The organism is Streptomyces sp. a15 (assembly GCF_059026085.1).
The window spans coordinates 1-51,249 of sequence record NZ_JBWLKM010000063.1; the positions used below are offsets into that span (position 1 = coordinate 1).

General features: G+C 69.3%; 36 protein-coding genes and 2 pseudogenes. 14 read left to right on the forward strand and 24 right to left on the reverse strand.

The window, feature by feature from the left end; translation table 11 throughout:
- From AC5P09_RS38565 to AC5P09_RS38575, 3 genes and pseudogenes are all read left to right on the forward strand, one after another.
- A pseudogene (locus AC5P09_RS38565) lies at positions 1-233 on the forward strand (hypothetical protein); the annotation flags it as partial.
- Positions 234-235: 2 nt separating this feature from the next.
- The gene (locus tag AC5P09_RS38570; RefSeq protein WP_493878356.1) at positions 236-1,327 is read left to right on the forward strand and encodes an MFS transporter; all 1,092 of its coding nucleotides are present in this window, start codon (positions 236-238) and stop codon (positions 1,325-1,327) included.
- Positions 1,326-1,409 (forward strand): annotated as a pseudogene (locus tag AC5P09_RS38575) (recombinase family protein); the annotation flags it as partial. The gene AC5P09_RS38570 and the pseudogene AC5P09_RS38575, both read left to right, overlap by 2 nt.
- A 132-nt stretch (positions 1,410-1,541) precedes the next feature.
- Here the strand turns inward: AC5P09_RS38575 and AC5P09_RS38580 are convergent.
- The 23 genes from AC5P09_RS38580 to AC5P09_RS38690 form a co-directional block, all read right to left on the reverse strand.
- On the reverse strand, positions 1,542-1,769 hold the full coding sequence (locus AC5P09_RS38580) for a winged helix-turn-helix transcriptional regulator (RefSeq protein ID WP_493878357.1): 228 nt from the start codon (positions 1,767-1,769) through the stop codon (positions 1,542-1,544).
- A 95-nt stretch (positions 1,770-1,864) separates the two neighbouring features.
- Positions 1,865-2,035, reverse strand: coding sequence for a hypothetical protein (locus AC5P09_RS38585; protein ID WP_493878358.1), 171 nt, complete (start codon positions 2,033-2,035; stop codon positions 1,865-1,867).
- 102 nt (positions 2,036-2,137) lie between these two features.
- Positions 2,138-4,498 (reverse strand): penicillin acylase family protein, encoded by a 2,361-nt coding sequence (locus AC5P09_RS38590; protein ID WP_493878359.1) that lies wholly within the window; start codon positions 4,496-4,498, stop codon positions 2,138-2,140.
- Positions 4,485-5,774, reverse strand: coding sequence for an MDR family MFS transporter (locus tag AC5P09_RS38595; RefSeq protein WP_493878360.1), 1,290 nt, complete (start codon positions 5,772-5,774; stop codon positions 4,485-4,487). The genes AC5P09_RS38590 and AC5P09_RS38595 overlap by 14 nt, the downstream gene beginning before the upstream one ends.
- On the reverse strand, positions 5,771-9,958 hold the full coding sequence (locus tag AC5P09_RS38600) for an amino acid adenylation domain-containing protein (RefSeq protein ID WP_493878361.1): 4,188 nt from the start codon (positions 9,956-9,958) through the stop codon (positions 5,771-5,773). The genes AC5P09_RS38595 and AC5P09_RS38600 overlap by 4 nt, the downstream gene beginning before the upstream one ends.
- Positions 9,959-9,994: 36 nt before the next feature.
- A complete protein-coding gene (locus tag AC5P09_RS38605) occupies positions 9,995-16,765 on the reverse strand; it encodes an amino acid adenylation domain-containing protein (RefSeq protein WP_493878362.1) in 6,771 nt (2,256 codons plus the stop codon).
- Positions 16,766-16,787: 22 nt separating this feature from the next.
- Positions 16,788-20,192: a fatty acyl-AMP ligase gene (locus AC5P09_RS38610; RefSeq protein WP_493878363.1), complete on the reverse strand. Its 3,405-nt coding sequence runs from the start codon at positions 20,190-20,192 to the stop codon at positions 16,788-16,790.
- Positions 20,189-22,498 carry a pyridoxal-phosphate dependent enzyme gene (locus tag AC5P09_RS38615; protein WP_493878364.1) on the reverse strand — a complete coding sequence of 770 codons (2,310 nt, stop codon included), beginning with the start codon at positions 22,496-22,498 and terminating at the stop codon, positions 20,189-20,191. Before AC5P09_RS38615 ends, AC5P09_RS38610 begins: the two co-directional genes overlap by 4 nt.
- A gap of 2 nt (positions 22,499-22,500) precedes the next feature.
- Positions 22,501-23,403 (reverse strand): GHMP family kinase ATP-binding protein, encoded by a 903-nt coding sequence (locus AC5P09_RS38620; protein ID WP_493878365.1) that lies wholly within the window; start codon positions 23,401-23,403, stop codon positions 22,501-22,503.
- A 150-nt stretch (positions 23,404-23,553) separates the two neighbouring features.
- On the reverse strand, positions 23,554-25,083 hold the full coding sequence (locus tag AC5P09_RS38625; RefSeq protein ID WP_493878366.1) for an argininosuccinate lyase: 1,530 nt from the start codon (positions 25,081-25,083) through the stop codon (positions 23,554-23,556).
- Between the two features lie 129 nt (positions 25,084-25,212).
- Positions 25,213-26,181 (reverse strand): isopenicillin N synthase family dioxygenase, encoded by a 969-nt coding sequence (locus AC5P09_RS38630; protein ID WP_493878367.1) that lies wholly within the window; start codon positions 26,179-26,181, stop codon positions 25,213-25,215.
- A 162-nt stretch (positions 26,182-26,343) separates the two neighbouring features.
- Entirely contained in the window at positions 26,344-27,567 is a 1,224-nt protein-coding gene (locus tag AC5P09_RS38635) for an ABC transporter permease (RefSeq protein WP_493878368.1), read from the reverse strand.
- Positions 27,568-27,575: 8 nt separating this feature from the next.
- Positions 27,576-27,977: a hypothetical protein gene (locus AC5P09_RS38640; RefSeq protein WP_493878369.1), complete on the reverse strand. Its 402-nt coding sequence runs from the start codon at positions 27,975-27,977 to the stop codon at positions 27,576-27,578.
- Positions 27,974-28,636 (reverse strand): ABC transporter ATP-binding protein, encoded by a 663-nt coding sequence (locus tag AC5P09_RS38645; protein WP_493878370.1) that lies wholly within the window; start codon positions 28,634-28,636, stop codon positions 27,974-27,976. Before AC5P09_RS38645 ends, AC5P09_RS38640 begins: the two co-directional genes overlap by 4 nt.
- Complete coding sequence (locus AC5P09_RS38650; RefSeq protein WP_493878371.1) at positions 28,626-29,864, reverse strand: ABC transporter permease; 1,239 nt, start codon at positions 29,862-29,864, stop codon at positions 28,626-28,628. The genes AC5P09_RS38645 and AC5P09_RS38650 overlap by 11 nt, the downstream gene beginning before the upstream one ends.
- Positions 29,865-29,875: 11 nt before the next feature.
- Positions 29,876-31,024 (reverse strand): chromate efflux transporter, encoded by a 1,149-nt coding sequence (chrA, locus tag AC5P09_RS38655; RefSeq protein ID WP_493878372.1) that lies wholly within the window; start codon positions 31,022-31,024, stop codon positions 29,876-29,878.
- Positions 31,021-32,073: an ABC transporter ATP-binding protein gene (locus tag AC5P09_RS38660; RefSeq protein WP_493878373.1), complete on the reverse strand. Its 1,053-nt coding sequence runs from the start codon at positions 32,071-32,073 to the stop codon at positions 31,021-31,023. Before AC5P09_RS38660 ends, chrA begins: the two co-directional genes overlap by 4 nt.
- On the reverse strand, positions 32,070-32,825 hold the full coding sequence (locus AC5P09_RS38665) for an ABC transporter permease (protein WP_493878391.1): 756 nt from the start codon (positions 32,823-32,825) through the stop codon (positions 32,070-32,072). The genes AC5P09_RS38660 and AC5P09_RS38665 overlap by 4 nt, the downstream gene beginning before the upstream one ends.
- Before the next feature lie 77 nt (positions 32,826-32,902).
- Complete coding sequence (gene modA / locus AC5P09_RS38670) at positions 32,903-33,682, reverse strand: molybdate ABC transporter substrate-binding protein (protein WP_493878374.1); 780 nt, start codon at positions 33,680-33,682, stop codon at positions 32,903-32,905.
- A 5-nt stretch (positions 33,683-33,687) separates the two neighbouring features.
- A complete protein-coding gene (locus tag AC5P09_RS38675) occupies positions 33,688-33,960 on the reverse strand; it encodes a ubiquitin-like small modifier protein 1 (RefSeq protein WP_493878375.1) in 273 nt (90 codons plus the stop codon).
- An 11-nt stretch (positions 33,961-33,971) separates the two neighbouring features.
- Positions 33,972-34,754 (reverse strand): HesA/MoeB/ThiF family protein, encoded by a 783-nt coding sequence (locus AC5P09_RS38680; protein WP_493878376.1) that lies wholly within the window; start codon positions 34,752-34,754, stop codon positions 33,972-33,974.
- Positions 34,755-35,055: 301 nt separating this feature from the next.
- A complete protein-coding gene (locus AC5P09_RS38685) occupies positions 35,056-36,408 on the reverse strand; it encodes a sensor histidine kinase (protein WP_493878377.1) in 1,353 nt (450 codons plus the stop codon).
- Positions 36,409-36,565: 157 nt separating this feature from the next.
- Positions 36,566-37,252 carry a response regulator transcription factor gene (locus tag AC5P09_RS38690; protein WP_493878378.1) on the reverse strand — a complete coding sequence of 229 codons (687 nt, stop codon included), beginning with the start codon at positions 37,250-37,252 and terminating at the stop codon, positions 36,566-36,568.
- Between the two features lie 683 nt (positions 37,253-37,935).
- On the opposite strand from AC5P09_RS38690, the gene AC5P09_RS38695 reads away from it, so the two are divergent.
- The 9 genes from AC5P09_RS38695 to AC5P09_RS38735 all read left to right on the forward strand — a co-directional run bounded on the left by AC5P09_RS38695 (position 37,936) and on the right by AC5P09_RS38735 (position 48,737).
- On the forward strand, positions 37,936-39,174 hold the full coding sequence (locus AC5P09_RS38695) for a cytochrome P450 family protein (RefSeq protein WP_493878379.1): 1,239 nt from the start codon (positions 37,936-37,938) through the stop codon (positions 39,172-39,174).
- A gap of 13 nt (positions 39,175-39,187) precedes the next feature.
- Entirely contained in the window at positions 39,188-42,220 is a 3,033-nt protein-coding gene (locus AC5P09_RS38700; RefSeq protein ID WP_493878380.1) for a non-ribosomal peptide synthetase, read from the forward strand.
- Between the two features lie 13 nt (positions 42,221-42,233).
- On the forward strand, positions 42,234-43,010 hold the full coding sequence (locus AC5P09_RS38705; protein ID WP_493878381.1) for a leucyl/phenylalanyl-tRNA--protein transferase: 777 nt from the start codon (positions 42,234-42,236) through the stop codon (positions 43,008-43,010).
- A gap of 38 nt (positions 43,011-43,048) precedes the next feature.
- Entirely contained in the window at positions 43,049-43,801 is a 753-nt protein-coding gene (locus AC5P09_RS38710) for an N-acetyltransferase (RefSeq protein WP_493878382.1), read from the forward strand.
- A gap of 132 nt (positions 43,802-43,933) precedes the next feature.
- Entirely contained in the window at positions 43,934-44,992 is a 1,059-nt protein-coding gene (locus AC5P09_RS38715; RefSeq protein WP_493878383.1) for a methyltransferase, read from the forward strand.
- Entirely contained in the window at positions 44,989-46,803 is a 1,815-nt protein-coding gene (locus AC5P09_RS38720) for an acyl-CoA dehydrogenase family protein (RefSeq protein ID WP_493878384.1), read from the forward strand. Before AC5P09_RS38715 ends, AC5P09_RS38720 begins: the two co-directional genes overlap by 4 nt.
- Positions 46,793-47,497 (forward strand): thiaminase II/PqqC family protein, encoded by a 705-nt coding sequence (locus AC5P09_RS38725; protein WP_493878385.1) that lies wholly within the window; start codon positions 46,793-46,795, stop codon positions 47,495-47,497. The genes AC5P09_RS38720 and AC5P09_RS38725 overlap by 11 nt, the downstream gene beginning before the upstream one ends.
- Positions 47,497-48,120: a pyridoxamine 5'-phosphate oxidase family protein gene (locus AC5P09_RS38730; protein WP_493878386.1), complete on the forward strand. Its 624-nt coding sequence runs from the start codon at positions 47,497-47,499 to the stop codon at positions 48,118-48,120. Before AC5P09_RS38725 ends, AC5P09_RS38730 begins: the two co-directional genes overlap by 1 nt.
- On the forward strand, positions 48,117-48,737 hold the full coding sequence (locus AC5P09_RS38735; protein WP_493878387.1) for a pyridoxamine 5'-phosphate oxidase family protein: 621 nt from the start codon (positions 48,117-48,119) through the stop codon (positions 48,735-48,737). The genes AC5P09_RS38730 and AC5P09_RS38735 overlap by 4 nt, the downstream gene beginning before the upstream one ends.
- 32 nt (positions 48,738-48,769) lie before the next feature.
- Here the strand turns inward: AC5P09_RS38735 and AC5P09_RS38740 are convergent, their stop codons facing one another.
- A complete protein-coding gene (locus tag AC5P09_RS38740; protein WP_493878388.1) occupies positions 48,770-49,741 on the reverse strand; it encodes a DUF8832 domain-containing protein in 972 nt (323 codons plus the stop codon).
- A 330-nt stretch (positions 49,742-50,071) separates the two neighbouring features.
- Between AC5P09_RS38740 and AC5P09_RS38745 the strand changes: the two genes are divergently transcribed.
- Positions 50,072-50,332 carry a heavy-metal-associated domain-containing protein gene (locus AC5P09_RS38745; RefSeq protein WP_493878389.1) on the forward strand — a complete coding sequence of 87 codons (261 nt, stop codon included), beginning with the start codon at positions 50,072-50,074 and terminating at the stop codon, positions 50,330-50,332.
- Positions 50,333-50,439: 107 nt separating this feature from the next.
- Positions 50,440-51,249, forward strand: an 810-nt coding sequence (locus AC5P09_RS38750; protein WP_493878390.1) for a cation transporter, incomplete at its 3' end; no start/stop codon positions are given.

Genomic DNA, 51,249 nt, shown 5'->3' on the forward strand with positions numbered 1-51,249 from the left:
CAACTGCCCTGCTGCGACAGGACGTTGGTGGTGGTCTTTCACCTCCACTCGAACAACAAGCGCCTCACGGCGCACACAGCGGCAAACACAAGGCCCACGGCCTGCTCTTCCTCGCGCTCACCGACGACCGGGGCCGACTGCTGTGGATCTCCGCGGCCCGCCCGGGACGCTCCTCGGAGATCACCACACCCGCTTCGCTGCACTGCTCGCGCCCGCGGCGCTCTCCCTGCTGAGTGTGACCTTCACCGAACCGTCTGAAAGGGCGAAGGCCTTCGGTATCTTCAGTGCGTTGGGCGGTGCGGGCGGCGCGATCGGGCTGCTGCTCGGCGGCATGCTCACCGAATGGGTGTCGTGGCGGTGGGTGATGTACGTGAACGTCGCCTTCGCGGCCCCCGCCCTGATCGGTGCATTGCTGCTGCTGGCCAAGCCCGTGATCACTAAGAAGCCCAAACTCGACATTCCGGGCATCGTCGTGGTGAGCGCCGCGCTGTTCGCCGTCGTCTACGGGTTCGCGCACGTAGAGTCCACCAGTTGGACCGACCCGGTCGCCCTCGGCTCCATGATCGTCGGCGTGGTGCTGCTCGTGGTGTTCGTCTGGCTGGAGTCCAGGGTCGCGCATCCGCTGCTGCCGCTGCGCCTCGTGCTGGACCGGACCCGCGGTGGTTCGTTCATGGCGGTGTTCGTCCTGGGCATGGGGATGTTCTCGATCTTCCTGTTCCTGACCTACTACTTTGCGGCCAGCCTCGGCTACTCGCCGATCAAGACCGGTCTGGCGTTCCTGCCGATGGTCGCGGGCGTCGTCGCTTCGTCGACCACGATGCCTTTGCTGGTGCTGCCCAAGGTCGGCCCGAAGATCGTCGTCAGCGCCGGCTTCCTGGTCGCCGCAGCCGGTATGGCCCTGCTGACCCGGCTCGAGTTGGACAGCACCTACGCCACCCACATCATGCCCGGCATGATCCTGCTGGGTCTCGGCATCGGCGGGGTGATGACCACCGCGTTCCAGGGGGCGACCTCAGGCCTGCACCGCGATGACACGGGCGTCGCCTCGGCGCTGATCAACACCCGGTCAGCAGGTGGGCGGCTCGATCAGTACGGCGCTACTGACCACCGTTGCCTCGTCGGCCGCGACCGACTACCTGTCTTCGCACAAGCCCAGCGCGCTGGCCGCGGCGCAGGCCGGGGTCGAGGGCTACACGGCCACCCTCGCGTGGGGCTCCGGGTTCTTCGTAGTCGGTGCGGTGATCGCGGCGTTCCTGATTCCGAATCGGGCTCTGGAGCCGTCCGAGGGCGAGCCCGTGATGGCCCACTGAGCCTGGATCCACCCTAGAGATGCCCTGCGCATCCACGACGGGGCGTTCTCCGCGATGGATCTCACCGCCCGCCACCCGCGCACCGGAGAACTGCTGTCCGGCCTCGGGCCGCCAGCGCCGGAGTCAGCGAGGGTCGTTCTTCGCCTGCCTCCAGGCGAACCGCCGTTCCAGGAGCACACAGACTCGCGAGGCTGAGTACGCGCACAACGAGGGTGAGCAGGCGTTTTCGGGTCACCGGTCTGTGCCGCGGAGCGAGCCGGTGCGGGGAAGGTCTTGTTCGGCCCAGGCAGCCATGGCATCGAAGACGACCTGAAGTCGGGTGCCTGCCGGGGTGAGCTGGTACTCCACCCGGGGTGGGATCTCCGGGTAGGCGGTGCGGGTCACCAGCCCGATGAGGACGAATCGCCGTAGCCGTGAGGACAGGGTCTTGGGGCTGATCCCCGGTAGTGCGTCGCGCATTCCACGAGCCGGGCAAGACGAGTCTCCACGTCCCTGATCTGCTCGGAGAGCTGGCCGATCCGGTGAGCCAGCCAACCCAGCGTGATCCGAGTGGCCTACAGCACCGACTCTTCGCCGACCTCCTCGCAACTGCTCGCGTCCGCGAACCGCGCACAGGTACGGAGGAGTTCGGCATTGCCCAGTCCGGCCAGTCCTTCCCGTAAAGCGGGATCAGCAGTAATGGGGACGGCCTTGAGCAGGGCAAGACGCTGATCACGCTGCTCCACGGCTCGGACACCATTCCCGCGCCAGTGCAGAAGCCCGGCCTGCAGGGTGCTCCTAGGCAGCGAGCACTGGGGGAGGCCCAGCGCTCGCTGCCGTCGATCAGGTCATCTGGCTCGGAGGCGGAGCAGGTTCGGCGAGGCGTACGGGGAGGCCAGGACATCGACGCTGTAGTGCCGCCCCTCCGTGTGCGTCGCAGTCTGGTCGTCGTAGTGCGGTGAGGCCGGGTTGCCCGAGGCACCGTGGCGGAGGACGTCCCGGAGCCCCGGACCGGATGGGGACAGCTCGGCCACGAACCTCCAGGGTGCTCCGTCGACCACCCTGCCCTTGGGGTCGGACGAGGTCAGGCCGACCGAGTGGGAGCTGCCACCGGCCGGAGTCGACGCTGCGCCGAAGAGCGGGGCGAGTGCGGGGACCGCCCTGCCCAGCGGGTGCTGGTCGGTGGTCCGGTGCACCCGGTCGTATCGCCATCGGGACGGGTCCTCGCCCAGTTCTCCGGTGATCCGCCGTGCCGTCTCGGTCAACGCGCGGCGCACCACTGCCGACAGTTCCTCCCTCTCGCCCAGTGCCGCCCTGGCGTCCGGTGTGAGCACCAGGTGGTCGACCTGGAGCGCCGCGTCCGGCATGGTGGCGGCCAGTTCTTCCCCGAGCCGACTGCCGATCCAGTGGTCCGTGAGCACCTGCATGAGCCGGAAGAAGACCAGGGGAGCCGCCAGGTGCCCGTGGTCGTGTCCGTCCCATTCCCCGAGCAGTCGATGGCACGTCACGGCGAGCGGTGCTTCCGGGGGGTCCTGGTCCAGCGCGGCGAGCAGAGTGGGCAGCACGCGGCGGGCCCTGCCGTCCAGGACGTCGGACTGCCACCGGGCGCAGGCCGCCGCGGTGACGGCCTCCCCTGTCGTGATCAGCTCCTCGATCCGCTCCGCCCGGTACGGCGGCAGCCAGTCCACCCCCACGTCGAGCGGCGCATCGGTGGGCAGCAGCCGGTGGTTGGCGGAGACGATGTACCCCTCAGGCGGGTCGACCACCTCCGGCAGATCGTCGAAGGCAAGGAACTCCTCCCAGGAGCGGGCGACTTCAGCGTGTCCGGCCGGCACGCGCCCACTGCTGCCGGGCTCCCGGGCAGGGACGTTCCCCGCCGTCTTCAGGGCGATCGTGCCGTCCTGGCACGCGACCACCACATTGAGCACCGGCACTCCGAATGCCCGCAGGGCGTCCCGGATCTGCGGGAAGTCACGCGCGCGCCACATCCGCTGGCACGCCTCGATCTCCGCGGAGGGCACCAGACCGCTCCAGAACAGGCCGTAGCGGCCGTCGCCGTCCGAGCCGGGAGAATCCAGTTCGACGTGGCGCGCGCCGCCCGCCGCCCGTACCCGAACGGGTTCCGCGCCACGCACGGTGATCACGCTCTCCTCGGTCCACGCCTCGTCCGGCGCCTCCTCGGAGCCGGCGGCCGGCGGCAGCGTGCACAGGTCCTGGGTGTCCACCGTGGAGTTGGTGATGCCCCACGCCAGGTGGCGGTTGGCTCCGGCGATCAGGCCCGGCAGGCCGGGGACGGTGACTCCATAGCCGGTCGCACCGTCCGCCACCCCCTCCGCCTCGTCCAGCCGCAGGCCCATCTGGTACCAGAGGCTGGGCTGGGTGAGGACAAGGTGTGGATCGTTGGCCAGCAGGGGGTGCCCGGAAGCCGTGCGGGAGCCCGAGACGGCCCACGCGTTGGAGCCCAGGGGCTGCTCACCGCCCAGCAGCGCGTCGAGCCAGGCCCGCGAGGCTCGTGGCAGACTGGCCGGAGAAGGAATGCCGGCCTCGGCGGACGTCGCCCCCGCCGATGGGGCGGCGGAGACTCTGCGGATGGTCACCGCCCCGTCGGCGGGGTACTTCGGTGTGGTGAAGGCCGCCGCGTACTCGGGGCGTTCCCGGGCGAGCCTGGCGCGGAAGACCTCGTTGGCGAGGTTCCGGCCGAGGTCGAAGCCGAGGTGTTTGATGATGGCGATCGAGTCCCGCGGGGTCCAGGGCTCGGGGCCGTAGCGCAGCAGCACGAACTCCACCGGGAGCCCGCCACGCCGCCGCATCCGTCGTACGGCCGCGTTGACCCCGTCGCTGAACGCCACCAGGTTGGCCCGGTGTTCCGCGGAGAGCAGCGCCTCGGAGCGGCGGGCGATCCGGTCGAGCGCCAGCTTCCGGGCCCGTACGTCCTCGTCGACCACGACGGCGCCGAAGATCTCGGCCAGCCGTCCCCGGGACCTGCGCCGCAGCACATCCATCTGCCAGAGCCGGTCGGTCGCCTGGGCGTAGCCGACGGCGAAGTAGAGGTCGTGCTCTTCGGCTGCCGTGACGAAGGGGACGCCTCGTTCGTCACGCCGGATGTCGGCGCCCTCGATCAACCCGCTGATCCGTAGCCGGCCGCGGCTTCGCTGGGCGCGCAGGCTGGGCAGCGCCAGCAGCCGCAGCCCTCTCTCACGCCACCTCATCGGCGTGCTCCTCCTTCGGCCGCTCCACGGAGCGATCCGTCCCGGATGTGCCCAGGCCGGGGATCCTTCGGCCGACGAGCAGGTAGATGACCACGCTGGCCGCGGCGAAACAGGCGACGCCGAGGAACATGGTGGTGCCGCCGTAGGCCGCGAGCAGCAGACCGCCGGTGAACGGGCCGATGAAGACACCGAGTTGGGCGAAGGTCTGCGCGCCGAAGTAGGCGCCACGGCGCTCCTCCGGCGCGATCCGGTCGATGATGGCGAACTCTGCCGGGTAGATGAGGATCTCGCCGAGCGAGAACACCACCATCGCGGCGGCGAAGTGCCAGATCTTCTCCGAGAACGCGAAGCCGACCATGCCGAGGATGGTCAGCAGACCGCCGACGACGATGGACGTCACCGGATTGCGCTTCTCCATGAACCGGGAGACGAACAGTTGCAGGGCCACCACGGTCACCGCGTTGGTGGTCAGCACGAATCCCAGGATCACGGTGCCGTCGGCGAAACCGTCGGAGAGATGTTGCGCGAGCAGCGAGGAGACGCGGCCGTGCACCGCCTCCAGCAGCAGTCCGGCGAGGATGAGGAAGAGCAGGCGCGGGTCGGTCGCCACGACCCGCGCGCTCTCCGCGAGCCCCTTGAGCACGCTGCCGAAGAGTTGCCCCTCCCCCTCTGCGGTGGCCGTCCGGCGGGGCACGGCGGTCGCCGCGGACTTCAGCCGCAGGATTCCGGCCAGGCCGAGCAGGTAGACGCCATAGCCCAACGCACCGACGAGGAACGCCGACCGGCCACCGGCCAGACCGACCGCCGCGCCGACGAGCGGTCCGACGGCGAAGCCCATGTTGGTGGCCATGTACTGGTACGAGAACGCCTTCACCCGCCGTTCCGGCGGGAGCAGGTCGCTCAGCAGCGCCTTGCCAACGGGTCCGAAGGAACTGCTGCTCAATGCCATCGTCGCGTTGAAGACGAACACCGCCAGGACGCCGTGGCTGAAGTACAGGCCGACGAAGGAGCCGATCACACCCATGAGAGAGATCAGCAGGAGCCGGGTCCGTCCGAGGATGTCGGAGAGCGAACCTCCGACGAACCCGGCGAAAATCGAGAAGAAGACGGATGAGCCGATGATGAACCCGATCATGCCGGGCTGGAGCCCGAGTTCCTTACGGAGGAACACGGCCAGGAAGGGGATGGTGACCGAGTTGGCGAGGCTCATGATGCCGGAGCCGACGATCAGTACCCGGGCGAGGACGGGCGTTGCCGCGCTGGCGGTGGGGGTCATCGCGCTGTAGCGCCCTTCCCTGGTACGGACTTGGTGCCGGACGCGTCGGTGTCGTGCGGAACGTCGTGCTCGGTGAGGAATCGATGCACGAGGTCGGCCAGACGCCCGGCATGCGGGTTGCGCAGCATGCCCTCGTGGTCCGCGTCGATGCGCTCTACGCGCAGGGTGGCGGGCAGGTACCGTGCCCAGCCCGAGGTGCGGTCCGCGCTCGCCCTGCCGTTTGTCCCGTTGGCCGTGACGAAGAGGGCAGGGTGGTCGGCCGCCCGTGGTTCGGGCCAGCTGAGGTCGCACATCCGCCGGTAGGTCTGGAACGCCGTCTCCAGGCCGCCTTGGAAGAACTCCACGGCGGGCGGTTTGATGATGCTCTCCACGCGTTTCAGGACGGACACGGTGGACTCGGTACGGATCAGTTCCCTCACGTCGGTGTCGCGGTGCCGGGCGAGGTCCGGGAACAGGCCGCCGAGCGTGACGAGGAACGCCTGGAGCTGGTCGTCGTACCCACCGGCGAGCACCTTTGCCAGCGCGGTCGGGTCAAGTGCGTCGAGCAGGACCAGGCCGGCGACCGGTATCCCGCGCTCGCGCAGTTCCTCGGCGACGTAGAAGCCGAGGGAGCCGCCGTAGGAGTGGCCGATGAGGTGGAGAGGGCCGCCGTCCGCGGAGGCGGCGATGATCCTCGCGCACTCCCCGACGAGGGTCGCGACGGCCGGCTCGCCGTCGTGTGCCCGCACCAGGCCGGCGGTGGAGAGCGCGTAGAAGGAGCGGTCGCGGAAGTGGGAGGAGAGCTGGGCGAAGGACTCACCCAGTCCGAGCACTCCGGGCAGTGCGAAAACCGGCGGTGCGCCGGCCGGATTCTGGCGGAGCCGCACGAGGGCGGGGTGGTCTCCGAGGGAGGTCTTCGGCGGCCGGGTGGCAGCGGCCGGCCGGCCGGTCTGCTCAAGGGGGTCAGTCCTGGCCTCGGCTCCGCTGCTGAGGTGGGTCAGCAGCCGTCCGAACTCGTCGGCCATTCCGGCGATCGAGTCACGGCGGAACAGGCCGGTGTGGTAGCGCCACCGGAACGTCAGGTCGCCGGCCTCCTCGACCGCGTCGAGCATCAGCTCGGCCTGCGCCCCCGGGTCGGGGCTGCGCAGCGGGGTGATGTCGAGGCCGTCCAGATCGAGCACCGCCGCCTCGTTGTTCTGCAGCACGAGCATGATCTGGAAGAGCGGTGCGTGGTCCGGGCTGTGCGGCGGGTTCAGCCGCTTGACCAGCAGGGCGAGCGGGACGTGCTGGCGTTCCAGGTCCCGGGTGGTCTGTTCGCGCACCTGGGCCAGCAGTTCGCGGAAGGTTGCGGCGCCGTCCAGCCGGGTCCGCAGCACGAGGGTGTTGACGAACATGCCGATCACGTCGTCGAGTTCGGCCGTCGGCCGGTTCGCCACGGGGCTGCCGACCACGATGTCGTCCGTGCCGGAGCGGCGGGCCAGCAGGAGTGAGAAGGCCGCCTGGAGGAACGTGAACAGGGTGACGTTCTCCTCGCGGCAGGTGCGCCGTACCGCGTCGGCGACCGGTCCGGTCAGCCGGGTCGTGACGACGTCCCCCGCGTACGTCCGCACCGGCCGGGGCGAGTCGAGCGGCAGCCGGTGCACGGTGGGCAGCGCGGCCAGGCGCTCCTCCCAGTACACGAGGTCCTGTTCCGAGTCCGGCCCGCCCAGCCACTGTTGCATGCTGTACGCGTAGTCCACGTACGTGTACGGGAGCGGTGCGAGGGGGAGCCGGGCGTCCTTCGGGTTCTTCCGGAAGTGGGCGTACAGGGCCTTCAGTTCTCGGCCGAGTACGGCGATGGACCAGCCGTCCGCGGCGATGTGGTGCGTGGTGACCAGGAGGACGTGCAGCGCGGGTGCCACGCGGACCAGGCGGACCCGGAGCATGGGGTCGCTGCCCAGGTCGAACGGCCTGACGGACTCCCGTTCCGCCAGCCGCTCGACGGTCCGCCGCCACTCCTCCCCCGGGAACTGCGGCAGCTCTTCGGGGAGCAGCCGGAAGGGTTCCACGGGCCGGATGACCTGAACCAGCTCTCCTTCCTCCACCCGCAGCACGGTCCGCAGCGGAGCGTGCCGTTCGACGACGGCGGCGAAGGCCCGCTCCAGCGCCTCCACGTCCAGGCCGCCCTCGAGCAGCAGCGTGGTGTGCAGGTGGTATGCGGGGCTGTCCGGTTCCAGTTGGGAGAGGAAGCAGAGCCGCCGCTGGGCGTCCGTGGCCGGTTGGTGCGGAGCCTCGGGGGCCTTGACGATGCCGGCGGCCGGGCTCGTGCTGCGCGAGGGCTCGGTCAGGCGCTCCCGGACGAGGGCTGCCAGCGTGCGTGCGGTCGGCTCGGTGAGGAACTCGCGCAGCGGCACCTCCACGTCGAAGGCGGTGCGCACTCCGGCCAGCAGCCGGGTGGCCAGCAGCGAGTGGCCGCCCAGGTCGAAGAAGTTGGCGGTGGGATCGGCCCGGTCGAGGTGCAGCAGACCGGTGATGATCTGGAGGACCTGGCCCTCCACGGCGTCGATCGGCTCCTCTTCGTGGGGGGTTCCCTGAATGGTGAGGGTCGAGTCGGCGGTCGGTTCGGGGAGGGACTTGCGGTCGGCCTTGCCGTTCTGGGTGAGCGGCAGCCGGTCCAGGCGTACGAAGACGCGGGGGATCATGTAGCCGGGGAGCGTCGCGGCGAGTGCCTCGTGCAGCGACTCCACCGAGAGGCTCACTCCCCCGGCCGGGACGACGTATGCCACCAGGCTGTTGCCCCGTCCGGGCAGGTCGCGGGCGACGACCGCCGCCTCGGCGAGGGAAGGCAGGGCGCGCAACGCATGCTCGACCTCGCCGAGTTCGATGCGGAAGCCTCGGATCTTGACCTGGTCGTCCTTGCGGCCGTGGTACGCGAAATCGCCGGTGGGAGTGAGCCGTGCCAGGTCACCGGAGCGGTAGCCGCGCCCGTGGCCGTGGGGCAGCTCGACGAAGCGGTCCCGGTTGAGCTCGGGGCGTTTGAGGTAGCCGAGGCTGACGCCCGGGCCGGTCACCACGATCTCGCCGGTCTCGCCCGGTGGTACGGCCGTCAGGGAGTCGTCCAGCAGCAGGAACTCCGTGCCGGCGATGGGCCGGCCGATCAGCGACTCGTCCTGGGCGAGTTGGTCCTGGGTCACCGGGTGGAAGGAGGAGTGCACCGTGGTCTCGGTGATCCCATAGCCGTTGACCAGGCGGGGTGAGTCGTCGCCGTACTTGGCGCACCACGGCGCCAGGTCGGCGAAGTACAGGGTTTCGCCACCGAAGATCACCCAGCGCAGCGGCAGCCGGTCGGCGAAGCGGGTGTCCTCCGCGGCAAGTTGGTGAAAGGCGGTCGGGGTCTGGCAGAGGACGGTGATCCGTTCGTCGCGGAGCAGCCGCCACAACGCGGCCGGATCCTTCGCCGTCTGTGCCGGTACGACGACCAGGCGGCCGCCGTACAGCAGGGCGCCCCACATCTCCCAGACGGAAAAGTCGAAGGAGAAGGAGTGGAACAGCGTCCACACGTCCTCGGCGCCGAAGTCGTACACCTCCTCACTGGCGGCGAGGAGACTCAGCAGGTTGCCGTGGGAGACCTGCACACCCTTCGGTCGGCCGGTGGTGCCGGAGGTGAAGATGATGTACGCGCGCGTGTCCCGGTCGATCGTGGCCTTGGGTGCCTGCGCGCCGACCTCGGGCAGCGGGTCGTCCACGAACACGGCGGGGACACCGTCGGGCACCTGCCCGGCGAACGCCCTCGAAGTGATCAGGGCCGCGGGCTCCGCGTCCTCGACGATCAGCTCCAGCCGCGCACGCGGCGTCTCCGGATCCAACGGCACATACGACGATCCCGTTCGCACGACCGCCAGCGCCGCCGCCACCATCCACGCCGAACGCTCCAGCAGAATGCCCACCGGACGCCCCGGGTCCGACGCCACCGCACCCAACGCCACTGCCAACTGATGGGATTTAACGTCCAGTTGGCGGTACGTCCAGTTCTGCTCTCCGTCCTGGACAGCGACCCGGTCCGGGAACTCGGTCACCACCGCGGCAAACGCCTCCGCCAGGTGACCCGCCCGGTTCGGGACGGAGGGGGGCCGGTTGGTGCCGGTCGCCGGGAGGGACTGCGGGGCAGGTGACTGGGCACGCAGGGCGACCCGCTGGCGCAGCCGTTCCGCACGGTCCTGTTTCATCGATTCATCCTTCGCTCGCGTCGCGCGTCCGGCGGGTCAGAGGGTGAGCAGCAGAGCCGGCAGCAGTCCGCGGTCCTCCACCCGGTCGAGGAACTCCGGCCAGTGGGGGGAGTCCGCGACCGTGGCCGCCTGCTGGGCCCGCGAGAAGTCCAGCCGGTCGCCGGTGAGTTCGCCCCAGAGGCGGGCGAGTTCCGCGTGCTCCTCGGCGGTGGCCAGCGGCACCGCGCCCAGCGCGCGGTCCGGCTCCTCCAGGAAGACCTCGAGGACCTGGGCGACGGCGTCGACCAGCCGCTCCACGGTGGCCTCGGTGAAGAGGGTGGAGTCGTACTGGACGTCGAGGTGCAGCCGATCGCCCTCCAGGAAGCGGAAGAGCAGGTCGAACAGGCTGGTCTGCGGGGGCATCTGCTCCAAGGTGGCGGTCAGGCCAGGCAGTTCGCCCAGCTCCACCGGGAAGTTGTCCACGGTGACGATCACCTGCACGAGCGGCGGAACGCCGGGGTTGCGGGGCACCTCCGCTGTCCTGACGATCTCCTGGAACGGCGTCAACTGGTGCTCCAGCGCGGTCAGCGCGCTCGCCGTGACGGAGTCGAGGAGGTCGGTGGCGGTGTGGTCGAGGTCGACCTGGTACCGGCAGGGCAGGGTGTTGGCGAAGAAGCCGAGCAGGTGCTCGGTGCCGGGGACGGCGCGGCCGGCGACACCGGTGCCGAGCACCACGTCGGTCTGCTGGGCGAAGCGGGCCATGACGACCGCGGTGGCCGCCTGGACGAGCATGAAGAGGGTGGTCCGGCGGGCCCGGGTGAGGTCAGCGAGCCGCCGGGTGGCGTCCTCGTCCCACGCCCGGGTGAGGTAGCCCGGGGTGCGGGAACGGTCCTCTGTGCGCTCGTGGTCCGTGACCAGGGACAGTTCGCCGGAGTAGCCGTCGAGGTAAGAGCGCCAGAAGTCCCGCTCCTGGTTGGCGGAGGACTCCAGGTGCTCCTTCTGCCAAACGGCGTAGTCGCCGTACTGGACGGTGAGTTCGGGCAGCCGGGGCGGGCGTCCCTCCCGGTGGGCCTGGTACGCCTCGGTGATCTCCCGCACGGCGACGTCGATCGACCAGCCGTCGGAGATCACGTGGTGGCTGCTCCACTCCAGGATGTGTTCGGTGGCGGAGAAGGAGTACAGCCTGATCACCGCCAGCGGCCCGCGCTCCAAGTCGTAGCGGTGCTCGGCGGCGCGCTGCCAGACGTAGTCCTTCCGCTCCTCGAATTCCGCGCCGACGACGTCGGCGGTCACCTCCTCCACCTCCAGCCGGACCCGGGCCTCGGACGCCGGGACCTGGTACGGGACGCCGTCCCGCACGAGGAAGCGCACGGAGAGGGTCTCGTGGCGGTCCACGAGGGTGTCCACCGCGTACCGGAGGGCGTCGACGTCGACGCGGCCGGTCAGGCGCAGCAGGGTGACGCCCTCGTAGGAACGGTCGTCCGGGTCGACCTGGTGGAGGAACCACAGGCTGGCCTGGTTGCCGGCGAGCGGGAGTTCGACCGTGCCCGCCGGTCGCCGTGGGATCGTGACAGTGCCGAGCGAGGCGGGGCGGTCCGTGTCGGTGCCGCCCTCGTAGAGGGCCGCCAGCGCGCGGGGGGTCGGGTTCTCGAAGAGTGTGCGCAGCGGGAGGTCCACGCCGAACCGGTCGCGCAGCCGGGCCATCACCTGGGTGGCGTGCAGCGAGTGCCCGCCGAGGTCGAAGAAGTTCGTGGTCGCGCCGGGGCGGTGGTCCAGACGCAGGACGGACGCCCAGGTGTCCACCACCACGGCCTCGGTGGGCGTGGCGGGTTCGTCCACCTGCTCCGTCGGCGCCGTGACCAGGCTGTCGACGTCCCAGGTGGCGAGCACCTTGGAGTCGACCTTCCCGTTGGTGTTGCGGGGCAGTCCGTCGAGGCGGATCAGGAAGTCCGGCACCGCGTAGCGGGGCAGCACCTTGGCCAGCCGGTCACGGACGTCGGACGGGGCCACGTCCAGGCGGAGCACCGGCGCGTCCTGTGACGGCGGGGCGTCCTCGCCGGTCCCGCCCTCGGCGACCTTCGGGACGAAGAAGGCGACGAGCTGCTTGCCGCGGCCCTCCTCGAAGGTGCGGGCGACGACCGCGCTCTCCTGGAGGTCGTCGAGTCCGGCCAGGGCGGCCTCGATCTCGCCGAGTTCCACGCGCTGGCCGCGGACCTTCAGCTGACTGTCGATCCGGCCGAGGAACTCGTAGCCGCCATCGGCGAGTTGGCGGCCCCGGTCGCCGGTGCGGTATGCCATGACCTGCGGGTCGAACGGGTCGGGCACGAACGCCTTGGCGGTGCGCTCGGGGTCGTTGAGGTAACCGGCGCCGACGACCAGGCCGCCGACGTACAGCTCTCCCGGGGTGCCGACGGGGACCGGCTCCCGATTGTCGTCGAGGACGTAGACGGCGCAGTTGCGAATCGGCCGGCCGAGCTGGACCGAGGCGATCCGCTCGTCGACGTCCTCGACTATCTCGTAGTGGGTGACGTCGTCGGAGATCTCGGTGGCACCCCACATGTTGAGGAAGCGCACCTCGGGCAGCAGACGTCGGAAGGTGTTGACGGTCTTGGGCGCGAGGGCCTCGCCGGCGCAGACGACCCAGCGCAGAGCGAGGCCGGGGAAGGCGTCCACGCCGTAGTAGGTGAGCTCGGCGTTGATGACGCTGAGGACGGACGGGGAGACCTCCAGGATCGTGACGCCGTCCTCGGCGAGGGCGCGCAGCAGCCGGGGCGGATCCTGGCTGACCGCGTCCGGGTAGATCACCGTGGTGCCGCCGACGCCGAGCGGCGCCAGCATCTGCCAGACCGAGATGTCGAAGGTGGCGGCGGCGTCCTGCGACACCAGGTCGCCGGCGGCGATGTCGAGCGCGCCGACCTTGGCCTCGATGTGGTTGAGCATCCCGTCGTGCCGGATCAGCGCGCCCTTCGGCTCACCGGTGGATCCGGAGGTGAAGGTGACGTAGGCGCTGTCCCGGCCGGACGGCACCGGGCCGGCGTACGGCTCACGGCCTGCGGCCTCGGCGAGCACCTTCCGCAGGTCGAGCACGGGCATCGGGGCCGCTTCGCCGGCCGCCTCGGCGGCCGCGGCGGTCAGCGTCTCGGCGAAGGTGTCGTGGCTGAGCAGCAGGGTGGCTTCGCTGGTGCGCAGCATGCTGGCAACGCGCCGTGTGGGGCCGCCCGGCAGGGGCAGATACACCGCGCCGGTGCGCATGATGGCCATGGCGGCGGTGAGGAAGTCGAGGTCGCGGCCCGCGCCCAGCCCGATCACCGTGCCGGGCCCCGCACCCAGTTCGGCCAGCCGGGTGGCCAGTCCCCCGACCCGCTCGGCCAACTCCCGGTAACCGAGAGCCTGGTCCCCGCAGACGGCGGCGGTCTTCTCCGCGTGCGCTGCGACGGCTTCCTCGAACACCTGGAACCAGCCGTCCGCCGACAGGGGTTGCGGCGTGGGATCGCCGAAGCCGGCCATCAGCTCCTGCCACTCCTCCTCCCCCAGCAGTTCGCGCCGGGTGGGCACTCGGTGCACTCCGACCGCGATGCTCTCCAGCACGTTGCGGTACAGCCCCGCGATCCGCCGCAACTGCTGCTCGGAGAGCCGCTTCATGTTCGCTTCGAGGTCCAGGCCGAGCAGTCCGCTGAAGGGGTCCTTGTTGAACTCGGCCCGGAGCGTGTAGTTGGTGTGGATGTACGCCTTGGCGTCCAGGACCTCCAGGTCGGTGGCCGCCGCGAGCCGCTGGTAGCTGTGGAAGTGGGTGTAGTTGAAGCTGATGTCGGTCAGCTCTCTTATTCCGACCAGCCGCTGGATCTCCGCGAGGGGGTAGCGCCGCATCGGGAGCAGCGCCGTCTCCTTCTCCAGGGCCTCGCGGATCAGGTCGCTCCAGCGGGCGTCACGGCTGCGCAGCCGGTACGGAACCATGTTGAGGTGCAAGCCGTAGACCTCGGTGCCCCCCTCACCTTCGGAGCGGCCGTTGGATGCGACGCTGAGGACGATGTCGTCACGTCCGGCTAGCGTGGAGACCACCCGGGCCTGGGCGGCGATCAGGACGTGTCGGACCGTGACACCGCAGGACCGGGCCACTTGGTCGAGGGCGTCGGAGAGCTCCGGCGGGATGTCCACGCTGAGGAAGCCCATCGTCCCCTCGTGGACATCGGAGGTCCCGTCGACCAGTTGCGGCAGCAGCGCCGGCTCCGCCCCTGCCAACTCGTCGGCCCAGAAAGCGCGAACGTCGGGATCGCGCAGCGTTCGCTGCTCCAGGGCGATGAAGTCGGCATAGCGGCGGGTAGTGCGCGAGGCGGGTTCCTTCTTCTCGCCGTTCTTGATCGCCCAGTAGTCGCTCATCAGCTCGGTGATCAGCGAGGCTTCGCTCCACCCGTCGAGCAGGGAGTCGTGGAAGCTCATGGAGAACACGAAGACCTGTTCACTGAGGACGTGCGTGTGGAACCGGGTGAGCGGTGGATTCGCCCAGTCGTAGGGGACCCGTTCCTCGCGTGCGTGCCACGCCTCCAGCTCCGCTTCCTGCTCGGCGTCCGGAAGGTGGGTCAGGTCGGTGGTGGTCACATGGGTGCCGGCCGTCCGGTGCACCAACTGCAGCGGCTCGGAGTAGCCGGTGAGGTCGAAGGAGGTGCGGAGGATGTCGTGGCGGTCCACCAGCCGGGTGATGGCCTGCTCCATGGCGGCGTGGTCGTAGGTGTCCTTGAGGCGGAACGAGAACACGTCGCAGTACATGTTGACGCCGACCTGGTAGACGCTGTGGAAGAGCAGTCCGGCCTGGAGGGTGCCTACGGGGTACGCGTCCTCGATTCCCGCGGCGGACTGGAGCCGTTCCCGGTCCTCGGGAGAGAGCAGGCTGAACGGCTCGACGGGCTCTTCGGCGGTCGGCGCCTGCTCGGCCACGGCGGCGAGGGCCTTCGGTGTCTGCAACGCGTAGATGTCGGCGAGGTCCAAGGACATGCCGCGCTGCTCGGCGTTCGCGCGCAGCTTGAGCGCCAGGATGGAGTCGCCGCCCACGCTGAAGAAGGAGTCGTCCGCGGTGACTCCCTGAACACCGAGAACGCCTTCGTAAAGGTCGATGAGAGCACGGACGGTGGTTTCCGCACCAGCTTCGGGCACGCCGTCACCGGCAAGGGCTCGGGGGGTGCTCTCCCGGAGGCTGTCGGCCACGCTCGGAGCGGGCAGGCGGGCCTTGTCGACCTTGCCGTTGAGGTTGAGGGGAAGGGCGTCGACCGGGATGACGAAGGCGGGGATCATGTAGTGGGGCAGGTGTTGGCGGAGGTGAGCGAAGAGCTGGTCGGGGTCGAGTTCATCGTCCCGGACGATGTAGGCGACGATCCGAGGCGTGCTGTCCGCGGCCGCCGCACGAGGCCGGTCGCCACCCCGGATCAGGTCCCGGATACGGGTGATCTCGGTGGAGACAAACCGTTCCTTGACGACCGGGCTCGCCGGTGCCTTCGGCGTGGTGGCGATGACGGCGGCATGGCGGACACCAGGAACGTCGGTCAGCGCGGAGCGGATCTCTCCGAGTTCGACACGGAAACCGCGGATCTTGACCTGGTCGTCCTTCCGGCCGAGATATTCGTACTCGCCGGTGGGGGTGAGCCGAGCCAGGTCACCGGAGCGGTAGCCGCGCCCGTGGCCGTCGGGCAGCTCGACGAAGCGTTCCCCGTTCAGCTCCGGGCGTCTGAGATAGCCGAGGCTCACGCCCGGGCCGGTCACCAGGATCTCGCCGGTCTCCCCGCCCGACACCTCGGACAGGTCGTCGTTCACGAGCAGGAAACCGTAATCCGGCAGGGGGCGGCCGATCAGCGAGGCGCTCTCCCGGAGGTCCTCGCTCCGTATCCTGCGGAAGGAGGCGTGCACGGTCGTCTCGGTGATCCCGTACATGTTCACAAGACGGGGCGCGTCGTCCCCGTACTTCGCCACCCAGGCCCGCAAATCCGAGAAGTACAGGGCTTCCCCGGCGAAGATCACCCAGCGCAGCGGCAGCACGTCCTCGTACCGGCTGTCCTCTGCCCACAGCTGTTGGAAGGCGGTGGGCGTCTGGGTCAGCACAGTGACCCGCTCGTCTCTCAGCAGCTGCCGGAACTCAGCCGGATTCTTCGCCGTCCCGGCCGGTACGACGACGACGCTGCCGCCGTACAGCAGGGCGCCCCACATCTCCCAGACGGACAGGTCGAAGGCGAAGGAGTGGAAGAGCGGCCACACGTCCTCGGGGCCGAAGTCGTATCCCTCTTCGCAGGCGGAGAGGAGACTCAGCAGGTTGCCGTGGGAGACCTGAACGCCCTTCGGCCGGCCTGTGGTGCCCGAGGTGAAGATGATGTACGCGCAGCTGTCCCGGTCGGTGGCGACATGGGGCTCTTTCACACCGGCTGCCGGGAGCGGATCGTCCACGTACACGGTGGGGACACCGTCGGGCACCCGCCCGGCCAGGGACCTGGAGGTAATCACCGCCGCGGGCTCCGCGTCCTCGACGATCAGCTCCAGACGCGCGGGGGGCGTATCCGGATCCAGCGGAACGTACGCGGAACCGGTGCGCACCACGGCCAGCGCCGCCGCCACCATCCAGGCCGAACGCTCCAGCAGAATGCCCACCGGGCGCCCCGGGTCCGACGCCAGCCCAACCAACGCACCTGCCAACTTGTCGGCCTTTTCGTCCAGTTGGCGGTACGTCCAGCTCTGCTCCCCGTCCCGCACGGCGATCCGCTCCGGGAATGCCGCCAGCGCGGCCGCGAACGCCTCCACCAGGCTGCCGACGGAAGACAGAGTGGCGCCCTGGGACTCGATCCGCTTCATTGCAAACCTCCGGAAATCCATGTCACTTCGGGGGAAAGACGGTCAGTTCACGCAGGCCGGCCCGGAACTCCTCGCACACGCGCGCCGCGATGCTCTCGGCGACCAGGTCCCGCTGGTACTGGAGGCGGAACACCAGACGGTCGCCGTGGCGGGTGCCGTAGAGGCTGAGGGCGAAAGGCACATCGCGGGGCGGTAGGTCGAACGCCTCCAGTTCGACACCGCCGTAGGTCTGGCGACAGCCGCTCCACGGGATCGCGAATCCGTCGTCGAGCCGGCCATCGGCCGACTGCTGGAAGGACAACGTCGCCTGGAAGAGCGGGTGTTGGCCGTGTCGCTTCGGTGCCAGGGCTCTGATCAGTCGGGACAGCGGGATGTGCGCCGTGTCCAGGCCGGTGCGCAACTCCCGCCAGGTGCGCTCCGCCAGCTCGTCGAGGGAGTCGCCGTCCCGGAAGTCGCCCAGCAGCGGGAGCATGTTGACGAGGTATCCGACGGTCTCGGCGTACCGCCAGTCGCTGCGACCGTGGTACGGCGTGCCGATGACGATCTGCCCGTGTCCGGTGACCCGGTGCAGGGCGCGCAGGTAGGCGGCCGCGAGGAGGACGAACGGTGTGTGCCCGCGGGCCCGGCCGTGGTCGTGAAGGCGCCGTGTGGTCACGGCGTCCACCGCGAAGTCGACGATCCCCGCCGGGTTGCGTCGGCGCCTGACCGGCAGCTCCTGGGTGAAGAGCAGTCGGTCGCGCAGTGGGCGCCACCGCTCGGTCAGGGCGGCAAGGTGCGCCTTCGCCGTTTCGGAGTCCAGCACGCTCGTCTGGACGCCCGCCCACTCGATCGCGCCGGCGCGGGTGACGTCGGGAAGGGCGCCGGTGTCGGGGGTGTCGTCGACTCCCAGCACGTCGGCCAGGATCTCGGCCATGACGATCCGCAGCGACCAGTAGTCGACGACCGCGTGGTGGCAGGCGAGCAGCAGCAGTGTGCTGGTCGGTGTGAGAACGGCGGCGGCCCGCACCAGAGGGCCGATGGTCAGGGGGAACCGCTGGTAGGCGACGTCCTCCAGGAAGCGTCGGGCCTCTTGCGGATCCTCGCTCTTCTCCTCCCGGAGCCGGAAGTCCAGCGGGAGGCTGTCGTGCACGACCTGGGTCCCGGTGCCCAGCGGGCCCAGCGTGGTCCGTAGGGCGGGGTGCCGGGCAACGGCGGCGGCGACGGCGGCACGCAGGCGGTCCGGGTCCAGCCGCCGGGCGACGCGTACCGCCGTCGGCAGGATGTTGGCGGTGTCCTCCGGGTGCAGTTCGTCGTGGAAGGCGAGTTGCACCTGGCCCTCGGACGCCGGATGGGTTCCGGTCCCGTCACTTGGTGTCCCGGTGACGGGCGTGGCCGGCGGGGCAGCGGGGGCCGGGGCAGCGGCGAGTTCTTCGGCTATCTCCGCGATGGAGCGGTCGCCGTAGAAGAGGCCGGCCTCGACCGGCCGCTCGAGGAGCCGCTCCATTCCGCCTTTCAACGTCACCAGTTTGAGCGAGTCCAGACCGAGCGCGGCCAAGGGCTGCTTGTGGTCCTCCGGAGTCAGTTCGTATCCCAGGTGGGTGGCGGCGAGTCGGCCGAGGGTGTCGCGCAGCGCTTCCCGACCGGTGTTCGGCTCGGGCAGGGCGGGCGCGGTTGCCTGCTCGGCGGCCGGGGTGCCCGAAAGGGCGGGTCGGCGGACGAGGCGCAGAGTGCCGTCAAGGTGGCGCTGTCTGGTCTCGGACCGGCGGATCTTCCCGCTGGACGTCTTGGGCAGGGAGCCCGGAAAGACGAAGACCATCTCGGAGAGAAGCACATCGCACTCGGTGCCGACCTCTCGTCGGACCCCTTCGGCCAACGCACGCGCCGCCTGCTCGTCGGCGCGCAGTGCGGCCACGCCGTCGCGGGTCACCTCCAGCACCAGGACCACGTCCCGCTCCCCCGGATCGGGCTGGAACGCGGCGGCCGCGCCCTGGCGGAGGTACGGGGAGCTGAGGGAGCCGACGCTCTCCATGTCATGCGGATAGAAGTTGCGTCCGGCGACGATGATCAGGTCCTTGCTCCGGCCCACCGGGTAGAGCTGCCCGCCCTGGACGGCGCCGAGGTCCCCGGTGCGCAGGAACGTTCCCGGATGCCCGGCGACGCGGGCGCGGAAGGTCTCCTCGGTGGCCGCGGGGTCGCCCCAGTAGCCCTGCGCGACGCTCGGGCCGCGCACGCAGATCTCCCCCACGGCTCCGTCCGGCAGGCTCGCGCCGTCCACTCCACGGATGACGACGGTGGTGCCGAGGGCGGCGCTTCCCGAGGAGACGATCGCGGCGGCGTTCGCCGACCCCTCGGCGGCGGCCTGGAGACGCCCCTGCTCCAGGGCGCCCCGGTCGAACACCCCTGCGCGGTAACCTGCCCCGGGTTCGGCTCCGGAGACGAAGAGGGTGGCCTCCGCCAGGCCGTAGCAGGGGTAGAGCGCACCCGCGTCGAAGCCGTGCTCGGCGTACCGGGCGGCGAAGCTCCGTAGCGTCTGCTCGCTGACCGGTTCGGCTCCGTTGAAGGCGACCCGCCAGGAACCGAGGTCCACTCCGGCCAGCCGCGCGGGATCGTAGCGGTCGACGAGAAGTTGGTACGCGAAGTTGGGCCCGCCGGAGCAGGTGGCGCCGAAACGGGCGATCGCGGTCGGCCAGATCATCGGATCGTGGACGAAGGCGAAGGTGTTGAGCAGCACGGCGGGGATGCCGTAGAAGAGCGGCAGCAGCGCGGTGCCGATCAGCCCCATGTCGTGGTACATCGGCAGCCAGCTGAGGATGACGTCGTCCGGGCGGACGCCGAAGCCGTCGGTGATCGCGGTCTCGTTCTCCACCAGGTTGCCGTGGCTGACCATCACGCCCTTGGGCCGGCCGGTGGAACCGGAGGTGTACTGCAGGAAAGCGAGGTCCGTGCGGTCGAGTTCGACCGGCCGGAACAGCTCGTGGTCGGTCGTCAGCATCGCATCGACGGTGTGCACCCCGGGACCGCCCGTCACTCCCTCCGGCAGGAACGTCCCGCCCAGCTTCCCGGCGAGTTCGTCGGTGGTGAGCACGAGCGTGGGGCGACAGCTGCGGGCCACCGCCGCGATGCGGTCCAGCTTGGCGCCGGGCCGTGGCGCGTAGAGCGGCACCGCGACGACGCCGGAGTACAGGCAGCCGAGGAACGCCGTCAGGTAGTCGAGTCCGGGCGGGAAGAGCAGCAGGACCCGGTCGCCGGGACGGGCCGTGCGCTGGAGGTACGTCGCGACCTTCAGCGCCGACCGCTCCAACTCGCGGTATCCGACGCTGCGTTCCACGGCGAGTTCGGCGCCCACGAAGGTGTACGCGGTGGCGTCCGGCCGCTCCCGGGCCCAGTGGGAGAGGGCGGCCGGGATCGAGGTGAACGCCACGGGCGGGCGGGCTCTCAGCTCCGTCACCGTGCCGACCTCCCTTCCGTCGTCCCGGAGGCCGGCTCCAGCGGGGCGTCCTGGATCCGGGGGGTGAGCCGGCTGACGGCGTCGGCGCACGTCTTGGTGACCTGCGTGGGTGAGTCGCCGTGGACGATGACGTAGCCCAGGCGGTCATAGGCGTCGCGGGGCGGGCGCACCGCGGCTCCCGGGCGAGCGGTGACGACGACGCGGTCGACGCCGTCGATGTCGCGTGCCTGCTCGGCGCCGTCGACCCCGGCGAACTCGCCCTCCCGGTCGGCCAGGAGAAACTGGATGCCGGCAAGGCGGGTCGGCTCGCCGGCGGGCTCCGGAGGCTGCCCGAGTGCGACGCGCAACTGCTGCTCCAGGAGTTCCGTCCCGGTGGCCAGCCGGATGAGTTCCGGGATCATGCCGCCGGCCATCCGGGCGTTGATCTCGACTAGGGCCGGGCCGTCCTCGGTGAGCCGTACCTCGGTGTGCGTGGCGCCGAGCTCGATGCCGACGGCCTCCACGGCGCGACGCACGATGTCCTCCAACTGGCCCGCCACCGTGGGAGACAGCGGGGCGGGGAACAGGTGGCGGTGCTCGACGAAGTACGGGGAGCCGGTGACGCTCTTCTCCGTGATGCCGATGCAGCGCGTCTCCCCCTTCCAGCTGAACATCTCCACGCTGAACTCGGGGCCGTCCAGGTACTGCTCGACCAGCGCGGTCCCGGCCGTGGTCAGGCCCCGCGCGTTGACCCGGACGGCGAGGATCCTCTCGACCTGCGCCTCGGCCTGTTCCCGAGAGGTGCACAGCAACACGTTCGTGGAGCCCGATTCGTCCGCCGGCTTGACCACGCACGGCAGGCCGACCACGTCGACCGCCGCGGCCACCGAGGCGACGTCGGTGACGGCGGCGAAGCGCGGCTGGCGCACCTGGGCCAAGGCGAGTTTCCGGCGCAGCGCCGACTTGTCGCGGCAGGCGGCAACCGCCTCCACGGGGTTGCCCGGCAGTCCGAGCCAGACCGCCAGGTCGGCGACAAGGGGGACGTAGAAGTCGCTGGTGGTGGTGATGCCCGCGATCTCCTCCCGACGGAAGCGGTCCTGGATGCTGCGGCGCAGCTCCGCGAGGGAGTTGGTGTCGCAGAGCAGCACCTCGCACTCCGTCTCCGTGAGGCCGGCGTACCGCTCGGGCCTGCTGGTCAGGAGGAGGGGTTCGTATCCGAGCCGACGCGTCGTCTCCAGCGCGAGCATGCCGGTTCCCGTGGTGTTGGACTCCACGAAGACGAGGTGCTGGCGCAGCCCGGACGTACCGTCGCCATCGCGTGCCGTGCGGGACCACCGGTGCACGACCCGGCCCGGCTCGACGGCCCGGGACGCGGGCTCCGTGCTCTGCTCGCGCAACCCCTGCTGAGCCCAGTACGTGTCGCTGTACACGGTGTTGACGTAACGGTCGCCACGGTCCGGGAGGATGCCGACGATGCGGGTGCCCGGCTCGGCTCGGGCGGCGAGTTCGCACAGCACCCGGTACACCGACCCCGAGGTGTTTCCGGCGAAGATCTGCTGCTCCCTGGCGAGGGCCCGGGTGGACTCGAACGCCTCGGCGTCGTTGAGCCAGTGCACCTCGTCGATCAGGCGGCGGTCGAGGTTCTTCGGCAGCAGGCTGTTGCCGAGGCCGCTCTGCAGCCGGCCCGGCAGATCGGGCTGCCCGAAGAGCACACTGCCGACGCAGTCGACGCCCACCACGGTCAGGCCCGGCAGGGTGCCCCGCAGGGCGCGGGCGGTGCCGCACAAGGATCCTCCGCTGCCCACCGAACCGACGAGCACGTCGACCGGTCCGAGGTCGTCGAGGATCTCGCCGGCGAGCAGCCGGTAGGCCCCCGGGTTGTCCGGGTTGCTGTACTGCTGTGGCCAGAAGGCGCCGGGCAGGTCCGCGATCAGCCGGTCGAGCAGTTCCAGCCGGGCGCTCTGCCAGCCGTGCTCACTCATCGCCTCTACGACATGGATATGACATCCCAGCGCACGCAGTTTGGCCAGGGTGACCTCGTCGATCCGAGGGTCGGTAACGATGTGCACGTCATGGCCGAGGGCGGTCCCGACGATGCCGACGCCCAGCGCCATGGTGCCGGAGGAGCTCTCGATGATGGGTGCGCCGTCGCGGAGGGCACCGGTGCGCTTCGCCTCCAGGATCATGTTCCGGGCGACGCGGTCCTTCATGGCGAACAGGTTCTGCAGTTCGAGCTTCGCGAAGACCTCGACGCCGGGGGCGCTGTCAACGCGAAGGCGCACCAGCGGTGTGTGCCCGATGGCATCAACCACACTGTTGAAGAGCATGTTCAGGTCCCTGGATGGTGGCCGACGGATGTGGTGAACGGTTCTTGAGGAGTTTCTGGATCACCGGCTCTCTCCGGCTCGTTCGATCGCCGGCTCTCCGGCCCCAATGAGCGGTAGACGGACACGCTCCCGGTGAACGCGGCGCAGGATTTCCGGACGTACTCGACGTCGTCCGCGTGCTCGTCCGCCTCGCCGGGGAGAAGTACACCGAGGTTCGTCCCGCTGTGTGCGAGCACCAGCCCAAGCCCACCGACATCCCGGCAAATGCGCAGCAGATCGCCGAAGTGTTTCCTGGGAGAGAGCGTGGAGTTCATTTCCGCGCTCCGGGTGGAAATATCACCGACCGCCTGGAGGTCGCCGACCTGAACAGCATCCGCGATCTTTCTCAACAGATACGCGTATTCTCGCTTGTCGGCTTCGCTGCGCGGCTTCTTCGACTGATTGAACCGGACGGTGTCCACCATTCCCCCGGCGTCGTGGGCGACGATGGTGAGAGGCGGAAGGAATCCCAGCTTTTCACGCAACCGGACTTCCCGGTGGTAAAAGGTGACGATTCCCGGGTACATGACGCCGTCCGACGGCTCGATGCCGCGCAGGAACACCTCGATCTCCTGCTCGGTGAGCCGCACACCCACCGCCTCGCCGACGGCGCGGGCCGTGGCCACCAGATCGGCGGAGGAACTGGCGAGCCCCTTCCCTTCGGGCAGGGTGGTGGTGATTCTCAGGGAGCCGCCGCCGTGGTGGCCGTAGGCCCGCAGGATGCGTTCCGCGAGTAAACGGGACTTGGTCTTGTGGCGCGGCTGAACCACCACCTCGCGGCGAGAGGGGACGAGTTGGAACTCCGCGATGGAGGAGCGGGCGATAGGAAACGTGACGAGGAAGTCCCGATCGTTCTCGGGCAGCACTCCCTGTAGCAGTTCACCGAAGGTCCCGTTCGCGGCACCGACGCCGACACCGTCTTCCTCGGCGGAGCCGTACGGCGACGCCTCGTGCTGTTCCAGTGGTGATGCACTCATCTGTCCCCCCGTGTCCGCACCGCACAGTCGGCGCGGCCGCTATATGCCGAGTTGACGATCGATTTCCGCGAGCGCGCCGCGAACCCGCTCGCTGCGCCGCTGCCACTGCGCACGCTGTTCGTCGAGGCGCACGGCGTGCGTGGCCAGCAGTTCACGCACCGCGTCGGGGTGCGCTGATCCGGCCGACCGTTTCCGGCGCAGGCTCTCCTCCACGTCGAAGGCCACGGCGAGGGCGTGTCCGGGTTCCGCCAGCTCGAAGCCGTGCTTGAGCGCGACCTCGCGCAGCAGGTCGGGCTCGGTCTCCCGGGGCGACAGTCCTCGACCGGAGGCGGCGACGATGTACTGCCCTGCGATGACCTGGGCCCTGCGCCAGGGCACGTTCTCGTCCAGGGTCAGTAGGTTGGCGAGGGTGAAACCGCCGAGGTACTCCCGCTCGCAGACCTCGAGCATCCGGTCCTTGCGGAAGTGCAGGTTGTCCAGCACGGTGCCGAACAGACGCAGCACGCTCCGCGCGGCGGTGAAGGCGAGATGGAGGTGCGCGCCGGCCTCCTTGGAGACCTCGACCGAGTTCGAGTACGGCGTGTTGCGCTGCCCGAGGACGAGGTCCAGGTGGAAGGCGCTGAGGTGGGCCGTCCTGCCCCGGATCCGTTCCAGGACCGGAAAGTTCTTCTTCTGCGGCATCGCGGAGGAGATACCGGCGAGGTCGTCGGGGAGGTCGATGAAGCCGTACTCACTGCTGCCCCAGCTCATGAGGTCGGTGGCGAAACGGCTCAGCGAGACTCCGAGTACGGAGAACTCGGCAGTGATCTCCACCGACCAGTCACGGGAGGCCACGGCCGCGAGGGCATGCGGCCGAACGGCACGGAACCCGAGGAGATCGGCCATGCGACCGCGGTCCCATGCCAGTTCCTGCCCCGCCATTGCACCTGCGCCCAACGGACTGAGGTCGATCCCGTCATAGGTGGAGAGCAGGCGGGTCAAGGAATGGACCACCTGCTCGCACAGGGCCGCCAGATAGAAGCCGGGCGTGATGATCTGAGCGGTCTGCAGGTGGGTGTAGCCGGGCATCGGGATGTCGAGCGTGCGCGAAGCCACGCGATGCACCGTCTGGGCGAAGTCGAGGAGTTGCTCGGCCGTGCGGAGCAACTGCTCCCTGCCGAAGAGGAGTTGGGCGCACGACTGGAAGTCGTTGCGGCTCCGATCCACATGCCATTCGGGTATGGGGGTGGTGAGACGCTCCTCGACGAAACGTTCCAAGGCGAACGCGATGTCCGACATGTTGTCGTCCGGGCTCGCCCGGATGCTTTCGGCGGTGACCTCGGAGAGCAGCCGGCCCATCTCCTGGACATCCTCCGGGGAAACGACTCCCATCCGCCCGTACTCGCTAGCCAGTACCTTTTCGATGGCGACGTACCACGGGAGAAGATGTTCGGCCTCGTACTGGAACTGCGGAGCGAGTATCTCGTCGTGGAGCAGAGCGCTCGGCGCCAAGGCGATACGCCCGCTGATCGGTGCGGAAGAACGCCCCGCTAAAGACGTCAGACGATCCTGTTCGGGAATTTTGATCACCTCCGTGAAAATCCTCACCTGCGCACATCACAGCCCTGAGAAAGCGCTTTCAAGACCTTATATCGGGACGGCGGTTTCCCCGATGGATGCTGCTGAAAGTGGCTCAATAAAGCCATTCTGTCCGGCCGGCTACGACGCGGCCTGGTAAGTCGTCTGCATCTTCCACGAGAACCATTGCCCGACGGTTACTTGGTCAAGGTCCGCCTCGGTGGTTCCCGCCGCCAAAGGTCGCATCGGTTGGATCGAGGTGTCGTGATTCGGCAGGTAGAAGAACGGGATCGAGATCCGCGACGACGTGTTCCCTGACTCCGGGTTGACCACCCGATGCACGGTCGACGTCCAGCGACCGCCGGTCCAGAAGGCCATCAGGTCGCCGATGTTCACCACGAAGCTACCCGGAATGGCCGGGACATCCAGCCAGTCCTCCTTGCCACGCAGCACTTGCAGGCCGCCCAGCGCATCCTCCACGTAGAGCACGGTCAGACTGCCCCAGTCGGTGTGGGCGTCGCGACGAAGCTGCTCCGGCTCTGGGTGAGGGTAGTAATAGTTCGCCAGCAGCAGTGACACGTGCTCGTCGAATTTCTTGTCGAAGAAGTCTTCGTCCAGCTCGAGCGCCAGCGCGAACAGTCGCATGATGTCCGCCGACAACTCGGCCATGGCGGCGATGTACTCGTCCCAGGTCGCCTTGAACTCGGCGTTCGGCCAGATGTTCGCAGCCTTCCATGTTGCCGGGTAGTCACCGAGTTTCGAGCGTTCCTCATCACTCAGGTCCCCGGTCACGTGCGCCGCGAACGCCTCGTACGGCCCGCCGGGACGGCGTAGCCCGGAAACCCCGGCGCCCTGGTTGGCGCTCAGCTCCTTCTCCGCTTCCGGTAGCGTGAAGAAGCCCTTTGTCGTCGAGTACATGCGATCCACGAGGTCCTTCGGCACCCCGTGCCCGACGATCGTGAAGAAGCCCGAGGTCTCGCACGCTCGCCGGATCGCAGCGGAGATTTCTGCGCGGCCGGCTTCGGTGTTCCGGTCGGACAGGTCGATGATCGGCACGAAATCAGTTGCCATGACAGCTCCATCGCTCAGGCGCCCTTCGGTGGCGCGCACGTCTCCTCGGCCGTGACCGTCCGGCCTCGACCAACTTCCGTACCTGCGTTGTGCGTTCTCGCGCTGAACAGTCCACTGCCGAGGAGTCCGAACCCCACGCGCCTTGGGGGCCTTCGCCCAGCCACACCATCGGCGGCCTGGATCAGCGAAGGCATGACGTCCTCACAGAGACACAAGACTCCGTGCGGGCTTGAGCCGGGTTGCGCGACGGGCGGCCAGGACCCCTGCGCTGGTCGCGCCAACGACGGACATCAGGGCGGCGGCACCCAGGGCGGTAAGGCTGACGCTGACGGGCAGCCCGTTGCTGTCGGCGTCCGGAGCGTCGCCGTGCCCTGCCACAGAGGGCGGGGCGGGGAGGAGATCGGGGGCGGGGACATATGAGAGCAGGCCGGCCAGGGCCGTGCCGAGGGCGATGCCCACCACGGCGCCGACGAGGCCGAGGACCAGGGCTTCGACGCGGAAAGCCCTGACCACGTGGGAACGTCTCCAGCCCACGGCCATGAGCAGTCCGATCTCGCGGGTGCGCTCGGACACCAGGCCGCGCAGTGCCGTCCAGCTCAGGACCAGGCCGCCGATGCCACCGACGACCGCAGCGATGGTCGAGAAACGGGCTGAGATACGGCCCACGGCTCCCATGATCTGGACCAGACTGTCGGGGGTGATGGCACTCACCTGGCCGACGCGGTCCGTGATCCCGGCGGTGACGGCTTCGGTGTCGGCCGAGTTTCCCACCTGCACATGCACCTGGTTGACCTGGTCCGCAGCCAGTCCGGCGAGTTGCTGGGCCTCGGCGAGCGGGAGGTAGATGTTCGAGGCCGCCGTCTGCGCCGAGTCCTTGACCTCGACCACACCGACCACGCTGAAGCTGCGCTCGCCGACCTTGACGCGCTGGCCCACCTTGGTGTCGTAGAACGCGGCATAGTGGCGGTCAAGGACGGCAACGCCCCGCTCGCCGGTGCGCAGGGAGCGGCCCGCGATCAGGTCGCGGTCCAGGATCCGTCCCGGGCCGACAGCCCGCTGCCCCGGGTCGACTCCGGCGATGGTGATGGTCGAGCGCGCCCCGAAGTCCCAGATCTGCAGCGAGCCCACAGCCGTGTCGACTCCGGGCACGGCTCCCATGTCCCGGACCTCGCCGCTGTCGAAGGTGGCCAGGCCGAACGGCTGCCGTACACCGCGGCCGGGCTGCTCCGAGGGGGTGCCACTGTCCGGCCTGGTGACGACCAGATCGGCGGCTATGCCGGCCAGCGGGGCACGAGCGGCCTCGCGGAACCCGGAGCCGAGGGAGGTGAGCGCGATCAGCAGGGCCGCGCCCAGCGCCACCGCGGCAACCACGGCGAGGGCTCGCCGACGGCGATGGCGCAGTTGAGAGCGAGTGTAGAGATTCACCGCCTTCATCAGTCCTTCGTTCGCTGTCGCAGGGCGGCGTCGAGGTCCTCGATCTCCCAGTCGCCCTCGGCGCTCTTGATGGGGGCCTCGCCGGTGGGGAAGCCCTTGAAGCTGACCTTTCCGTCGATGACGACGGCGATCGCGACATGGCCGGTCAGGTCGTGCTTGTCGGTGAACTCTTTGCCTTCGGGGGTGTCGGCCTCGTGACGGGAGACGCTGATCTTTCCCTTGTACTCGGCGAGGACCTGGTCGATGTCCTTCAGGACCGGCTGCACGGGAGGGTGGTTGAGGTACACCAGGTCGACGTCCACTCCGGTCGAGGAGTCGTCGGCTGCTTCCTTGTCCGCGCTGCAGCCGGCGGCGGCGAGGACCGCGCTCAGCGCCAGCGCGGGGATGAGTTTGCGGTTCATGCGACTTCCAATCCGTCCTGCAGCCTGATCTGCCGGTCCGCGGCGGCGGCCACCTTCTCGTCGTGGGTGACGACGACCAAGGCGAATCCGGTCTCTTGGCGTAGTTGCTGGAACATGTCGAGGATTTCCTGGCCCGTGGAGCTGTCCAGGTTGCCCGTGGGCTCGTCGGCGAGGACCAGCGTCGGTTCACCGACCAGCGCCCGCGCGATCGCGACACGCTGCTGTTCCCCGCCGGAGAGCTGACCGGGCCGGTGGGTCGTGCGGTGGCCGAGGCCCACCTGTCCCAGGCGCTTTCGGGCCCGCTCCTGGCGCTCGGCGGCGCTCATGCGCAGGGGATACAACGGGACGGCCACGTTCTCCAGCGCCGACAGCGTGGGGATCAGATGGAATGCCTGGAAGACCAGGCCCACGTGCTCGCGGCGCCAGTCGGCCAGGGCGTCCTCTCCGGTGGGCAGCGCGGCGCCCCGGCTGCTGATCCGTCCCGCGTCGGGCGAGTCCAGCCCGGCGAGCAGGTTGAGCAGCGTGCTCTTCCCCGATCCCGACCTGCCCACGATCGCCAGGAACTCACCGACGTAGATGGTCAGATCGATGCCGGCCACCGCGGTGACGTCGCCGAAGGACTTGCGGATCCCCTCGGCCTTCAGGACTTCACTGGACACGCCATGCCTCCATGGGTTTGATGCCTGCCGCACGCCTTGCGGCGAACACACTGACCAGCGCTGCCGCGACCAGGCTGGCCAGGGCAGCGGCGGCAATCAGAAGCACGTCGAGCGAAGCCCGCAGCGGGACGGTGAGGGACAGTTGCCGGGCTCCGCCGGCGAGGAAGTGGGGGGTTGGGCTGAGCTCCCAGGGGACCGGCACGGTGACCTGGGTGCTGCTCAGGGCCCAGGTCACCCCCACGGCCACCAGAACGCCGATCACCAGACCCAGCGTCGTGATGGCCGTCGTTTCCGCGGTGAGCTGGGCGGTCACCGAGCGGCGCGGCCAGCCCACCGCACGCAGTACGGCGACATCGCGGCGCCGCTCGGCGAGGTTGGCGCCGACCGTACGTGCCAGCCCGGCCGCCGCGACGAGCAGGGCGGCGATGCCGACCAGCAGACCGAATCGGTCGATGAGGGAGAATGTCGAGCCCAGGGCGTCGTCGAAGGACTGCGGGGTGGTGATGAGGCTGTCCTTGCCGAGTCCGGCGGCGATGTCGTGGGCGACCGCTTCGCTTCGGGAGGGCTGGGCGGTGACGAAGACCATGTTGACGTCGGTCGGGCCGGAGATCCCGGCAGCGGCCGTGATCTTCTGCGCGTCGGACAGGGGGAGGTAGGCGTTGGCATTGGCGATCTGGCCGGCCCTGCTGGTGTCGACGAGGCCTACCACCTCGAACGCCCGGCCGGCGATGGGGAAGGTGTCACCGGTCTTGATGCGCTTCTGCTCCGCATAGCTGAGGTCGAGCACGACAGCGCCGGAGTCCTGGGGTTTCAGGAAGCGGCCCTCGCGCAGACCGGCGTTCAGCCGGCCCGGCCCGATCCGCTCCGCCGGATCCATGCCGAGCGTGACGACCAGGTCCTCATCCTGGAAGGACCAGAAGATCAAGGCTCGGCTGGTCGCCTCGACACCCTCGGTGGCGGCGATGGACGAAGCCTCCTCGTTGGTGATCGCCGCGGCGGAGTGCGGGAAGACGGCGCCCTCGAACGCCTTCGGCCGGTCACCCTCGCGCTGAGCGACGATGTCGGTACCGATTTCGGACAGCGGGGCTCTGGCCGCTTCGCGGTAGCCAGTGCCGTATGCCTGGAGGCTCAGGAAGAGCGCGAGTCCTATGGCAAGGCTGATCGCACCGGTAAGTGTCCGGATGGGTCGACCCTTCAACTCGGCCCATACCAGAGTGAATCGGGGCATTCTTTCCTCCTTCACATGAGGTGGTGGGCTAGGAGCCGGAGCAGCCCGAAGGCGGCGCCCGCGGCTACGAGGATGAGGGCGGACTGCGGTCGGCGCCACAGGAACAGGGCCGCGCCTGCGGCGAGGCCGGCGGTGAGCGGATCGATGATCCCGGTCCGGGCGAACTCGACTGTGACACCGGCGAGCACTCCGATCGAGCCCAGGGTGATGCCGTCGAGGAGGGCGCGGGTCCAGTCGTGGGCGCGGATGAAGCGCAGCAGTGGGCCGGCTGCCACCATCAGCGCGAAGGACGGAAGTACCACGACGACGGTGACGACGAGCGCGCCCAGCGGCCCGCCCAGGGTGTAGCCGAGGAAGGTGGCCGTGTTGAGCACAGGTCCCGGGGTCACCTGTCCCACCGCGATGGCGTCGAGGAGTTCGGTCTCGGTGATCCAGCCGCGGTCGACCACCAGCTCCCCGCGCAACAGCGCCATCAGCACGGCCCCGCCGCCGAACAGCAGCGCGCCGGCCTTGAGGAACACGCCTGCCAGCGACATCAGATCGGTGTGCCCCATGGGGGCGGCCAACGGGAGCATCAGGGCGCCCTGTTTGTTCTGCCGGGCGGTGTGCCGAAATCGGGCCGCGAGCCCGAGAACTCCCGCGGCGGCGAGGAGGAGGAGTTCATCGACCCCAAGGACGTACGCGAGAGCCACCGCGGCCATGAGAACGGCACGCAGCGGCCGCCGGGGCTTCGCGGTCCTCGCCAGCCGCACCACCGTCCAAGCCGTGACCGCGACGACCACCGGCTTGATGCCGTACAGCAACCAGGTGGCCGCGGGGGTGGTCCCGTACTCCACATAGAGCGCGCCCAGAAGCGCCGCGAGGAGCGCGCCGGGAAGAATGAACGCCACGCCTCCGAGCACGAATCCCGCCCGCCCGGCCCGGCGTCCGCCGATGTGCATGGCCATCTCGACGGCGTTCGGACCGGGCAGGATACTGACCATGCCGGTCAGATCGAGGAAGTCGCGCTTGTCGATCCATTTCAGGCCGAGTACGACCTTGCTGTGGACCAGCCCCATGGTGGCCGCGGGTCCGCCGAACGACAGCGAGCCGATGCGCAGGAACACCCAGAAGACCTCGGCTGCCGCCCGGCCCCGCGCAGGTTGCTGTACTTCGGTCATGCCGGGAACACCTCTATCTCGGTGGCCTTCACCGATGCCCAGACCGGGTCACCGGGTCCCAGGCCGAGCTCGGCGAACGCCTCGGCGGTGACCTCGGCGACGAGCGGGGGCTTGCCGGTCAACGCGACCCGCAGCACGTCGCGTTCGACGTCGAGACTCTCGATCCGGCATGCCCAGGCGTTGCGCGGCGATCCGCCGGGGCGTTCCCGGTGCAGGGCCACTGCACGGGGCCTGATACCGGCCCATACATCGCCGTGACCACCGTCGGGCACGACCAGTTCGAAGCCGCCTTCCACAGTCAGCCTTCCGCGCTCGGCCCAGCCGCGCAGCAGGTTGACGCCGACGAACTGCGCGACGTACTGCGAACGCGGGCGTGCCGTCACCTCTGCCGGGGTGCCGGTCTGCACCACCCGTCCGTCCTGCAGGATGATCAACCGGTCGCCCAGGGTGAAAGCTTCGGTGGGGTCGTGCGTCACCACCAGCCGTACACCCGGGAAGGACCCCAGCGCCCGCTGCAGGTCGCGGCGCATCTCGGCGCGCATGCCGACATCGAGCGCGGACAACGGCTCGTCCAGCAGCAGCAGTTCCGGCGCCACTGCCAGCGCCCTGGCCATGGCGACCCGCTGCGCCTGGCCGCCTGACAGCTCGGCCGGTCGCGCCGCGGCGCGGTCGGCCAGCCCCAGCCGGTCCAGCCACTCGGCGGCCCGCCGGTTCGCCTCGCGGCGTGGCAGCCCGCGGCAGCACAGCCCGAAGGCGACGTTGTCCACGGCGCTGAGGTTCGGAAAGAGGCGGAGGTTCTGGAAGACCACGCCAACGGGGCGGCACTCCGGCGGTACGAAGGTCCTGGCAGCCGGATCGTCGAGCACCCGGCCGTTCAGACTGAGCCGTCCCGCGTCGAGTCGATGCAGGCCGGCCAGGGCACGCAGCATCGTGCTCTTACCGGCGCCGTTGGGCCCGAGGATGGCGACGGTCTCCCCCTCGCCGACCTCGATGTCGACCTCAAGGTCGAAAGTTCCGTTGACGATGTGCATCTGCGCTTTGAGGGTCACAGCCCACCTGCCCACTGTTTGCGCAGTCCGATCAGAATGCTCAGGGAGACCGCCAGCAGCAGCAGGCTGAGGACGACCGCTGCTTCCGGGCTCTGCTCCAGGGCGACGTAGACCGCCAGCGGCAGGGTCTGGGTGGTGCCCGGGAGGTTGCCGGCGAAGGTGATGGTGGCACCGAACTCGCCCAGGGCACGCGCCCAGCACAGGACCGCCCCTGACAAGAGGGAGGGACGGATCTGCGGCAGGGTGATCCGCCGGAACACTGTCCAGGGGCTCGCACCGAGGGTCCGGGCCGCCTCCTCCAGCTGGCGGTCCGCGGACTGCAGCGCGCCGCACACCGTCAGCACCAGGAAGGGCATCGCCACGAATGTCTCGGCGAGGATCACGCCGTGGGTGGAGAACGCCAGGCGGATGCCGAACGTCTCGTCGAGGAAACGGCCGAAGACGCCCTCGCGCCCGAACGCCAGCAACAGCGCCACACCGCCGACGACCGGCGGCATCACGACGGGGAGCGTGGTGATGGCCCGCAGGACCGAGCGGCCGGGCAGTTGAGTGCGCGTCAGGATCCACGCCACAGGAACGCCCAGCACCAGGCACAGCACCGTCGCGCAGAGCGAGCACCACAGGGAGACCTGGAGCGCGTCGCGGGCCTGCGGGGACCACAGCTGGGAGGCCGCGTCGCCCCACGGGACACGCAGGAGCAGAGACGCGAGGGGAGCGGCGAACAGCATGAGCCCGAGGCCGCCCAGCAACATGACCACCACTGCCAGCCACCGCGAGCGGCGAGCTCGCGGTGGCGGCGGAGCCGCGGCAACCGGGGGTGCCGTGACTGTCATCGCGGCTCCAGGAAGCCGTGCTTCTTCAAAATCTGCCTGCCCTCGGGGGAGAGCAGGAAGTGCAGGAAGTGCTTGGCCCCGGCGGCGTTGTCACCGCTCTTCAGGACACTGGCCGGGTAGTGGGCGACGACGTTCTGGTCCTCGGCGATGGCCACCTCGTCAGCCTTCCCGGCAACCGCCTTGGCGTCTGTGGAATACACGATGCCGACGTCCGCCTCCCCAAGGGTCACGCGGCTGGCGACCTGCTTCACGTCGAGTTCTTCACCGCTGCGCGGCACGGGAACACCAGCGCGCTGCAGGGCTTGGCGTGCGTAGCGTCCGGCGGGCACCTGGGGTGCGCAGAGCGAGATCGTCAGGTCGTCGCGGTTCAGGTCCTGCAGCCCGCGAATCTTCTCGGGATTGCCCTTCCGGACCAGGAGGCTCAGCGTGTTGCCCGCGAAGTGCCGGACGGGGCCGTCGGTCAGCCCCGCGTCCACCGCCTTGTCCATGGTGGGCTCGTCGGCGGACGCGAAGAGGTCCGCGGGAGCGCCGTTGCTCAACTGCGTCACCAGAGTGGAGGAACCGCCCACGTTGAGCCGGATCTTCAGGCCGGGGTGCGCCTTCGCGAACTCGCTCTTCGCTTCTTCCAGAGCACCGCTGAGGGAGGACGCGGCGAAGACGGTGACCGACTTCGTCCCGTGTCCGCTCTGCTCGGTTCCGCTGACGCTGCCGCATCCGGATACCGCCAGGGCCAGCACGGCGGAGGTGACGGCCCTGGCGAACCACTGTCCTGCCATGTGGGTCAGCCTCCGGCCATGGCGGGTATGACATGGACTTCGTCCCTGTCGGTCAGGCCGGTCTTCTCGCCGTCCAGCCCGCGTATGTCGTCGCCGTTGACGAAGACGTTGATGTGCGGGCGCAACTGACCGTCGGTATTGCGCAGAAGATCACGGGCCGTGGGGTAGTTGACGAGAAGGTTCTCGAACGCCTCGGACACCGTGCTGCCCGGTACGTCCACGGTGGCCCGGTTCTCGGTGTGTACGCGCATGATGGTGGGGACGAAGATCTTCGGCATGGGATTCTCCCTCAACAGTCGTTGTTGTCGAGATGGCCGCAGACCGTGCATTCCGGTTGGCGAGCCACGTTGAGCAGCCGGGTCATGTTCGTACGCAGGTCGAAGAACATCAGTTGCGAGTCCAGCGGTTCGGCGAATCCGGTGAGCAACTTGATCACTTCCATGGCCATCACGGCGCCCACCAGGCCGGGCGCCGTGCTCAGGGCCGGAAATACCTTGATGTCCGTCCAGTAGTGCGGCTTGGTCGGGTAGATGCAGGACAGGCACGGCGTGCGGCCCGGCCGGACGGTGGTGATGTAGCCCTCCGTGTCGTACATCGCCCCGGAGACCAGCGGGATCCCCAGTCCGACCGCCGCCTGGTTGAGGGCGTAGCGCTCCTCGAAAAGCGGCGCACCGTCCGCGATGAGGTCGGCGTCGCCCACTATCCGCAGGACGTTGTCGTCGTTCACGTACTCCGGGTACGTGGTCACCTCGACGTCGGGATTGATCCGGTTGAGGCTGTCGGCGAACGCGTCCACGCAAGGGCGTCCGACGTCCTTGGGATTGGCGAGCAGCATCCGGTTCAGGTACTCCGGAACGATCTCGCCGCCATGTGCCACGGTGAGGCGGCCTACACCGGCCATCGCGAGGTGCGTCGCGACCGTGCCGCCGACGCCACCGCCGCGCGAGATGGCGACATGGGCGTCGCGGAGCCGACGCTGCCCCTCCAGGCCGAAGCCTTCCAGCCGGAGCTGGCGAGAGTAGCGATCGAGCTGGAACTGGGTGAAGTCTGGCGCCTGAGGCGTCATCTCCATCCCCCCCTGTGTCCTGGATCGGCTGGTTGTTCGAGCACCGATGACCGTAGGCGGACACAGATCAGGGGCTGTGCAACAGGACGTCAAGGGCATGGCAAGAACCCGACAAGGGTGGGGGCGCGGTTGGGGCAGTCCTGGGAGCACCGCGAGTGGCAGACCCTCGGCACACCCCAGCATCGGGCTCTCGCACAGATCGAGCATCTGCTTGATGCGGGGAGCCGGTCAGGCAGGCTTGAGTGACACATGGCCGGCGCCGTGGCGCGCTCGTGCAGCTCCGCACCGGTCGGCGTTCAGCAGAACATCAAGGACGAGTCAGCGGCCCGGCAAGCGTGCCGGCGTGTCCCTGCGCCTTAGGTCCTGAGTCCTCCGCGGCGCGGGGGCACGCGGGCACGAGCACCCGGCTCTCGGCGGCCTGGACTGTCCGGGGGCAGAGTGCCATCGTCACTCGGGCCTCGATGCCGCGTGGGGTTGCCGGCAGCAGGCGCAGCGATCCGCCGTTGGCCTTGGCGAGGGTGTCGGCGATCGCCAGACCCAGTCCCGATCCGTCACGTCCGGCGGAGTTGCTTCCCCGCCAGAACCGGTCGAGGGCGCGCCGGCAATCTTCCGCCGACATGCCCGGCCCCTCGTCGATCACCTGGATCTGCGCATATGCTCCCGCGACCATGTGCCGGACGGTGATCGACGTGTCCGCGTCGGACATGTGGAGAGCGTTGTCGATGAGTACGTCGAGAATCTGCTCGAGATGCCCTGGTACGCAGGCCGAGACGGTTCCGTTCGCGTCGGGGGCGATCAGCCTGACCTGCTTTCGGGCTGCAGCCTGCTCCCAGGCGGCCACCCTGGTCGCGATGACCTCGGCCACGTCCACCGGTGCCACGGACTGGTCCCGGCCTTCGGCCCGTGCGAGCCGCAGCAGTTGGTCAAGCAGTGTGGAGAGGCGTTCGATTTCCGTCACGGCCTGCTGGAGTTGCTTCCTGGCCTCCGGCCGGACCCCGCATTCCAGGGTTTCGACCCGCAGCCGCAGCGCGGTGAGTGGATTGCGCATCTGGTGCGAGGCGTCGGCCACGAAGGCCTTCTGTGTCTCCAGAAGTGTCACCAGATGGTCAGCCATCCGGTTGAACGCGTCGGCCAGTCCGTGCATTTCGGGCGGTCCTCCCCCGCGCTGCACGCGCACGTCGTACGCCCCGTCGATGATGGCGTGCACCGTGTGGTCGAACTGCCGGATGGGACGAAGCAGCCACCGGCTCAGCGGCACGCTGGCCAGGCCGACCGCGGTCAGCGCAAGGGCCGCCGCACCGATCAGCAGCAGGGTGTGGTTGTCCACATCCCGTTGCACCGCCGCGCCCGAGGCGACGGCACCTAAGGCGCCGATCGCCTCCTCTCCCTGGAGGACGGGCTCGGCGATGATCACCTTGCCCGGTCGCAGGGCATGTCCGGCGTGCTGGGACGGGCCGGCGCTCTCACCGCGTAACGCCTCAGCCAGGGAAGAGTGGAGCGCGGCCGCAGCGGCGTCGACATCGGTGCGAGACGCCGCGGCCACCCTGCCCTCGGAATCGACGAGGATGACCGTGGTCTGATGGCTCGACTCATAACGCCGCAGCCGCTCCTCGAAAGCCGCCACCGCGGCCCGGTCCATCAGCGCCGCCTTGGCTTCCACAGCCAGTTCACGTGTGTCCCGGGCCCGCGTTGTGGCCAACTGGTGGTAGGCGTTGAGCGAGTAGCTGAGGGCGAGAGGGACCTCGAGCATCAGCAGGATGACCGCTGTGAGGGTCAGGTAGGTGAGGAGCAGCTTTCTCCGCACAGGTCTCCCTCTTTCAGCCGCACGGGTCGGTCAGCCGGAAACCCACACCGCGGACGGTCTCGATCCATCGTTTGTCGCCGAGCTTGGTCCGCAGAGTTCCCACGTGGACGTCGAGAGTCCGGGTCGAGCCGTACCAGTTCTCGTCCCACACGCGTTCGATGAGCTGCTCCCTGGTGAGCACCGCCCCGCACTCGGCCGCCAGCAGCGCCAGGAGGTCGAACTCCTTGGCCGTCAAGGGCAGTGGCCGGCCTTCCACGAAAGCCTTGCGCGCCCGGACGTCGATGCTGAGTGCTCCCATCTCCAGCCCGGAGTCGTCCGGTGCCGACGGGGCAGTGGGTATCGCTGTCTGCGTGGTGCGCCGCGTCACCGCCTCGATACGGGCCAGAAGCTCCCGGAAACCGTAGGGCTTGACGACGTAGTCGTCCGCGCCGGCCTGCAGCAGCATGACCCGGTCGATTTCCTCGGACCGTGCCGTCACCGCGATGATGGGGACCATCGAGGTGGCCCGGATCCGTCGGCACACCTCGTAGCCGTCGAGGTCCGGAAGGCCCAGGTCGAGGAGGACGAAGTCGGCCTCCTCTGCCGCGTCCACCGCCTTTTCGCCGTCGGCCTTCCACAAGACGGTGTGACCGTGCTGCCGGAGTGCGTCTGTCAGTGCGTCTGCAACGTGCTCGTCGTCCTCGGCCACAAGTATGTGCACGTAGTCCACAACCCCCCGTTAAAGGCCCACCTGCTGCCGTGACTCTACCCGCGTCCACTTCCTGGAGAGTTGAGAACGGTCCTGCCGTCTCGATTGCTGGAACGAGCGGTGTGTCAACTTCCTCTGTCGACTCCATGTCCGAAGCTGAACGCTCCCCTGCACTGGACTTGACGGTCCGTTGCACATGCCGCGCCTAGCTTGAGTTGCCGAGGTTCAGTGATCCACGGAGTGATGCGGAATCGCGAGCCGGCCCGGTACCCGCACTGCCCGCAGGAGGTCCGTCCATGCGGTTCTCGAACTGGCTCCTGATGACCGTCGCGTTCCTCTTACTGCTCGCCGCCGCCTGGCTCCTGTTCAACTTCTACACGCCGTCCACCGTCTGAGCCCCGTCGCCTGAAATCTCCTGACACCCCCACATCCCCCGATGGGGGTGTCAAGGCTGCCCGAAGACCCGTGAAGGGAGAGCTGATGTCACCGGGGGGCGCACCTCCTCGCGGCCCTCCCCCTGCGCCCTGTTCCGCCCACTGGCGCGGCCACCGAGCCCTCGGCACCGGACTGTCCGAGAACGTGGCGCCCGCGTCGGCCAAGGACAGCTCACCAGCCTGAACGCAGCCCTGACCGAGGCCACGCGGCGGTCCCGGTCCGCTCCAGCCACCATGCCCGGTATCCCACAGGAGTATGACGTGATCGCTTTCAGCACCACGCCCACCGTGGCCCTCGACAGTGCGGGCGGCCGCTGCATGTACGCCCAAGTGGACCGACTGCGCGACATGGGGCCGGCCGTTCCCGTGCAGCTGCCCGAGGGGGTGGGCGCCTGGTCGGTGAGCCGCGGGGACGTCGTCAAGCAACTGCTGACGCATCCCGGTGTCTCCCGGGATCTCAAGGGCACCGTTCCCGGCTACGAGCAGGGCTCGGTCGCCTGGCTGTCCCCGTGGGTGGACATCGACCACATGGCCACCGCCGACGGCAAGGAGCACTCCCGGCTCCGCAGGCTGATCACGCCCGCCTTCAGTCCCCGCCGTGTGACCGCCGTCCAGCCCCAGATCGAAGCCCTCGTCGCCCGTCTCCTCGACGACCTCGAGGCCCTTCCGGCCAACGAACCGGTCGACCTGCACTCCGCATTCTCCTACCGCGTGCCCACCGAGACGATCTGCGACCTCTTCGGCGTCCCGGACGACCAGCGGCCCGAGTTGCTGCGCCTGTTCCGCGCCGTCGGAGAGACCGATGTGGCGAGCGAGGAAGAATCCGTCGACATCAACAACGGCCTGGTCGGCGCGATGCACGCGCTGATCGATGCCAAGCACCGTGAACCGGGCGACGACCTCACCAGCTTCCTCATCGCCGCCCGCGAGGAAGGCAGCGACCCCCTCACCGAGCAGGAGCTGATCTCCACCCTGCTGCTGATGATCGGCGGCGGAAGCGCCACCACCATCAACCTCATCGACCACACGGTGCGCGAACTGCTCGCCAACCCCGATCAGCTGCGCATTGTGCAGGAGTCTCCCGAGCGCTGGGACGACGCGATCCAGGAGTCGCTGCGGGTGCACTGCCCCGTCATGCACCTGCCAATGCGTTGGGCCACCGAGGACATCGACCTCGGCGAAGGCGTGGTCATACGGGCCGGCGACGCCATATTGATCTGCTATGGGGCACACGGACGCGACCCCGACGTCCATGAGAAGGCGGACGTCTTCGACATCGACCGCGAGAACAAGGACCATGTCGCGTTCGGGCTCGGCCCGCACTTCTGCCCCGGTTCACGCCTGGCGCTCCTGGAGGCCAGGGTCGCCCTGCCGGCGCTGTTCGCGCGCTTTCCCCAGCTCGAACTGGCCGTCAAGCCGGACGAGATCGAGCCCGAGCACACCTTCATCGGGAACGGCGTCGCTTCCCTGCCCGTCCTCCTCCGCCACCAGTCGCGGTAAGGGGGGCTGGGGGATGCGCGCAACAACTCTGGTTCACGAACGCTTCGCCGCCCGCGCGGCCACACACCCCGACGCGCTCGCCGTTGTCCACGGCGAGCGGCAGATCAGTTACGGGGACCTCGACCGCCGTGCCGACCAGCTGGCCCACGCCTTGAGACAGCAGGGAGTGCGACGCGGTTCCGTGGTCATGGTGCACCTGGAGCGCTCGATCGACCTGATCGTCTCGTTCCTCGCCACGCTGAAGGCGGGGGCCATGTATCTGCCGGTGGAGCCCGATGTGCCCGGCCACCGCGTGGCGCGATACGTCGAGGAAGCCGGCTGCGTGGCAGTACTCACCCACCGCGGCAGCATGGAGCTCTTCGCCGCCTTGCCGGTGGTCGCGCTCGCCGTCGACGGGACGCCGGCAGACGAGGTCCCGGCCGCTCCTGTGCAGACCGCGGTCGATGGGACGGACGGCGCCTACGTCATCTACACCTCGGGATCGACCGGCGCTCCCAAGGGCGTCCGCGTCGACCACGCCTCTCTCGCCTATCTCTACGACGAGATCAACGCGCGGTACGAGATCGAACCGACCGACCGGGTCCTGCAGTTCGCGGCCGTCTCCTTCGACACCTCCATTGAGCAGATCCTCGTGGCCCTGCTCAATGGCGCGGCCCTCGTCCTTCCGGACCACCTCTGGGCACCCAGCGACCTCGCGGACCGCCTGGCGGCCTACGAGGTCACCGTGATGGACCTGACCCCTTCGTACTGGCGGGCCTTCCTGTCAGAGCTCAGCCGTAAGCCGGCCGACCTGGCGGTGCGTCTGACGATCGTGGGCGGCAGCGCCGTGCACGCCGAGGACTGCCGGACAGCGCTGCGTCTGATGCCCCGTTCACGGCTGGTCAACGCCTACGGCCTGACCGAGACCACCATCACGTCCTGCACGATGGAGGTCACCACTCAGACGCTGCCCGTACAGGGTTCCGCGCCGATCGGTCGCCCGCTGCCGGGCACCGCGGTCCATGTACTCGACGACGACCTGCAGCCGGTACCGCCCGGCCGGCAGGGCGAGATCTACATATCCGGCCCTGGTGTCGCGCACGGCTACCTCGGGGACGCCGCAGACCGGTCCAGGTTCCTGCCCGATCCCCATGCGGAGCAGCCCGGTACCCGGATGTACCGGACCGGCGACGTCGGCGGCTGGACGCCTGCGGGCGATCTGGAGGTCACTGGGCGCGCGGACCGGCAGATCAAGGTCCGCGGGTTCCGCGTCGAGCCGGCCGAGATCGAGGCGGCCCTGGCCGCCCACGAACTGGTCGTCGACGCGGCTGTGGTGCCGTGGGCTCACGGCGCAGAGGCGAAGATCGCCGCGTACTACACCGCGGCTCCCGCGCGGGACGGTTTCTCACCCACCGTCAGTGAGCTGCGGGCGTTCCTCACGGGCCGACTGCCCGGCTATATGGTCCCCTCGACGTTCGTCCAGCTGCCCGACATGCCGATGACGAGCAACGGCAAGGTCGATCTGAAGTCACTGCCCGCACCGGACCTCTCCGGAACACCGGCAGCACCCGCACCCGACGGCCAACCGGGCCAGAGCGCCGGTCTCGTCGAACGGGTGGTGGCCGGGATCTGGCGCCAGGTCCTGGACGTGGAAGGCGTCGAGCCGCACGACAACTTCTTCAGCCTGGGCGGTGATTCCCTCAAGGCCGCCCAGTTGCTCGCCAAGCTCCGCGAGTCCCTCGGCATCCTGATCACCCAGATCCGCCCGCTGATCCGGCTGCTGCTCGACGACGCAACGCTGCGCAGCTTCGCCGCCGCTGTGGAGTCCGCGAGGGCGGGCATGCTCGCCGACGATGCCAAGGCCGTGGACTTCACCGTCGAGTCCGAGCTGGGCATACCCATCCGGCGTACCCCCGTCGAACCCGCCTCGTGGGAGAAGCCGGCCCACATCTTCCTCACCGGGGCCACCGGATTCCTCGGGGTCTACCTCCTTCGGGAGCTCCTGGCCTCCACCGACGCCACCGTGCACTGCCTGGTGCGGGCCGACGACCACGACCGCGCGATGGCACGTCTCCAAGGAAACGCCGCCCACTACTTCCAGGACGATCTGGAGCGCTACCGCAAGGAGGGGCGGATCCGCGCCGTCACGGGTGATCTCGCCGAGCCTCGCCTCGGCCTGACGGAGGACGAGTTCGACCGGCTGGCCCACATCGTTGACGTCATCCACCATCCCGGCGGACTCGTCAACTTCATCTACCCGTACACACACATGCGGGCGGCCAACGTCGAAGGCACCCGCGAGATCATCCGTATGGCCGCCCGGTACCGCAACGCCCCCGTCCACTACACCTCCACCATGGCGGTGGTCTCGGGCTTCGGGACCGCCGGGGTCCGGCAGGTCAGCGAAACCACCCCGGCCGCCCACGCCGATCACCTGTCGGTGGGCTATGTCGAGAGCAAATGGGTCGCGGAGGCCCTGTTGCTGGGCGCCGCCCGACAGGGACTGCCGGTGGCCGTCTACCGAGCCGCCGACATCTCCGGCGACCGCCAGACCGGTGCCTGGAACACATCGACGGAGATGTGCGCGATGAAGAAGTTCATCGTGGACACCGGGATGTCCCCCGTTGCCGAACTCCCCCTGGACTACACGCCGGTGGACCGCTTCGCCGCTGCCGTCGCACACATCGCCGCGTCCCGGCTCCCGCAAGGTGAGGTCTACCACCTCACCAACCCGGGCAAGGCGAACGTCTCCGTACTCGCCGAACGGCTGCGGGCCCATGGCCACACGGTGCGTGAGGTCCCATGGGACGAATGGGTGGAACGGATCGCCGAGATCGCGGTCGAGCAGCCCGGCCACCCCATGACACCGTTCGCTCCCCTGTTCATCGACCGCTGCTCCACCGGTGAGATGAGTGTGGCGGAGATGTACCTGGAGACGACGTTCCCGGTCTTCTCCCGGGACAACGTGGAGTCGGCCCTGGACGGCAGCGGCATCGAGATCCCGCCGGTGGACACCGAGATGCTCGACCGCTACATCCGCTATCTGACCACCGTCGACTTCCTGTGAGGCCCACGTGCTGATGCCAAGCCCGGTCCGGCCGCGGTCCGCATGGGAGCACCTGGATCTCACCGCCGCGCCGGCCGACGGCCCGGTCGCGTTCGGCGACGATCTCAGCCCACGCAGCCTGCTCGACGCGTACCGGCAAGGGCTGTACCCCTTCCCCACTCCCGCCGTCGAGCACCGGTTGCTCAACGAGCTCAGTTACGAGTCCGAAGTTGCTGCCGGACGGATCGGGCTGCAGACCGGCAGCCGGGATCCGTACGGCGTCGCCTGGTGCTCCCCCGACCCTCGTCCGGTGATCCCCGTCGCCCAGACACGCATCCAGCGGAGCCTTCGGCGACAACTGCGCGGTGTCGACTGGACGACCACGGCCGACGTCTGCTTCGCGCGGGTGGTCGACCAGTGCCGCGAGGGGCGCACAGAGTGCTGGCTGACCGACGAACTGCTGGCGAGTCTGACCCGCCTGCACGAGTGCGGCTACGCCCACAGCGTCGAGGTCTGGGACAAAGACGAACTCATCGGCGGGGTGTTCGGGATGCGGATCGGTGCCGTCTTCAGCGCTGATTCGCAGTTCACCCTGCGCAGCGGTGCGGGCAAGGCGGCGGTGGCCGAGCTGACGCGCCGCTTCGCGCAGGCCGGCGGCGTCGCGGTCGACGTCCAGCGCGACAGCGACCACATCAGGATGCTCGGGGCACGGCCGATCCCCCGCACCCAGTACCTGGAACTTCTCCATACCCCCCATCGGCCGTCGCCGCTGGACACCGGGCGGAGGCCGGTACGGCTGCTGACGGACTGACAAGACCAGGACCACACGACGACACACCGGAGACCGCCATGCTTCAGAGCACCACCGGTACGGGACTGCACGTCGCGAATCTCGCCGAACGGCCCGACCTGGAATCGGCCATGCTGACGATGGAATCGTCCTGGCCGGCCTACATCCGCCCCGACCCGATCCTGGTGCACTGGGTCTTCGAGCGGCACGCCCAGCACCAACTCGTGGTGCTCGACGAGACGGAGGCCGTCGTCGCCCGCGCGGCCAGCGCACCGCTGACCTGGGACGGCAACCCCGACAGTCTGCCGGGCACCGGCTGGGACGAAGCGCTGCGCCAGTGCATGACCGACACCTACAGCGGTCACCAGCTCAACGCACTGTGCGCGCTGGAGATCGCCGTCGTGCCCGGCCACCAGCTGCGCAACCTCTCGGGGCACACGCTCCAGGCTCTGAAGGACCACGCCCGCAGCCAGGGCTTCGGCGATCTCGTCGCCCCGGTGCGGCCCAGCCTCAAGCACACCGCGCCGCAGCTGACCATGGACGCCTACGCCGCGCGAACCCGCCCGGACGGGCTGCCGGAGGACCCCTGGCTGCGCGTCCACGTGCGGACCGGCGGCCAGATCCTGAAGGTCTGCCCGGCCTCAATGACCATCTCCGGGAGTCTCGCGCAGTGGCGCGAGTGGACGGAGCTGCCCTTCGACACCAGCGGCCCCGTCGAGGTACCCGGCGCGCTGACACCAGTGACAGCCGACATCGAGCAGGGCTACGCCGTCTACATCGAGCCCAACGTGTGGGTACGCCACCGCCTCTGACAGCACGCCGGCTCCGATTCCCGAACCAGCCTCTGGCTGCCGTCCGTTGACCGAGGCCAGGGCCCAGCAGCTCGCCCGCACCTGTTGCACAGCCTGTTCCGTACCGACCGACTTACAAGAAGGACGAACACCATGAGCATCAGTGAACCGGACAAGGACACCACCAAGCGCATCCAGCTGCGGTCCGCTCTGATCGAGCGGATCGGCGGCTACATGACCGCGCACGCGCTCGGGGTGGTGGCCGATCTCGGCGTGGCCGACCTGATCAAGGACGGGGTGCGGAGCAGCGACGAACTGGCCGCCGAGACCGGGGCACACGAGCCGTCGCTGCGCCGAGTGCTGCGCCTGCTCGCGGCGGTCGGGGTCACCACGGAGCCCGAGCCGGCCCGTTTCGGACTGACCGAGGTGGGGGCTCAGCTGCGTTCCGACTCCCCCGATTCGCTGCGCGCGTTCACCCGGGTCTTCTGCAGCCCGATGTGGTTCACCGCATGGCAGGGCCTGGGCGAAGCCGTCAGCACCGGCGAACTGGCCTTCAGCCAGGCCAAGGGCTCCGACTTCTACACCAGCCTGACCGCGGACGCCGAGTTCAGTGCCCTGTTCCACGAGGCGATGGGCGAGGAGTCCCGGATAGCGGCCGCACGCGTCGCCGCCGCCTACGACTTCTCCCACGCTGCCAAGGTCGTGGACCTCGGCGGCGGCGACGGAACCCTCCTCGCGGCCATCCTCACCGCCCACCCTCACCTGAGCGGCACGGTCTTCGACAGCCCGACCGGTGTGGCCGATGCCCCGGCGGTGCTGGGCAAGGCCGGGGTCGCCGACCGCTGCGCGGTCCAGCCGGGTGACTTCTTCCAGGACATCCCGGAAGACGGCGATCTCTACATCATCAAGAGCGTCTTCCAGGACTGGAACGACGAGGACGCGCTGGCCCTGCTGCGCTCCTGCCGGACCCGGATTCCCGACTCCGCCACCTTGTTGATCGTCGGTACGGTACTGCCCGAGATCCCCTCCGCGGACCAGTCGATCGCGTACTTCACCGATGTGAACATGATGGTCATGGCGGGCGGCCGGGAGCGGACCGAGTCCGAGTTCCGGACGATGCTCTCGGAGACCGGCTTCACGGTGCAGTCCGTGCGGTTCGGTGCGGCCGGACCGCTGTCCATGATCCAGGCCACGCCTTCCGCCACCCGATGACAGCGCCCGGCTTCGGTGCGGAGCTCTTCCTCGGACGGCTCCGCACCGGCCTGCTCACCCCGTCCCCCGGCGATCCGAGGCACCTTGGGGAAGCGGACGAGGACTTCCTCACCAGGCTGCGGGAGTTCTGCGAGAACAAGGTCGACAGCCACCTGATCGAACGTGAGGACCGCATCCCCGATCAGGTGATCCAGGGCCTCAAGGAGCTCGGTGCTTTCGCCATCAAGATCCCAAGGGAATACGGGGGACTCGGACTGTCGGGGCGGTGCTACCTCCGCGCCCTGATGATCGTCAACAGTAACCACTCGGCACTCGGTGAGTTGCTCGCCGCGCATCAGGCCATCGGCCTGCCCCAGCCGCTCACGCTGTTCGGCACGGAGGAGCAGAAACGCGCTCTCCTGCCGCGGTGCGTACGGGAGATCTCCGCCTTCGCCCTCACCGAGCCCGACATCGGCAACGACCCGTTCCGGATGCACACCACCGCCATCCCCGACCGGTCGAGGGACACGTACACGCTGAGCGGCGTGAAGCTGTGGACCACCAACGGCACCATCGCCGACCTGCTGGTGGTCATGGCCATGGTTCCTCCGGCAGAGGACCGCGCCGGGGGAATGACGGTGTTCGTGGTCGAAGCCGACACCCCTGGGGTGACGGTGGAGCACCGCAGCTCCTTCCTGGGTCTGCGCGGCCTGGAGAACGGCGTGATCCGGCTGCATGACGTCGTGGTCCCGGCAGCGAACCGAATCGGCGGTGAAGGCGAGGGGCTGAACGTTGCCCTCGCCGCACAGGAGACCGGGCGGCTCTCGCTGCCCGCTGTCTGTGCCGCCGCCGCCAAGTGGAGCGCGAAGATCGCCCGGGAGTGGGCGGCTGTCCGTGTGCAGTGGGGACGGCCGATCGGCGAGCACGACGCGGTCGCCGGAAAGCTGGCCTACATCGCAGCCACCGCCTTCGCTCTGGAGGCGATGGTCGAGATCTCCGGAAGCCGCGCCGACCTCGGTGGCGACACCGCGCTCGAGGCCGAACTGGCCAAGCTCTTTGCCTCGGAACATGCCTGGCTGGTCGCCGACGAACTGATGCAGCTGCGCGGTGGCCGCGGTTACGAGACCGCGGAGTCGGCCGCGGCACGCGGCGAGCGCGGCGTACCGGTCGAGCGGCTGCTGCGCGACCTGCGCATCGGACGCATCTTCGACGGGTCGACGGAGGCCCTTCGGAGCTTCATCGCCGACGCCGTACTCACGCACCACCGCGCGGCGGCCGACACGACGCAGGGCGCGCCCGGTGAGGCCCCGACCAGCACCCCCGTCGGCAGGTCCGCGCTCGCCGGCCACCTCCTCTTCGTCGAGCAGGCGGCCAGGCGGATCGCCGGTTCGTTCGCCGAGTTCGCCCGTCGCCCGGAGGGTGAACTGGACACCTGTCAGCGCCAACTGGGCCGGCTCGTCGACATCGGCGCGGAGCTGTACGCGATGAGCACCGCATGTGCCTACGCGGCGGCTCTCGCCGACGCCGACGAGACGCCCGTCCGACTGGCCGACGTGTTCTGCCGGCAGGCCCGGCTCAGAGTCACGGAGTTGTTCGGCCGGATGGCCGTCAACACTGACGATCACGACCGGGCCCTCGCCCGCGCAGTCCTCGTCGGAGACTTCACCTGGCTGGAGGAGGGCGTCATCGACCCCTCGATCGACGGGCCCTGGATCGCCGAGCCGAAACCCGGTCCGGCGACCGGACCCGATCTGCGCCGACGCGCCGCCACAGGCGGCGTCGGCATGTCGCCCGACCTGACCGAGCGCAAGGGAGCGCACGATGGACGATGAGACGCGCACCCTCGTCGCAGCGGCACGGAAGCGGATGTCCGAGCAGTCGATGCCGAACCGGTTCCTCGACCTGCTGGAGACGGGCGAAGTGCCGCAAGGGCATCTGCGCGCACTCGCGGGCGAGCTGTACCGCCTGGTGGGAAGTGACCGCCGCAGCTTCGCCCTGCTGGCCTCTCGCTTTCCGTCGGCCCCCGCCGGCGACCTGTTTCTGACGATGGCCCAGGGCGAGTCGCAGGCCCTGCGCCTGGTGCTCGATTTCGCGTCCGCCGTCGGGATGGACGAGGCAGAGTTGGTGGCGTACGAACCGAGGCCGCTCGCCCAGGCGTACCCGGCCTACCTGACTCAGACAGCCCTCCACGGCACGCGCAGCGATATCGCTCTTGCCCTGCTCGCAAATGCGGCCGACTCGGGTGACCAGTACGCGCGGGTGGCCGACGCGCTGTGCAAGCAGTACGGCTTCGACGAACAGGCCGTCGGGCACTTCCGGTTCTTCGCCGAGACGCCCCAGGAGCTGCTGGACCAGGCGGCGGAGACGCTGCGAGCCGGTCTGGCCGCAGGGGACGACCCCACCGAAGCCGTACGGACGGCGCGGATGGTGCACGCCTACGAACTCACCTTCTGGCGCACCCTCGCCGAGGACATCGTGCGCGGACGGGGAAGCGCCGGCCATCCCCGGACGGCAAAGGGCCGATGATGACGACCAACAGCACGCCACTCGGCAGAACCCGTCGCCTTCTGGAGAAGGCGCGCTATCTGAACCTGGCCACGGTGTCACCAGAGGGGCAGCCTTGGGTGGCCACGCTGGAGTACGCCTGGCTGACGGACCCGCTGCGATTCGTGTTCGGCTCGGCGGGACTGTCCCAACACGGGCTGAACATCGCGCTCGCGCCGACTGTCGGCGGAGCGCTGTTCGTAGCGCCAAGCACTCCTGGTCTGGACATCGGTGCAGTCGACGGTGCCCAGTTCACCGGCACCTGCGGCGAGATCTCGGCGGACGAACTCGGCGACTACTACTCGGACTTCTACCGGGCCGTGTTCCCCGACCCTGAGCAACGCGCCCGGTTCAGACTCAAGCCGTCGCAGCTGCGCCCTCCGGCAGCGCACCGGCTCTACGTCGTCATCGTCGAGGAGTGGTGGCTGATCGACACCCGCACCTGGGAACACGACAGGATCGACCGGCGGGCGGAGGTGCCGCTGACCGAACTGGAACAGCTCACCTCCGTAGACGCGCGGCGGTCACCGGCACCGGCAGAAGCAATGGCGGCCATCTCCACGATGAGGGACGGCCGCGGCACTCCGGTGGGGCGGGTGCGGTGACGAACAACAGCACGCCTGTCGACCGGACGCGGCGGGTTCTTGACCAGGCTCGGTACATGAGCCTGGCCACGGTGTCCGCGGAGGGCCGGCCCTGGGTGGCGACGCTGGAGTACGCCTGGCTCGCAGACCCACTGCGTTTTGTGTTCGGTTCGGCGACCGGGTCCCGGCATGGCCGGGATCTTGTGCTCTCGCCGGCTGTCAGCGGAGCGCTGTACGTGGCGGGAGGCTCCCCCGGCCTCGATGTCGCGGCGGTCGACGGCGCCCAGTTCAGCGGCGTCTGCGCAGAGATCCCCGCCGCGGAACTGGATCGGTACCACGCGGCCTTCTACGAGGCGGTGCTCCCCGACGCCGAGCAGCGCACCCAGTGGTCGCTCCCCCCATCGCTGCTGCAGCCTCCGGCGCCGCACCGGCTCTACCTCGTCGAGGTGGAGCAATGGTGGCTGATCGACACCAGCACCTGGGAGCAGGACCGGATCGACCGGCGGCTGGAGGTGCCGCTGACCGAACTCTCTGCGGGCGCCCTCGACGGAGGGCGGTCACGGCCTTCGGAGGCACCGACGGCGGCCGTCCCCACGCAGGGGGACGACCGCCGGACGCCGACCGGGCAGGGCCGATAGGTGGCTGGTTGCCCGCAGCCGACGGCGGGGCGTCACTCGTGCCCGTGCTCCGCCGAGCCGCTGTCCTCGGTGTGCTCGTCCTCCTCGGCGGCGGTGTCGCCGCCGAGGCCCGCCTGCACGGTGAAGTTCGCGGTCCGCACCTTGCCCTCGTGCTTGAAGTCGAGGAAGAGGCGGTACCCGTGGGCGCTGGGCGCGGTGGCGGTGAAGGAGACGGTCGGCCCGGGCTTCGTCTTGGCGTCGCCGGCTTCGCTGTTGGGGTGGACGTGAAGGTAGGCCAGGTCTCCGGCGCGCAGCGCGACGAGGTGCCCGTATGCGCCGAGGTAGGGCTGCAGATCGGTCACCGGCTTGCCGTCCTTGCTCACCTCGAAGGTCAACTCCCGTGCGGAGCCGGCGTCGAGGTCCCCGCGCAGGGTGACCGTGTAGCCGTCGACCTTGCTGGTGCTCACCTGCTTGGGCAGCTCCTGCGGCTCGTAGCGCCCCGCGACCGCCAAGTCTGTGCCCAGGGTGAGGCTTTCGACACTCTCGCCGGCCGGGGCGGCGGGGGCGAAGTCCGCGAAGAGGCGGTAGTCGCCGGCCGTCGGCAGATTCACCGGCATGCGCCACGTGCCGTCGGCGGAGCGCGTGGGGTGCAGGTGGCGGTAGACGGTCAGGTCGCGGGAGGCCAGGATCAGGTGGAGCTCCTTCTCCTGCTCCACCTCGTAGTCGGTGACCGGTCGCCCCTTCGCGTCGAGGATGGCGAACCGTATGTCGGTGGTGCGCCCGCGCTCGATCCGCGGGGTCTTCAGGTCGATCGAGTAGCCGTGAGCCGAAACCTGCAGCCCCTCGGGTACTTCTGCGGCATCGTCCGCGCCGCCGGCCTCCGCCGCTTCGACCTCACGGGCGGCTGGCGTACCCGGTTTGGTGCCCGCGTCGTCGGATCCGGCGAGGCTGCCCACGCCGTACGCCGCGCCGAACACGACGGCGAGTGCCGCGGCGAAGCCAGTGATCTTCGGCCAGGTCTTCATAAAAGTCTCCCGGGACGGGCCGACAGCAGGAACGTCATACGAGGAAACATATACCCCTACCCGGTATATGGCAACGAGCTTGAACATACGCCCAGGGGGTATACACTCCACCCTCCAGGGGTATTCGAACGCTGGCACCGACTTCCCTCAAGTAAAGGAATGCGGGCTGCTGTTGGGTCTCTGACGACAGCCGCTCGAGCAGCGGGGGTAGGCAGCATGGAGATACCAAGATACCCCCGAGGGGTATATTGTTGACCGTGTTAAGGGGGAGGAAGCGGCGATCAAGCCTCCTCCCGGAGTACCGACGAATCGATATCTGAGGTGAAACCCATGACCGACCAGACGACCTCCGACACCGTGTCCGGGACCCAGGAGGGTGAGGCGACCACCGTCTACAAGGTGTCCGGCATGACCTGCGGCCACTGCGAGGGCGCGGTCTCCCAGGAGATATCCGCGCTCGATGGCGTGACCTCGGTGAAGGCCGTCGCCGAGACCGGTGAGGTGACCGTCAGCTCCGCCGCCCCGCTCGACGAGGAGAGCGTCCGCGCCGCCGTCGACGAGGCGGGTTACGAGCTCGTCGGCACGGCCTGAGACCGTCCGGGGCATGGCCCCGGGCCACACGTTTTCCTACCCGCCGGGGCGTGCCGCTTCCGCTGACGCGGATACCGTACGTCCCGGCCTATCCCAGGAGACTCCCCATGACCAGCACGGCTCCCGATACGACACTGCCCGGCCCGGCGTCCGTGTCCGCCTCCGAGGTCGAGCTCGCCATCGGCGGCATGACGTGCGCCTCCTGCTCGGCCCGCATCGAGAAGAAGCTCAATCGCATGGACGGTGTCACGGCGACCGTCAATTTCGCCACCGAGAAGGCGAAAGTCTCCTATCCGGAGGGCATCGAGGTCGCCGATCTGATCGCCACCGTCGAGAAGGCCGGCTACACGGCCAAGGAGCCGCCTCCTCCCACTCCACCGGTCGGCGAGGGGGGAGACGTCCAGGCGGCGGCTGGACCCGCTGTGGACGAGGAGTTGCTCTCCCTGCGGCATCGTCTGCTGGGGTCGCTCGCGCTCTCGGTGCCGGTCGTCCTGATGGCCATGGTCCCGGCTCTGCAGTTCGAGAACTGGCAGTGGCTGTCGCTGACGCTGGGCGCGCCGGTCGTCGTCTGGGGCGCCTTCCCCTTCCACAAGGCCGCGTTCACCAACGCCCGGCACGGCGCCGCCACCATGGACACCCTGGTGTCCCTCGGCACGCTCGCGGCGCTCGGCTGGTCGGTGTGGGCGCTGTTCTGGGGAGACGCCGGAATACCGGGCATGCGCCACGGCTTCGAGTTCACCATCTCCCGTTCGGACGGCTCCTCCGCCATCTACCTGGAGGCCGCGGCCGGGGTCACCACCTTCATCCTCGCCGGGCGCTACCTGGAGGCCCGCGCCAAGAGGAAGTCGGGGGCCGCACTGCGGGCGCTCATGGAGCTGGGCGCCAAGGACGTGGCGGTGCTGCGCGGCGGCAGGGAA

Coding starts and splice junctions, on each gene's coding strand:
- AC5P09_RS38740 (WP_493878388.1), bottom strand. CDS start 49,741: ATGAAGACCTGGCCGAAGATCACTGGCTTCGCCGCGGCACTCGCCGTC.
- AC5P09_RS38715 (WP_493878383.1), top strand. CDS start 43,934: ATGAGCATCAGTGAACCGGACAAGGACACCACCAAGCGCATCCAGCTG.
- AC5P09_RS38720 (WP_493878384.1), top strand. CDS start 44,989: ATGACAGCGCCCGGCTTCGGTGCGGAGCTCTTCCTCGGACGGCTCCGC.
- chrA (WP_493878372.1), bottom strand. CDS start 31,024: ATGACCGAAGTACAGCAACCTGCGCGGGGCCGGGCGGCAGCCGAGGTC.
- AC5P09_RS38745 (WP_493878389.1), top strand. CDS start 50,072: ATGACCGACCAGACGACCTCCGACACCGTGTCCGGGACCCAGGAGGGT.
- AC5P09_RS38590 (WP_493878359.1), bottom strand. CDS start 4,498: ATGAGGTGGCGTGAGAGAGGGCTGCGGCTGCTGGCGCTGCCCAGCCTG.
- AC5P09_RS38650 (WP_493878371.1), bottom strand. CDS start 29,864: ATGCCCCGATTCACTCTGGTATGGGCCGAGTTGAAGGGTCGACCCATC.
- AC5P09_RS38705 (WP_493878381.1), top strand. CDS start 42,234: ATGCCAAGCCCGGTCCGGCCGCGGTCCGCATGGGAGCACCTGGATCTC.
- AC5P09_RS38580 (WP_493878357.1), bottom strand. CDS start 1,769: ATGCGCGACGCACTACCGGGGATCAGCCCCAAGACCCTGTCCTCACGG.
- AC5P09_RS38595 (WP_493878360.1), bottom strand. CDS start 5,774: ATGACCCCCACCGCCAGCGCGGCAACGCCCGTCCTCGCCCGGGTACTG.
- AC5P09_RS38700 (WP_493878380.1), top strand. CDS start 39,188: ATGCGCGCAACAACTCTGGTTCACGAACGCTTCGCCGCCCGCGCGGCC.
- AC5P09_RS38730 (WP_493878386.1), top strand. CDS start 47,497: ATGACGACCAACAGCACGCCACTCGGCAGAACCCGTCGCCTTCTGGAG.
- AC5P09_RS38725 (WP_493878385.1), top strand. CDS start 46,793: ATGGACGATGAGACGCGCACCCTCGTCGCAGCGGCACGGAAGCGGATG.
- AC5P09_RS38605 (WP_493878362.1), bottom strand. CDS start 16,765: ATGAAGCGGATCGAGTCCCAGGGCGCCACTCTGTCTTCCGTCGGCAGC.
- modA (WP_493878374.1), bottom strand. CDS start 33,682: ATGGCAGGACAGTGGTTCGCCAGGGCCGTCACCTCCGCCGTGCTGGCC.
- AC5P09_RS38680 (WP_493878376.1), bottom strand. CDS start 34,754: ATGGAGATGACGCCTCAGGCGCCAGACTTCACCCAGTTCCAGCTCGAT.
- AC5P09_RS38665 (WP_493878391.1), bottom strand. CDS start 32,825: ATGTTGCTGGGCGGCCTCGGGCTCATGCTGTTCGCCGCTCCCCTCGCG.
- AC5P09_RS38675 (WP_493878375.1), bottom strand. CDS start 33,960: ATGCCGAAGATCTTCGTCCCCACCATCATGCGCGTACACACCGAGAAC.
- AC5P09_RS38615 (WP_493878364.1), bottom strand. CDS start 22,498: ATGCTCTTCAACAGTGTGGTTGATGCCATCGGGCACACACCGCTGGTG.
- AC5P09_RS38640 (WP_493878369.1), bottom strand. CDS start 27,977: ATGAACCGCAAACTCATCCCCGCGCTGGCGCTGAGCGCGGTCCTCGCC.
- AC5P09_RS38600 (WP_493878361.1), bottom strand. CDS start 9,958: ATGAAACAGGACCGTGCGGAACGGCTGCGCCAGCGGGTCGCCCTGCGT.
- AC5P09_RS38710 (WP_493878382.1), top strand. CDS start 43,049: ATGCTTCAGAGCACCACCGGTACGGGACTGCACGTCGCGAATCTCGCC.